At 64.1% G+C, this 55812-nt stretch carries 56 protein-coding genes and 1 pseudogene (1 of these 57 cut by a window edge); 33 read left to right on the forward strand and 24 right to left on the reverse strand.

All coding sequences use genetic code 11. From position 1 onward, the window contains the following. Both BWQ93_RS01950 and BWQ93_RS01955 read left to right on the forward strand, forming a co-directional pair. Positions 1-1166, forward strand: the final stretch of a protein-coding gene (locus BWQ93_RS01950) for a glycosyltransferase family 4 protein (RefSeq protein WP_083720500.1). 1183 nt of this gene lie to the left of the window's left edge; 1166 of the gene's 2349 nt are visible here — the last part of the coding sequence; its start codon lies beyond the left edge, outside the window; it ends in the stop codon at positions 1164-1166. Then, positions 1120-2427 (forward strand): glycoside hydrolase family 130 protein, encoded by a 1308-nt coding sequence (locus tag BWQ93_RS01955; RefSeq protein WP_077029053.1) that lies wholly within the window; start codon positions 1120-1122, stop codon positions 2425-2427. Before BWQ93_RS01950 ends, BWQ93_RS01955 begins: the two co-directional genes overlap by 47 nt. A gap of 12 nt (positions 2428-2439) precedes the next feature. On the opposite strand, the gene BWQ93_RS01960 is transcribed toward BWQ93_RS01955, so the two are convergent. From BWQ93_RS01960 to BWQ93_RS01995, 8 genes and pseudogenes are all read right to left on the reverse strand, one after another. Next, a complete protein-coding gene (locus BWQ93_RS01960) occupies positions 2440-2700 on the reverse strand; it encodes a DUF6894 family protein (protein ID WP_054728047.1) in 261 nt (86 codons plus the stop codon). Positions 2701-2821: 121 nt separating this feature from the next. Continuing rightward, positions 2822-3397, reverse strand: a complete 576-nt coding sequence (locus tag BWQ93_RS01965; RefSeq protein ID WP_077029054.1) for a hemerythrin domain-containing protein — start codon at positions 3395-3397, stop codon at positions 2822-2824. Between the two features lie 20 nt (positions 3398-3417). Further along, on the reverse strand, positions 3418-4173 hold the full coding sequence (locus BWQ93_RS01970; protein WP_077029055.1) for an SDR family oxidoreductase: 756 nt from the start codon (positions 4171-4173) through the stop codon (positions 3418-3420). Then, on the reverse strand, positions 4170-4493 hold the full coding sequence (locus BWQ93_RS01975) for a hypothetical protein (protein ID WP_156878093.1): 324 nt from the start codon (positions 4491-4493) through the stop codon (positions 4170-4172). The genes BWQ93_RS01970 and BWQ93_RS01975 overlap by 4 nt, the downstream gene beginning before the upstream one ends. Positions 4494-4503: 10 nt before the next feature. Then, complete coding sequence (locus tag BWQ93_RS01980; RefSeq protein ID WP_198040449.1) at positions 4504-4791, reverse strand: hypothetical protein; 288 nt, start codon at positions 4789-4791, stop codon at positions 4504-4506. A gap of 130 nt (positions 4792-4921) precedes the next feature. Then, the gene (locus BWQ93_RS01985) at positions 4922-7144 is read right to left on the reverse strand and encodes a hypothetical protein (RefSeq protein WP_077029058.1); all 2223 of its coding nucleotides are present in this window, start codon (positions 7142-7144) and stop codon (positions 4922-4924) included. Beyond that, the gene (locus tag BWQ93_RS01990; protein ID WP_077029059.1) at positions 7137-8255 is read right to left on the reverse strand and encodes a glycosidase; all 1119 of its coding nucleotides are present in this window, start codon (positions 8253-8255) and stop codon (positions 7137-7139) included. The genes BWQ93_RS01985 and BWQ93_RS01990 overlap by 8 nt, the downstream gene beginning before the upstream one ends. Positions 8256-8374: 119 nt before the next feature. After that, a pseudogene (locus BWQ93_RS01995) lies at positions 8375-10450 on the reverse strand (catalase); the annotation flags it as partial. 396 nt (positions 10451-10846) lie between these two features. Between BWQ93_RS01995 and BWQ93_RS02000 the strand changes: the two are divergent. The 8 genes from BWQ93_RS02000 (at position 10847) to BWQ93_RS02035 (ending at position 16612) form a co-directional block, all read left to right on the forward strand. Further along, entirely contained in the window at positions 10847-11596 is a 750-nt protein-coding gene (locus tag BWQ93_RS02000; protein WP_077029060.1) for a Crp/Fnr family transcriptional regulator, read from the forward strand. Continuing rightward, positions 11593-11790 carry a hypothetical protein gene (locus tag BWQ93_RS02005; protein ID WP_077029061.1) on the forward strand — a complete coding sequence of 66 codons (198 nt, stop codon included), beginning with the start codon at positions 11593-11595 and terminating at the stop codon, positions 11788-11790. Before BWQ93_RS02000 ends, BWQ93_RS02005 begins: the two co-directional genes overlap by 4 nt. A gap of 200 nt (positions 11791-11990) precedes the next feature. Continuing rightward, positions 11991-12665 carry a PRC-barrel domain-containing protein gene (locus BWQ93_RS02010; RefSeq protein WP_077029062.1) on the forward strand — a complete coding sequence of 225 codons (675 nt, stop codon included), beginning with the start codon at positions 11991-11993 and terminating at the stop codon, positions 12663-12665. Then, on the forward strand, positions 12646-13302 hold the full coding sequence (locus BWQ93_RS02015) for a DUF6766 family protein (RefSeq protein WP_077029063.1): 657 nt from the start codon (positions 12646-12648) through the stop codon (positions 13300-13302). The genes BWQ93_RS02010 and BWQ93_RS02015 overlap by 20 nt, the downstream gene beginning before the upstream one ends. 228 nt (positions 13303-13530) lie before the next feature. Then, positions 13531-14205, forward strand: coding sequence for an SRPBCC family protein (locus tag BWQ93_RS02020; RefSeq protein ID WP_077029064.1), 675 nt, complete (start codon positions 13531-13533; stop codon positions 14203-14205). A 38-nt stretch (positions 14206-14243) separates the two neighbouring features. Continuing rightward, positions 14244-15461, forward strand: coding sequence for a zinc-dependent alcohol dehydrogenase (locus BWQ93_RS02025; RefSeq protein WP_077029065.1), 1218 nt, complete (start codon positions 14244-14246; stop codon positions 15459-15461). Continuing rightward, a complete protein-coding gene (locus BWQ93_RS02030) occupies positions 15454-16236 on the forward strand; it encodes an SDR family NAD(P)-dependent oxidoreductase (protein WP_077029066.1) in 783 nt (260 codons plus the stop codon). The genes BWQ93_RS02025 and BWQ93_RS02030 overlap by 8 nt, the downstream gene beginning before the upstream one ends. Before the next feature lie 40 nt (positions 16237-16276). After that, the gene (locus tag BWQ93_RS02035) at positions 16277-16612 is read left to right on the forward strand and encodes a hypothetical protein (protein WP_137892530.1); all 336 of its coding nucleotides are present in this window, start codon (positions 16277-16279) and stop codon (positions 16610-16612) included. 59 nt (positions 16613-16671) lie between these two features. Here the strand turns inward: BWQ93_RS02035 and BWQ93_RS02040 are convergent, their stop codons facing one another. The 4 genes from BWQ93_RS02040 to BWQ93_RS02050 all read right to left on the reverse strand — a co-directional run bounded on the left by BWQ93_RS02040 (position 16672) and on the right by BWQ93_RS02050 (position 19276). Further along, entirely contained in the window at positions 16672-17250 is a 579-nt protein-coding gene (locus tag BWQ93_RS02040; RefSeq protein ID WP_056350133.1) for a DUF1989 domain-containing protein, read from the reverse strand. Between the two features lie 140 nt (positions 17251-17390). Continuing rightward, complete coding sequence (locus BWQ93_RS02045) at positions 17391-17966, reverse strand: DUF4142 domain-containing protein (protein WP_083720504.1); 576 nt, start codon at positions 17964-17966, stop codon at positions 17391-17393. 112 nt (positions 17967-18078) lie between these two features. Then, entirely contained in the window at positions 18079-18222 is a 144-nt protein-coding gene (locus BWQ93_RS20610) for a hypothetical protein (RefSeq protein ID WP_156344034.1), read from the reverse strand. 307 nt (positions 18223-18529) lie between these two features. After that, positions 18530-19276 carry an HAD-IIB family hydrolase gene (locus tag BWQ93_RS02050; protein WP_077029068.1) on the reverse strand — a complete coding sequence of 249 codons (747 nt, stop codon included), beginning with the start codon at positions 19274-19276 and terminating at the stop codon, positions 18530-18532. 294 nt (positions 19277-19570) lie between these two features. Between BWQ93_RS02050 and BWQ93_RS02055 the strand changes: the two genes are divergently transcribed. The 5 genes from BWQ93_RS02055 (at position 19571) to BWQ93_RS02075 (ending at position 23481) form a co-directional block, all read left to right on the forward strand. Further along, entirely contained in the window at positions 19571-20332 is a 762-nt protein-coding gene (locus BWQ93_RS02055; RefSeq protein ID WP_077029069.1) for a histidine phosphatase family protein, read from the forward strand. Next, on the forward strand, positions 20325-21206 hold the full coding sequence (locus BWQ93_RS02060; protein WP_232314704.1) for an NAD(P)H-hydrate dehydratase: 882 nt from the start codon (positions 20325-20327) through the stop codon (positions 21204-21206). The genes BWQ93_RS02055 and BWQ93_RS02060 overlap by 8 nt, the downstream gene beginning before the upstream one ends. After that, on the forward strand, positions 21199-21894 hold the full coding sequence (locus BWQ93_RS02065) for an MgtC/SapB family protein (RefSeq protein ID WP_077029071.1): 696 nt from the start codon (positions 21199-21201) through the stop codon (positions 21892-21894). The genes BWQ93_RS02060 and BWQ93_RS02065 overlap by 8 nt, the downstream gene beginning before the upstream one ends. Before the next feature lie 26 nt (positions 21895-21920). Next, positions 21921-22883, forward strand: coding sequence for an NAD(P)/FAD-dependent oxidoreductase (locus tag BWQ93_RS02070; protein ID WP_077032147.1), 963 nt, complete (start codon positions 21921-21923; stop codon positions 22881-22883). Positions 22884-23223: 340 nt separating this feature from the next. Beyond that, positions 23224-23481 (forward strand): hypothetical protein, encoded by a 258-nt coding sequence (locus BWQ93_RS02075; RefSeq protein WP_156878094.1) that lies wholly within the window; start codon positions 23224-23226, stop codon positions 23479-23481. A 67-nt stretch (positions 23482-23548) separates the two neighbouring features. Here BWQ93_RS02075 and BWQ93_RS02080 read toward each other — a convergent pair whose 3' ends face one another. Beyond that, positions 23549-23941, reverse strand: coding sequence for a response regulator (locus BWQ93_RS02080; protein ID WP_077029073.1), 393 nt, complete (start codon positions 23939-23941; stop codon positions 23549-23551). 218 nt (positions 23942-24159) lie between these two features. Between BWQ93_RS02080 and BWQ93_RS21015 the strand changes: the two genes are divergently transcribed. From BWQ93_RS21015 to BWQ93_RS02105, 5 genes are all read left to right on the forward strand, one after another. Then, the gene (locus BWQ93_RS21015) at positions 24160-25680 is read left to right on the forward strand and encodes a PAS domain S-box protein (protein WP_232314705.1); all 1521 of its coding nucleotides are present in this window, start codon (positions 24160-24162) and stop codon (positions 25678-25680) included. Positions 25681-25846: 166 nt separating this feature from the next. Next, positions 25847-26104, forward strand: a complete 258-nt coding sequence (locus BWQ93_RS02090; RefSeq protein ID WP_077029075.1) for a DUF5818 domain-containing protein — start codon at positions 25847-25849, stop codon at positions 26102-26104. Between the two features lie 131 nt (positions 26105-26235). Beyond that, a complete protein-coding gene (locus tag BWQ93_RS02095; protein WP_077029076.1) occupies positions 26236-27039 on the forward strand; it encodes a hypothetical protein in 804 nt (267 codons plus the stop codon). Positions 27040-27339: 300 nt separating this feature from the next. Beyond that, positions 27340-27663 carry a DUF736 domain-containing protein gene (locus tag BWQ93_RS02100; RefSeq protein WP_077029077.1) on the forward strand — a complete coding sequence of 108 codons (324 nt, stop codon included), beginning with the start codon at positions 27340-27342 and terminating at the stop codon, positions 27661-27663. 85 nt (positions 27664-27748) lie between these two features. Next, positions 27749-28678 (forward strand): HEPN domain-containing protein, encoded by a 930-nt coding sequence (locus tag BWQ93_RS02105; protein ID WP_077029078.1) that lies wholly within the window; start codon positions 27749-27751, stop codon positions 28676-28678. A gap of 18 nt (positions 28679-28696) precedes the next feature. Here BWQ93_RS02105 and BWQ93_RS02110 read toward each other — a convergent pair whose 3' ends face one another. Beyond that, positions 28697-28918 (reverse strand): EexN family lipoprotein, encoded by a 222-nt coding sequence (locus BWQ93_RS02110; RefSeq protein ID WP_232314706.1) that lies wholly within the window; start codon positions 28916-28918, stop codon positions 28697-28699. A 384-nt stretch (positions 28919-29302) separates the two neighbouring features. Here BWQ93_RS02110 and BWQ93_RS02115 point away from each other — a divergent pair, with 384 nt between their 5' ends. Then, complete coding sequence (locus BWQ93_RS02115; protein ID WP_077029080.1) at positions 29303-31285, forward strand: P-loop NTPase fold protein; 1983 nt, start codon at positions 29303-29305, stop codon at positions 31283-31285. A 63-nt stretch (positions 31286-31348) separates the two neighbouring features. Here the strand turns inward: BWQ93_RS02115 and BWQ93_RS02120 are convergent, their stop codons facing one another. Then, positions 31349-33172 (reverse strand): hypothetical protein, encoded by a 1824-nt coding sequence (locus tag BWQ93_RS02120; protein ID WP_077029081.1) that lies wholly within the window; start codon positions 33170-33172, stop codon positions 31349-31351. 103 nt (positions 33173-33275) lie between these two features. Continuing rightward, a complete protein-coding gene (locus tag BWQ93_RS02125) occupies positions 33276-33986 on the reverse strand; it encodes an HNH endonuclease (protein WP_077029082.1) in 711 nt (236 codons plus the stop codon). A gap of 507 nt (positions 33987-34493) precedes the next feature. On the opposite strand from BWQ93_RS02125, the gene BWQ93_RS02130 reads away from it, so the two are divergent. Further along, positions 34494-36215: an ATP-binding protein gene (locus BWQ93_RS02130; RefSeq protein ID WP_077032148.1), complete on the forward strand. Its 1722-nt coding sequence runs from the start codon at positions 34494-34496 to the stop codon at positions 36213-36215. Further along, positions 36209-37048: a hypothetical protein gene (locus BWQ93_RS20485; protein WP_083720512.1), complete on the forward strand. Its 840-nt coding sequence runs from the start codon at positions 36209-36211 to the stop codon at positions 37046-37048. Before BWQ93_RS02130 ends, BWQ93_RS20485 begins: the two co-directional genes overlap by 7 nt. Here the strand turns inward: BWQ93_RS20485 and BWQ93_RS21020 are convergent. Continuing rightward, positions 37045-37371 carry a helix-turn-helix domain-containing protein gene (locus tag BWQ93_RS21020; RefSeq protein ID WP_198040450.1) on the reverse strand — a complete coding sequence of 109 codons (327 nt, stop codon included), beginning with the start codon at positions 37369-37371 and terminating at the stop codon, positions 37045-37047. The two genes, BWQ93_RS20485 and BWQ93_RS21020, sit on opposite strands and share 4 nt — an antisense overlap. A gap of 283 nt (positions 37372-37654) precedes the next feature. Between BWQ93_RS21020 and BWQ93_RS02145 the strand changes: the two genes are divergently transcribed. Genes BWQ93_RS02145 through BWQ93_RS02170 form a run of 6 tightly spaced genes read left to right on the forward strand, consistent with a single transcriptional unit; the run spans position 37655 to position 44298 of the window. Continuing rightward, complete coding sequence (locus tag BWQ93_RS02145) at positions 37655-38197, forward strand: PIN domain-containing protein (protein ID WP_077029083.1); 543 nt, start codon at positions 37655-37657, stop codon at positions 38195-38197. After that, positions 38194-39525, forward strand: coding sequence for a hypothetical protein (locus tag BWQ93_RS02150; RefSeq protein WP_156878096.1), 1332 nt, complete (start codon positions 38194-38196; stop codon positions 39523-39525). Before BWQ93_RS02145 ends, BWQ93_RS02150 begins: the two co-directional genes overlap by 4 nt. 55 nt (positions 39526-39580) lie before the next feature. Next, entirely contained in the window at positions 39581-40423 is an 843-nt protein-coding gene (locus BWQ93_RS02155) for a hypothetical protein (RefSeq protein ID WP_156878097.1), read from the forward strand. Next, on the forward strand, positions 40420-41526 hold the full coding sequence (locus BWQ93_RS02160; protein ID WP_077029086.1) for a hypothetical protein: 1107 nt from the start codon (positions 40420-40422) through the stop codon (positions 41524-41526). The genes BWQ93_RS02155 and BWQ93_RS02160 overlap by 4 nt, the downstream gene beginning before the upstream one ends. Next, positions 41519-42955, forward strand: a complete 1437-nt coding sequence (locus BWQ93_RS02165) for a hypothetical protein (protein ID WP_077029087.1) — start codon at positions 41519-41521, stop codon at positions 42953-42955. The genes BWQ93_RS02160 and BWQ93_RS02165 overlap by 8 nt, the downstream gene beginning before the upstream one ends. Then, positions 42952-44298: an ATP-binding protein gene (locus BWQ93_RS02170; RefSeq protein ID WP_077029088.1), complete on the forward strand. Its 1347-nt coding sequence runs from the start codon at positions 42952-42954 to the stop codon at positions 44296-44298. Before BWQ93_RS02165 ends, BWQ93_RS02170 begins: the two co-directional genes overlap by 4 nt. A gap of 105 nt (positions 44299-44403) precedes the next feature. On the opposite strand, the gene BWQ93_RS02175 is transcribed toward BWQ93_RS02170, so the two are convergent. Beyond that, complete coding sequence (locus BWQ93_RS02175) at positions 44404-45006, reverse strand: hypothetical protein (protein ID WP_198040451.1); 603 nt, start codon at positions 45004-45006, stop codon at positions 44404-44406. 218 nt (positions 45007-45224) lie between these two features. Beyond that, positions 45225-47636, reverse strand: coding sequence for a CHAT domain-containing protein (locus BWQ93_RS02180; RefSeq protein ID WP_198040452.1), 2412 nt, complete (start codon positions 47634-47636; stop codon positions 45225-45227). Between the two features lie 648 nt (positions 47637-48284). Between BWQ93_RS02180 and BWQ93_RS02185 the strand changes: the two genes are divergently transcribed. The 4 genes from BWQ93_RS02185 (at position 48285) to BWQ93_RS02200 (ending at position 50114) form a co-directional block, all read left to right on the forward strand. Then, entirely contained in the window at positions 48285-48872 is a 588-nt protein-coding gene (locus BWQ93_RS02185) for a hypothetical protein (protein WP_077029091.1), read from the forward strand. Positions 48873-48918: 46 nt separating this feature from the next. Then, complete coding sequence (locus BWQ93_RS02190; RefSeq protein WP_077029092.1) at positions 48919-49326, forward strand: thermonuclease family protein; 408 nt, start codon at positions 48919-48921, stop codon at positions 49324-49326. A 104-nt stretch (positions 49327-49430) separates the two neighbouring features. Beyond that, the gene (locus tag BWQ93_RS02195) at positions 49431-49679 is read left to right on the forward strand and encodes an excalibur calcium-binding domain-containing protein (RefSeq protein ID WP_083721106.1); all 249 of its coding nucleotides are present in this window, start codon (positions 49431-49433) and stop codon (positions 49677-49679) included. Positions 49680-49922: 243 nt separating this feature from the next. Then, positions 49923-50114 carry a hypothetical protein gene (locus BWQ93_RS02200; RefSeq protein ID WP_077029094.1) on the forward strand — a complete coding sequence of 64 codons (192 nt, stop codon included), beginning with the start codon at positions 49923-49925 and terminating at the stop codon, positions 50112-50114. On the opposite strand, the gene BWQ93_RS02205 is transcribed toward BWQ93_RS02200, so the two are convergent. The 5 genes from BWQ93_RS02205 to BWQ93_RS02225 all read right to left on the reverse strand — a co-directional run bounded on the left by BWQ93_RS02205 (position 50111) and on the right by BWQ93_RS02225 (position 55731). Further along, positions 50111-50638, reverse strand: coding sequence for a MarR family transcriptional regulator (locus BWQ93_RS02205; protein WP_077029095.1), 528 nt, complete (start codon positions 50636-50638; stop codon positions 50111-50113). The two genes, BWQ93_RS02200 and BWQ93_RS02205, sit on opposite strands and share 4 nt — an antisense overlap. A gap of 462 nt (positions 50639-51100) precedes the next feature. Continuing rightward, entirely contained in the window at positions 51101-53329 is a 2229-nt protein-coding gene (locus tag BWQ93_RS02210) for an esterase/lipase family protein (protein ID WP_077029096.1), read from the reverse strand. A gap of 148 nt (positions 53330-53477) precedes the next feature. After that, the gene (locus tag BWQ93_RS02215) at positions 53478-53687 is read right to left on the reverse strand and encodes a hypothetical protein (protein WP_198040453.1); all 210 of its coding nucleotides are present in this window, start codon (positions 53685-53687) and stop codon (positions 53478-53480) included. A gap of 212 nt (positions 53688-53899) precedes the next feature. Beyond that, positions 53900-54643, reverse strand: coding sequence for a LytR/AlgR family response regulator transcription factor (locus BWQ93_RS02220; protein WP_077029098.1), 744 nt, complete (start codon positions 54641-54643; stop codon positions 53900-53902). Continuing rightward, positions 54640-55731, reverse strand: a complete 1092-nt coding sequence (locus BWQ93_RS02225) for a sensor histidine kinase (protein ID WP_077029099.1) — start codon at positions 55729-55731, stop codon at positions 54640-54642. The genes BWQ93_RS02220 and BWQ93_RS02225 overlap by 4 nt, the downstream gene beginning before the upstream one ends. Positions 55732-55812: the final 81 nt, after the last annotated feature.

The following is a 55812-nucleotide window of genomic DNA, read 5'->3' on the forward strand; positions in this document are numbered from 1 at the left end:
CGGCGCGCTTTGCATCGCTGATCGAAAACGTCGCGGCCGTGCCGGCGCGGCGCGAGCCGCGGCGGATGTTCCCCTCCTTCGCCGCGATCCGCGCGCTCTCGGACGATGTCGGCATATTGCAGCACGGGACGGGGCTCATTCCCGACCGGAATCACGGCTATTGCATCGACGACAATGCCCGCGCTTTAATGCTCGTCAATGCGAGCCCGTCGCTCCGCGAGGAGGAATATGGCCTGCTCTTCGCGCGCTACGCCGCCTTCCTTCACCATGGTTGGAACCCCGATCGCGGGCGCTTCCGCAACTTCATGGCCTATGACCGGCGCTGGCTCGAGGATGAAGGGTCTGAAGACAGCAACGGGCGCACACTCTGGGCGCTCGGCCATGGCGCAGCGCACGCGCGCACGCCGGAACTCCGCGCCTGGTGCGCGGGACTATTTGCGCGCACCGCCCCTTTGGCGGCCGACCTCAAGAGCCCGCGCGCGATCGCGTTCGCACTTCTCGGAGCCGACGAACTCCTGGCGCGCGAGCCGGGGCATGCGGCGGCAGGCGCGATCGTCGAGCGCGGCGGCGCCTTCCTGAACGCGCTCTGGCGCAGCGCGCGGCGGAGCGGCTGGGAGTGGTTCGAACCCGCTCTCGCCTATGACAATGCGCGTCTCGCCGAGGCGCTCCTGCGCGCCGGGCGGCGGACGGATTCCGTTCCGATGGAAGAGGCCGGCATCGGGGCGCTCGACTGGCTCTGCGACATCCAGACGAGCAGCGAGGGGCATTTCCGTCCGATGGGCTGCGAAGGCTTCGGCGCCGAGGGCGAGCTTTTTCCGTTCGATCAACAGCCGCTCGAAGCCTGGGCGACGGTAGATGCCGCCGCCGCCGCCTACCGCTTGACGGGCAAGCTGCGCTGGCATGACCGGGCGGAGCGGGCCTATGGCTGGTTTCTCGGCGCGAACGACCGCGGCGTGGTGATCGCGAGCTCGGCAACGGGGCGCTGCTGCGACGGGCTGACCCGTCACGGGGTCAATTCGAATGTCGGGGCCGAGTCCGCGCTGGCTTTTCACCTTGCGCACCGCGCGATGGCCGATACATTCTGGACGCGGGGGATAGCGAAGGACACCAGCGCCAGCGATGTTGATCTGCAATCCGAACCACACTCCGCTGCACATTCTTCATGACAAGCTTGCGGCCGACCCTGCGCGGGTCGTGCTCAGGCCCTTCCACCTCGCCTGGCAGTCCAATGTGTCCGAACCATCGCGGGCGGCGCAGCTCGCCGCCGACATTTTGGCGATGGACGAGGAGGAGGCCGAGGTACAGCTCGGCCTCGTGTGGAAGGATTTTTCCGAGCGCCACTGGCAGATCGGGCGGATCTTCGACGAACGCTTCGCCGAGGTCGCGGAAGATCTGGCGCTCGATCCCGCCATCGTCTCGCCCGTCAAGCGGCGGCTGATCGGCGCCTATTTCTGCCACGAATATAGCTATGCCGCCGCCGCGCTCATGAACCCGAGCGTCGTCCCGCATCCCGACCAGAGCGGGCTTGCCGCAGACCAGCAGCGCTTTCTCATGTCGATGCGCGCGGTGGGCGAGGGCCATATCAGCTCGGTCGCCTTCCGCGAGGGGATCATCGGCGAGGGCGGCGACTTCACGCTTTGGCCCCAGTCGGGACCCGCGATGGCGGCGGTTGCGGACGACCGCCATCGGCTTGGCGATGACGGCAAGGTGAATGTCCACCGTCAGCCCGACAGTGCGATCTCGAACAGCGTTCTTTTTCCTATGACCGAGGCGCAGCGCGGCGGCATCGAGGATCTGCGCCTCGTGCCCTTCGTCCACGACGATGGCCGCACGGAATATATCGGCACTTATACGGCCTATTCGGGGCAGGCGATCCGCTCGGAGCTCCTGCGCACGACCGATTTCTCGGGCTTCTCGCTCGAGCCTCTGTCGGGCCGCGCCGCGCGCCACAAGGGCATGGCGCTGTTTCCGCGCAAGGTCGGCGGCCGCTATCTCATGATCGCGCGGCAGGACGGCAAGAACATCACCATCATCGCTTCGGACAGTCTCACCGACTGGGACGACGAGGGACAGATCCTCATGCGTCCCGCCTATGCGTGGGAGCTCATCCAGATGGGCAATTGCGGCAGCCCGATCGAATGCGACGAGGGCTGGATCCTTCTCACGCACGGCGTCGGTGCGATGCGCAAATACAGCCTTGGCGCGGCCTTGCTCGACCGCGACGATCCGACCAAACTCATCGCGCGCACCGAGTGCCCGATCCTATCGGCCGCCGAGAGCGACCGCGAAGGTTATGTTCCGAATGTGGTCTATACCTGCGGCGCGATGCGCGTCGGCGGGGACCTGTTCATACCTTACGGGATTTCGGACAGCGCGATCGGTTTTGCGACGACGCCGATCGAGCGGCTGCTCGCGAGCATGCGTTAGAGGCCGGGCGCCTTATTTAAAGGGCGCGGGACGCTCGATCTTCCGCCTGGCATCGACCGATGCGACGAGCACGGCGCAACATAGGCAGCCATCCTCGTCGGTCACCTCGATCCGCAGCGTATCGACATCGTTGATGAGTTCGGGATTGTCGCCGAGGAGGTGCCCCGCATAGCGGGCCGCCTCGACCCGGGCTGCGGCCGTGTCGGGCAGATCGACGCCTTCATCGTCGAGCTCGCGCTGGCCGCTGCTGCTGTGGAAATAATAACGGGGCATCCAACTTCTCCCACCTTCGGCAACTCACAAGTCTGCCTAGGGTTTCGATCCGGCCACCGCCCCTTCGTCACTGCACCACGACACATGCCGATCGGGCGGGCCTCATGCCCGCCTATGGCGCTCAGGCGGCGGCAAATCCAGCCTTGTTCATCACTGCGGTCACATGTTTGTTGCCGTCGTCGCCGAGCGCAGCCCTGAGACGGGGGAAAAGGCGCTGTTCCTCTTCCTCGACATGCGCCTCGATCTGGCTGCGAAATTCGCGGACCTTGGCGATCCAGGCGGGGTCGGCGGCGTCCATTTCCGAGAGGTCGAAAAGATATTGCTTCACATAGCCATGGTCGTGAACGAGCTTGTCGGCGTCCTCGATCTGGCCATGGTCGCGCATCGCCGGATAGACGACATTCTCCTCTTCGAACGCATGTTTGGCGAGCGCGTGCTGGAGCTGGACGAGCAGCGCCTTTCGCTTTTTGACGTCGCTTTCGTCGGTCGCCTCGAGTGCGTCGAACAGCGTCATCGTCAACCGGTGTTCGGCCTTGAGGCCCTCGTCCCACTGTCCCTTGAGCGCGGTGAGGCTCTGCACTGCGGCCTTGCGGCCGAGATTGGCGACGAGACCGACGGCAAATCCCGCCGCGGCCGCACCAAAGAGGAGGGCCGGGTTGCCCTGCGGCCGGCGTGCATTGAAAATGTTGAGGGACATGGGAAGGCTCCTTCGAAAGGTCAGGGATGGTCGAGGCGGGTCTCGACGCGGATGAGCGATACCGCCGTGCGTCGCGGCTGAACGAGCATGAAGTGGGCCGCGACCGCGATGTCCTCGGCGCGAAGCATCTGATGCTTGCCGATCAGTTCCTTCTGCTTCTCGGGCGGGAATTCGGGATATTGGAAGTCGGCACCGGTAAACCCGGGCTCGATCAGTCCGACCTTGATATCCTGCTCCGCCAGCTCCTTGCGGAACGACTGGACGAAGCCCTGTATGCCGCTTTTCGCCGCGACGTAGATCGAGCTGCCCGGACCGCGCGACACCGCGGTCATCGATCCGATCACGATGATGTCGCTGCCCGCCGACATGCAGCGCGCCGCTTCTTGGGCGCAGACGAGATAGGCGGTGAAGTCGGTCTCGAGCTGGTAGCGCGCCTCACTCTCGCCTGCGTCGGCAAGCGCCGCCGCCGGGACGGCGGCGTTGATCACCGCGATGTCGATTTCGCCGAGAAAGTCTCGCGCTGCCTCGAAAAACCGGTCGACATCTTCCGCCACCGAAAGATCGACGTTGATCCCGTCGCCTTCGCCCACTTCGCGGATGCGCTGCAGCGCATCCTCCAGATGTTCGGGGGTACGGCCGCAGACGAACACCTTCACGCCGTAGCTTGCGAGGAGGACCGCGATCGCGCGGCCGATCCCGGTCGTACCCCCGGTTATGATCGCCCGCCGGCCCTTGATGTCGGGAGCCTCGGTATGCGCGTCTGCTTCGTCGATCATGGCTTTTCCTCGAAGGTCGCGGAGACGGGATCGGCTCTCGTTCGCGCTGTCGGCGCGGCGACGACCCAGTAGGGATTGTCATCGTCGGCCTTGAGCAGGCTGCAGAGCGGCGCGCCGTCGACAAACAGCCGTGCGGAGCGGCCTGCCGCTTCGCCGGCAGCGATATCGAGCGCGCTTGCGGGGCTCGCCGCCTCGAAGAGGAGGCGCTTCTCGAGGCCGATATGATCCTCGTCATAGTGCAGCATGAGCGTCGGCTTGCGTGCGGGCGCCGGGCCGTCCGATGTTACTGCCGCGACTTGGCCGGTGACGGGAGCGTTCATCGTCAGTCCCTCAGTAAGCTGGCGGATCGCTGCTCGGGAAGGATTCGTCGGCGGCCTGGTCGACGCGGTCCCACTTACGCCTTACCTCGTCGCGCATGCCGTCCGGTCCCGCCGAGCGGGTCTGATCGAAATTTTCGGGATGCGTCTCGCCGTCGGCGAAGGCGGCCGAATGGCCGTCGTCCTTCGCATCGGCCGGCGCCTGCTTGCGCGTGAACCATAACAGCGCCCCGAGGACGCCGATACCGAGAATTTTTCCGAACCCCGACGAACGGCGGGGCGCCGTCATTGCGTGTGCCATGTCTGTCTCCAGCTTGAGAGAAAATCCGGGAGGCTGAAAGGGCAACGGGGGGGCGGCCTCAAAGTTGCCGCGGCGCCGCACCGATTAACAAATGTTGCGCTGTTTGAACCGGGCGTGCGTGGCGGACGCCTCAGTTCCAGCTGAGAAGGAGGCTGCCATTCGCCGGAACGAGGAAATCGAGGCGGTCGCCGCTTTTCCCATCGGGCCGGATCGCATCGCCGTCCGCCGCGGCGACGCGTATCGCGGGAAGCTCGCCCCGGCTCTTCCGGACGAAGCTGAGCCGGGCCGTGCAGCCTTCGCCGCCGTCGAGGCGAAGCGAGAGCCGCGCTGGCGCCATGCGCTCGAGGGCACGGACGAAATGATCGCAATAAAGGTCGAACGGCGCGCCGTCGACGCGGTGAAAGGCGCGGGTCGCGAAGATGAATGCGGCCCCGGCGCCATAGACTTCCTGCCCCACCTGGCCCGCGGGCTGACCGTCGGCATAAAGATCCTCGACGGGGAAGGAGAGGGCGCGGTCGATGCGTCCGTTACCGGGGCGCTGTTCATCCGAGACGGCCTCGGCGGGCAGCGCGTCGGGATAATAATACCAGGCCCGATCGAGCGCATAGCGGCAATATTCCGAAATCAGCATGCGGGCCGCAGGCTCGAGGTCGGGTCCGCTGTCGGCAAGATAATGTTCGAAAGCGGCGAAGCTGTCGAAACATTCGTAGATCGCCATATAGGGTGCGTCCTGCAGACAGGTTGCGCCCAGAAAGTTGCGGTGGTGGACGGCGAGGCCGATCTCGCTTTCCCAGATCTCGGTGTGATGAAAGAAGCTCGCGAGATAGACATAGCTCTGCTCGCGGTAGACGTCGCGGCCGGTGACCCGCCACAAGCGCATGCAGGCGGCAGCCCCCCAGGCGGTGAGGTTGGCTTGATAATTGATGTCGAAACCCAGACCGACCGCGGTGTCGATCGCGGCGCATGCCTCGTCGAGATACAGCTTCTCGTCGGTGAGCTCGAAAGCCTCGAGCATCACCCAGGCATAGATGCCGCCGACATCGGTCTGGCCGCGCCCGTCGGCTCCGGCGGTCTCGGTGATGACCGAGAAATCGGTGATCTTGTACTGGATCGGCCATTTGTAAGCGAAATGCCGCGCTGCGCGGATCGCATAAGGAAGCGATTTCAGAAACAGCCGCCGCGCCTTCGCGTCGCCATCGAGTGCGAGTTTTCCGAGGTTCAGCAGCGGGTGGTAGAGATACCAGCTGTCGACGGCGTCGGCATCCTTGTCGTCACCGACATTGGGCAGATAGCGGCGCAGCGTCTCGAGCTTCCGGTCGTAGAATTTGCCGAGGCCGGCCTTGAACTCTTCCTCGAGGGGATGAACCTCTCCGCGCCATTTCCCCCAGTCGTGCAGCGCCTGCACGATCGACATCTGGACCATGGCGTCCGGATATTCGGCATCCGTATAGGGGTGCACGTACCGATGACCATAATGGCGCACGGTCGCCTCCGGCGCGGCGCCGAGATGCCGCGCCGTCCGCGCGGCCCTCTGCCGCCAGTCGCGATATTCGGTCGGCGGCAGGGACAGCGAGCGATAGACGGCGCCCAGCATCTGGAGAAATCGCCGTGCGCTGTCGCGCTCGTCTGCCGGAGAGCCGTCGCGGACGACGAGCCTCGCATCGCTCAGCGTATAAGTGATCCCGGGCGCCAGCGGCGCGGCTTCGTCGGCAGTGTGGAGTGTCTGGCCGGGAAGGCGGAAGCCCAGCCCCGGCCAGATGCCTCCCACCGCGGCATCCGGATTGGTGCCAGTCGCCTGGAAGTAGGGATTGAGCGCGGTGAAATCCTGAAAATAGAAAAAGGTACCGAAGGCGGGGTCGGTAAGTTCGCCATAGAGGAGCCCGGCGTTGAGACCGCGTTGCACCGCCTCGACGGTGCCGCGGGCCCCCATCGGATCGTCCTGGGCGTCGAACGGAAAGAGATCGCGCGCTCCGGGCGGAAGTAGCAGCGGCGCCGAGGGGCGGAGTGTCGAGACAAGACGGAGGCAGGGGAGCGGCCCGGGTCGCGCCTCGAGCGCGACCTCATGCGCGCCGATCGCACTTTCGACATGCACGCGGGCGAGCTCGCCGCTCGCGCGCTTGACGCGGCGGACCTTCGCTGCGCCGGGCCACGAGGCCGCGCGCAGGGCGACGCCGCCGCTGTCGGCGCGCCGGACGAACAGCCAGAGCGCTTCGCCGCCCGCAGCAAGTTCGACGGAGAGGTCGTCGATCCTCTGCGAGACGATCGGAGTAGCGACCGCGAGCTCGCCGCGAACGCGAACGAGATCGGGCGTCAGCGGCGTGTCGCGGCGCGTCTCCACGCGCTGGTCAGTCATCGAAACAGGCCTTGGGGACATGGGTGATCCGACAGGCAAGATCGGCTTCCCCCGACGCGACGATATAATGATCGCCGCCATCGGCGATGCCCGTCGTGAAGACGACATCGCGTATATAGAGCTTGTCTTCGAGCGGACGCGTAAGCTCGGGGTTCGCCTCGAGGAGCGGCCGGTGATCGGTGCGGAGGACGACCGAGGGATCGTCGAGATCGAGGAGCGACCAGTAGGTGCGGTAAATGCCGACGATCTCTTTCGGCTCGACCCCATGCCAGAGCGTGAGCCATCCCGCGTCGGTACGGATCGGCGGGGTGCCGCCGCCGATGCGCGCGGTCGCCACCGTGTCGGCATGCGGACGGATGCCGGGGGCCTCATGAGGCTTCCAGTGCAGCGCATCGGGCGAGGTCGCGAGGTTGATCGAGGGGCCCGCCCGCCACTTCGACCCCGGCGGATAGGCGAAATAGAGATCGCCCAGCGGCCGCGTCTGCGCCCAGTAGCGGCCGTCGATCAGGCCCTCGAAGATCAGCATGTCCTTGTTCTGATGATCGAGAACAATCCCCTCGAAGACCCAGTCGAGGCCGTTCGCCGAACTGTAGAGCGTCGTCGAATGGCGCTCCGGGCTCACCGAACAGGTGGTCATCAACCAGCGCCTTCCGACCCGGCTGATGCGCGCGTCCTCGACGCCATAGCATTGAAAATCCGCGCCCGGATCGACAGCCTTGTCGTAATGGACGGCAACGATCTCGAGCCCGTCGGGCGAGAGCTCGACGGGAAGCAGCCACGAAAGCGAGGTTAGTGCCATGACCCGCCAGCTACCGCCGTGCACCATGAACTTTCTGGGATCCGACGTATCGCAAAGCTCGAGCGGCCAGCTATCGACCTTGTAGCGCCCAGCCTCCCACCGGATCGAATGAACATGACCATCCTCGATCGGGACCCGGAGCGCCTCGGCGACGCGCACCATCATCAGGAGATTGCCCGAGGCGAGGCGCAGCAGGCCCGGGTTGAAGGCCCCGAGCACATAGGTCTCGCGGCCGAGCTGACCCGCGAGCGGCGAGCGCGACAGATCGACATCGTCGGGGCCGAAGACCAGCCGATCGGTCGCGAATTGCATGAGTACCGCTCCTTCGCCCAAGCCGGTCAGCGAGCCGGCTTGGTAGCCGGTTTCGCTGCCGGAGCGGATACCGCCTTGCGCGATGCCGATGTCTCGGCCGCCTCCTTCGTTCCGCCTTTTGCGTCGAGGTCGACGCCGGCTTCACGCGGCCAGTGCCGAAGCGTTACGCAGGCATCGAGGAAGGCGGTGACATCGCCAAGTTTGGCCAGCGCGATGCAGGCGTCGTCGAGCTTGTCGGCGAGGCCGGCGGCCGCGAAGAGCGGCGCCGCTTCGGCGCTATGGCCGATAAATTTGCAATGCGCGAAGGCGTCGCTGACGAAGTCCTTGGCCGCCGCATCGCCTGCGAGCAGCGCCGCCCCGTCGTCGCTCGGGAGAAGCGCGACCGCGTCGAACAGCACCGACGGCCCGCCGTCGATCTTGTGCCGGCCCGCGACGCTCGTGCCGTCCGAGAGCGTGATCCCGCCGATCTTCGGTGCAACCAGTTCCCAGACAGCGCCGGCGGCGTCGACCGCTTTGGTCAGCGCCTTGAAGAGCCGCGCATCCGCGCCGTCGGTCGCAAGGATTCCGAGCTTGCGTCCGGCGAAGCTCGCCGGGCCGTTGAGCAGGATACTGAGCGGCCGGGAAGGGGGAAGGTCGGCGAGCGGCTTTGTTGCAGCCTTGGCGGGCGCCGGAAGCGGCAGCCCCAGGCCATCGGCCACCGTGGCTGCGAGGCCGCGGTCGATATGGAGGAGATGCGATACGGTGCGGGCGCGAATGTCGGGGCGTTCGACCTTCGACAGCTCGAAAACAAGCGCGTCGCCGATATGCTTCTGCTCGATCGGGGTCTGGCTCACGAAGAATTGCCGCGCCTGGCTGTAGTGGTCGGCGAAGCTCTCGGGGCGGATGCGGCGCTTGGCGACTTCGGCCTCTTCGGGGAAGCTCGCAAAGCCGCGCGCGGGATCCTCGCGCGGGCCGCCGTCCGTCGGTCCCCAGCTGTTCGGCTCGTAATTGGCGCGGCCGACGGGGTTTCGCATCGCCATATGACCGTCCTGCTGGAAATGCGCCATCGGGCATTTGGGCGCATTGATCGGGATATGGGTGAAGTTCGGGCCGCCGAGCCTTTTGATCTGCGTGTCGAGATAGGAGAAATTGCGGCCCTGGAGCAGCGGATCGTTCGAGAAATCGATGCCCGGGACGATGTTCTGGGTGCAGAAGGCGACCTGCTCGGTCTCGGCGAAGAAATTGTCGACGACGCGGTCGAGAACGAGGCGGCCGACGGTGCGGATCGGCACCTGCTCCTCGGGGATGAGCTTGGTCGCATCGAGCACGTCGAACTCGAACTTGTCCGCAAAGGCGTCGTCGAAAAGCTGAACGCCGAGTTCCCATTCGGGAAAGTCGCCGCTGTTGATTGCATCCCAGAGGTCGCGGCGATGGAAATCGGGATCGGCGCCATTGATCTTGACCGCCTCGTTCCACACCACCGACTGGAGGCCCTGCTTGGGCTTCCAGTGAAATTTGACGAAGGTCGATTTGCCCTTGGCGTCGACGAGGCGGAAGGTGTGGACGCCGAAGCCTTCCATTGTGCGAAACGAGCGGGGGATCGCGCGGTCCGACATCACCCACATGATCATGTGGAAGCTCTCGGGCATCAGGCTCACGAAATCCCAGAAATTGTCGTGGGCCGATTGCGCCTGCGGGAAGGCTCGGTCGGGCTCGGGCTTCACCGAATGGACGAGGTCGGGGAATTTCATCGCATCCTGGATGAAGAAGACCGGGATATTGTTGCCGACAAGATCCCAATTGCCTTCCTTGGTGTAGAGCTTGACCGCAAAGCCGCGCACGTCTCGCGCGAGGTCGAACGAGCCTTTGGAACCCGCGACGGTCGAGAAGCGCACGAAGGCGGGCGTGCGCTCGCCGACGCGCTGGAAGATGTCGGCGCGGCTGACGTCGGCGAGGCTGTCGGTGAGCTCGAAATAGCCGTGCGCGCCATAGCCGCGTGCATGAACGACGCGCTCGGGGATGCGCTCATGGTCGAAGTGAAAGATTTTCTCGCGGAAATGGAAATCCTCGAGCAGCGTCGGGCCGCGCGCGCCCTGCTTGAGGCTGTTCTGGTCGTCGGCGACCGGCACGCCATGCTGGGTGGTGAGCGGCGCATGGCCGGCGCCCGCCTGATGCGTCTCGCCGCCGGTGCCACGATCCTCGCCGTAGCTCTGCATGATCGGCGCATCGGCCGGAAAGACCGGCGCTTTGCGAACCGATTCCCCGCCCATGTCCTTTCCTGCAATCGCAGCGGCGCTCTGCCCACGGCGCGGCTTCGGCTTCGCGGCGTCCGCGCGGGTGGAAGAGGGGGCGGTGGGGGATTTGGCCATGTCGGATCTCGCTTTGTCTGAAGGGGCGCAGCAGTTGGGCGGAACGCGGTCCGCGGGCGTGCAAGCACGCCCTCCAGACCCGGTGATGGAACGAGTTTGCGCTTTGAAAGTTGCTGCACCGGGCATGCGATTAACCTCGATCATGACGATTCCGCTTCCCTTGTTGGCGGTTGCCGGGCTTTCGGATGATCGCAGTTGAGCAGGCCCGCTCACGCATTTCGGACGAACCAGGGAACGTCAGTGATGTTAACCGATCGCTTCTTGAGAGACCGTCGCGGGGTAAGCCTCGAGGCCGGCGAGCGCGCGCGCCTCGAAGCCGCCATCAGCACGACAATGACGGTCGATGCCCGCAAGATCATCGCGCGCGCCGGCGAGCGGCTCGACCAGAGCACGCTCCTCGTCGAGGGCATCATGTCGCGTTACCTCGACGACCGGAACGGTCTCCGCCAGCTTGTCGCGATTCACCTGCCCGGCGACTTCGTCGATCTCCACGCCTACCCGCTGAAACATCTCGACCATGATGTCGGTACGATGACCCCGGCGACGATCGCGATCGTCCCGCATGTCGAGCTCGACGCGATCACCGAGGAAATGCCCGAGCTGACGCGCAAGCTCTGGTTTGCGACCTTGCTCGACGCCGCGATCCACCGCGCCTGGCTCTTCCGGCTTGGCCGCCTCGACGCCATCGGGCGCGTCGCGCATTTCTTCTGCGAAACAAATGTGCGCCTCCAGTCGGCGGGGCTGAGCGACGGGCGCCAGTTCACGCTCGGGCTGACGCAGGCCGATGTCGCCGAGATCTGCGGCCTCACGACAGTGCATGTGAACCGGGTGGTGCGTCATCTTCGCGAGGAAGGGCTTTGCACTTTCCGCAACGGCAAGGTCGAGATCCTCGACGCCGCGAAGCTCGCGCGTCGCGGCCAGTTCGACCCCGCCTATCTTTATATCGACGATCCGGCATCTTCGCCGCAGCCAGACCAGAGGGCCCGCCGATGACCGATGATTTGTCTTCGCCCCAGCCGCCCGAGACGGAAGCGGGGGTCGCCACCGCGGAAGATGGCCTGGTTCTCCTCGATGGCCCCGACGGTGTCGCGGTGACGATGACCGCGGCGGCGGCGCGCAGTACCGGCGAAAGCCTCATCGAGGCGGCGAAGCGAGCGGAAGAACAGCTCGCGGCCAAGCGGTCCTGAAGGATCGCCTGATCGCTCCCGTACGGGGGCGACGGGGCCGTCGCCGATTTGGCGCCAGGGAGCCGACGCACAGCGCGCAGCGCCGATAAACGCATTGATCGATGTTGCATCGCCGCCGTCCGGGGGAACGCGGTGATACGGCGGCGGGTTCTGCCCGGGAGCGACGCCAGCGGGCGCTGCCGACCGAGGAGAAGCCGCACGTGGAAGAGGCCGCCGGACTGATTGCGCCTGCCGCGACGATGATCGCGGCGATGATGACGGCAGCCAATCTCGGCGCGCGCGTGACCGGCTCGGGCTTCGTCGTGTTCACTTTGGGCTCGCTCGCCTGGTCGGTCGTCGGGTTCACATCGGGCCAGACCAATCTTCTTGCGACGAACCTGTTCCTGACGCTCGTCAATCTCGTCGGAATATGGCGCTGGCTCGGCCGCCAGCGCGGCTATGAGGATGGCGCGCGGCGTGCCGCGAAGCGAAGCCGGATCGCGGCCTCGCCCTCGCTCTTCGCCGCGAGTGCGCTAGGCGGTCTTCCGGTGAGCGATATCCGCGGCGAAGTTGTCGGCCAGGCGGTCGATGCGATGATCGAATGCGAAAGCGGATGCCTCTCTTATGTCGTCGTCGCGAGCGGCGGGCTCGGCGGCATCGACGAGACGCTGCGCGCGGTACCGGCGGCGATGCTCGACTGTCATGCCGACGGGCTCGTGCTGCTGATGAGCGCGGCGGAATATGAGAAGCGCGATACGCTCGACGGCGCCGCTTGGCCTGCGCGGCCCCCACGCGGACAGATAGCCACGGAGGCGTTGCTCGCCCCCGCGGCGGCGGCGGGCGAGGGGCCGCGGGGCGCCGGAAAGGAAGTGGCCCATGACGCGGCTCAAGGATAATGGTCTCACCATCGTGCTGCTGCTGCTGTTCGCAGCGTCGATCGTCGGCCACTGGCTAACGGGGTGGCACGTCGCGCTCGCGGACGCTGCGCGGCACCATCAGCCCGGTCTCTCGCTCTGGGCCTATGGCGGCAGTCCGCAATTCCTGTCCTCGGTGTTCGAAAACTGGGAGAGCGAGTTTCTCCAGATGTCGGCCTATGTCGTGCTGACGGCGATGCTCGTTCAGCGCGGCTCGTCGGAATCGCGGGGTCCCGACGCGCCGCTGCGCGACGCCGATCTTGCCGCGCAGGCGCGCAAGCCCGGTGCCCCTGCGGTGCTGCGCAAGGGGCGTCTCGCGCGCGCTCTTTATGCCCGCTCGCTGGGGCTGGTGCTCGCGATGCTGTTTCTTGCCTCCTTCATCCTCCACTGGACGCAGAGCGCGCGCGCGGCCGCCGAGGACGCGCGCGAGCATGGCGAAATCGCCCTTTCCACCTTCGCCTATCTCGGCGACCCCGGCCTCTGGTTCGAATCCTTCCAGAACTGGCAGAGCGAATTTCTGTCGACCGCCGTTCTCGTGCTCTTGTCGATCTTCCTTCGACAGAAAGAGTCGCCCGAATCGAAGCCCGTCGCCGCCCCGCATGCGGAGACGGGATCGTGACGGCGAATGGCCGAGCGAACCGGCGTGCTTGTTACTGCTCCGCTGCCCCGGTGCCTGTCTCGCTGGGCGCTCGGAGCGCCGATTTAATCCTCGAACCGCGGAACGATCACAGCGGACGGGCGTCAGTCGTTCATCGCCCCGAGGCCGGGGGCGCTTCCCCCGACCGGCGCCGGCCCCGCCGACGCTCCCCAGATGACGCCCGGCCTCTGCCCGGGCGGGAGATGATCCATGTCCAGATCCAAGAATGACCTTCCCGATCCGCTGATTCTCGCCGCCGCGGGCGCGGGCATCGCCGTGCTCGCAACCGGCGCGGCGCTCTGGCAGCGCCGTCGGCACCGCGAGAACCGAGGGCAGGAAGAAACAATCGCGACCGACGCGCCGCATTGGACGCTCGACAAAACCTCCTCCCGCGCAATGTTCGGCAAGTCGGTGCTGATCAATCGCCCCCGCGCCGAGCTCTACGCGGCATGGATGCCCGAACGCTTTCCCGAGTTCATGGAGAATGTGGTCGCGGTCGACGACCTCGGCGACGATGTCTCGCAGTGGACGATCAAGGCGCCCGCCGGGCGCGAGGTGACACTGGTCAACCGCATCACCGAGCGCGTCGAGGATGAATCCATCTATTGGCAGAGCACGCCAGCCTCCGACATCGCGAACAGCGGCGAGGTGCGCTTCACCGACGCGCCGGCGGGGCGAGGCACCTATGTCAGCCTGATCATCGCCTATGACCCGCCCGCCGGGAAGGTCGGGCGCCTCGCCGCCAAGCTCCTTCAGCGCGAGCCCGAAGTGCAGGCGCGGCGCGACCTTCACCGTTTCAAGCAGCTCATGGAAACCGGCGAAGTGACGACCAATGCCTCGCCCTCCGCGCGAGGCGCCGAGAGCCCTGCCGAGCCGCACATCTGAACGCCGAACCGCAGCACAATCACATCAAGGAGAAGGCCATGCGCGCCGTGACCTGGCAGGGACGCCACAAGATCAGTGTCGAAACCGTTCCCGATCCCGAAATCGTCAACCCGCGCGATGCGATCATCCGCGTGACCTCTACCGCGATCTGCGGCTCGGACCTTCATCTTTACGACGGCTATATTCCGGGCATGCGCGCGGGCGATATCGTCGGCCACGAATTCATGGGTGAAGTGGTCGAGACCGGCGCATCCTCGACGCTGCATCGGGGCCAGCGCGTCGTCGTGCCTTTCACGATCAGCTGCGGGCAATGCTTCTTCTGCGAGAAGCAGCAATATAGCGCCTGCGACAACAGCAACCCGTCCGAGACGCGCGATGTATCCGAGCTGATGATGGGTCATGCGATGGGCGGGGCGTTCGGATATGCGCATCTCACCGGCGGCTACGCCGGCGGGCAGGCCGAATATGTCCGCATTCCCTATTCGGATGTCGGGCCGGTGGTCATTCCCGACGGCCTTGCCGACGACGACGTGCTCTTCCTCTCGGACATATTGCCGACGGGTTGGCAGGCGGCGGTCAACGCCGACATCGAGCCCGGCGACACCGTCGCGGTGTGGGGCTGCGGCCCCGTCGGCCTGTTCACGATCCAGTCGGCGCTGCTGCTCGGCGCCGGGCGCGTGATCGCGATCGATCACTTTCCGACGCGCCTCGCGCTCGCGAAGAAATATGGTGCAGAGATCCTCGACTATACGAAGGTCGATGTCCGCGAGGCGCTCGCCGAAATGACCGGCGGCATCGGGCCTGACGCCTGCATCGACTGCGTCGGCATGGAGAGCCACGGGTTCACGGTCGACAACATCCTCGACCAGGTGAAGGTCAAGCTGCTCTCGTCCACCGAGCGCATCCACGCCTTGCGCCAAGCGATCCTTGCGTGCCGCAAGGGCGGCCGCCTTTCGATTCCCGGGGTTTACGGCGGTTTCGCCGACAAATTCCCGCTGGGCGAGCTCATGGAGAAGGGCCTCACCGTCAAGAGCGGACAGACGCATGTCCAGCGCTATTCGGGCGAGCTTCTCGATATGATCCAGGCCGGCAAGTTCGATACCGTCTCGCTCATCTCGCATCACGCATCGCTCGAGGACGCCGCCGACATGTACCGGCATTGGCACGACGAGCAGGACCTCTACACGAAGATCGTCCTGAAACCCGGCCTCAAGAAAGGGGACATCTCGGCCCGGCAGGAGCTGCAACATGCCTGATCGCAAACTCGCTGTCGTCACCGGTGCCTCGAGCGGCATCGGCCGCGAGATCGCCATACTCGCTGCGAAGGATGGTTACGACCTCATCGTCGCGGCCGACGAGCCGCTCGTCGATGCTGCCGCAGGTCTTCTCGCAAAGGGCGTCGAGGTTGAGACGGTCGAAGCCGATCTGGCGACCGCTGCCGGGGTCGAACGCCTTCTCGCCGCTGCGGGCGGCAGGCCGATCGACATTCTCGTCGCGAACGCAGGTCACGGCCTCGGTCGCGGTTTTCTAGACCAGCCCGTCGACGCGTGGCGTCACGTCATCGACACCAATATCACCGGCACGCTGCTGCTGCTCCAGCCGGTCCTGAAGGCGATGGTCGCGCGCGGCGAAGGCAAGATACTGATCACCGGCTCGATCGCCGGTCATCTCGCCGGCTCTTTTCAGGCGGTGTATAACGGCACCAAGGCCTTCGTCGACAGTTTCGCCGCGGCGATCGGCAACGAATTGAAGGACAGCGGCGTCACCATCACCTGTCTCAAACCCGGCGCGACCGAGACGCGCTTTTTCGAGCGGGCCGGCATGCTCGACACGAAGGTCGGGCAATCGGAAAAGGACGATCCCGCCGATGTGGCGAAAACCGGATGGGATGCGCTCCTCGCAGGAGAGCATGCGGTCGTTCACGGGCTCAAGAACAAGGCGCAGGTCCTGGCCTCGGGCGCTCTCAGCGAAGCGGCGACAGCCGAGATGCACCGGAAACTGGCCGAGCCGGGGTCGGGGAAGCAAGACTGATCTGGCCGATCCGGCCCCATTTGTTGAAGAGGAGACGATCATGAACAATCGCAATGACAGCAGGGGTGGAGCCTCCGCCAGCGATGGCTCGCTGCCGCAAGAACCTGTGGAACGCCGCGAGAATGTCGGGACGACGACGCCCGAGCGCTATCCCGCCGGCGAGCGCGAGGCCGGCGACGTGTCGGGGGCCGCCAACCGCGGCCATCGGCGCAGCACCGGCAGCGGCCCGGTCAGCGGAAGCGGCGCGGGTGCCGGCGGCAAAGGCAATGCCGAGGATTATGACAGCGATCCGCAAGGCGGCGGCGGGCGCGCTGCCGAACCCGATACGCCCCCGCCCGGCAAGGGAGCGGACGCGCCGGTTGGCGGGAGCCGTTAGGCCCTCGCGGCGGTCGGGCGGCGCGGCGCAATCGCTCTGGCAGCGCCGTACCCGGCCGTTCACTCGATCCGGTAGTCGATCGGCTTGAAGCTGCCGCCGCAGCTGTCGTAGGCCGAGCAGGCGGTGAGCCCGACGATCAGGTCGTCGAGCGCGCGAAGCCGTATGAAGTCACCGGCCTTCGTCGTCGGCGGAAGGACGCGGATCTTGCCGTCGCTGCCGACCGGCACATTCATGAACAGGTTGAACGCGACGGGAATGGCGTCGGCAGCAATCCCATATGGCTCGAGCGCTTCGGCCAGATTGCCGAAGCAGCCGCGGTGAACGGGCTTGTCGGCGTAGAAATGGCGAAAGGTCGCCTCGCTGCACGGCGTCAGCAGAAAATCATGCACCCCGCAGCTATCCTCGACGATCTCGAGCAGCGCGTTTGACCGGTTCGACCACAAGCGGTTGCCGGTCGTCAGCCGGATCGTCTCTTCATAGTCGAACGTCCGCCCGTTCGAGATCGCTTCGCGGGGATCCGCCGCACGAAACGCAAGAAGGTCGCCGACCTGGCCGCCCTCGGGGTCGGTCACGCAGAGAATCTTGTCCTTGGGAAGCGTGAAGGCGACGCCGCTGCGGGGCGCGATCCGGTCGGTCATGAATGCTCCTGAACTGAGAAGGTGCGGCGGGAATGAACTAAGATGTCATGAAGCGGTTGCCGGGAGGAGGACGAAATGCGGCGAGCGAAAGCCGCCGCGCTAATCGCGCGGCGGCTTTGAACGCCGGTTCCGAGCCTCTGTCAGGGGGCCAGCTTGCCGAGTTCGGCTCGGTGCGCTTCCACCACCGGCACAATCTCTGCTGCCGCCTGCTTGAGTGCGACCGCCTCGCCCGAGGCAGCATAGCCTTGGTGCAGCGCCAGTGCCGCACCATGCGCGGTCTTCTGGTGGTCGAGATAGATTTTGTCGATGCCCGCGGCATCGGCGGCCTTGATGTCCGCCAGCATCTTCTCCTGGTCGGGAGCAAGTGTCGGTGCCGGCGCCTGGACCCCGGCGCTCGCGGCGGCCGCCTTCACTTTCGCGGTCGATTTTCCGTGATTGTCGATCATCATCTCGGCAAAGGCCCTGACCTTTGCATCTTTCGATTTGGCGAGCAGGGCTTTCGACGATTCGATCTCCCAGAGGTCGCCGGCACCCGCCTGCGCGATATAATCGGCCGTGCTGACTGCTTGCGCCGGCGTTGCGGCGGCCGGACCGGGCTCGGGTGCCACAACGGCCGTGTCAGCAGACGCGGCGGCTTGCTCCTCGTCGCGCGTATCGGGTCCGCCGCATCCCGCGACGATCGCGGTGATCGCCGCGGCTCCAATCCATGTCTTCATCTCGTCTCTCCTCAAATGATCTTCTGCGCTTCGGCCTCCCGGCTTTTCCGCATGCAAGACCGGGCCGCGGCGCGCGCGGCCCGGTCTTTCACCCGGAAAGCGGGGGCGAAGGTCAGCTGCGCTGTTTGCCCTGATCCTTGCTTCCCGACTGCTTGTCGGCTCCCGACTGGCTCTTGCCGCCGTCCTGCTGCTGCTGGCTGCCCTTGCCGGACGAGCTGCCCTGCTGCTTGCCGTCTTTCTTGTCATTCTGTGCCATGACGCATCCTTTCCATGCGGCCCGAGGCGGGCCAATATGGAAACCCCGCGCTTGTCCGGCTTGTTGCGTGAAAGAGGAGCCGGGTTGATCGAAGTTATACGCTTTTGGCGTGCCGCAACGGTCCGGGGCGCCGTGCGCGTTCCGGCCGCCTTTCGCGACGGCGCGGGCGCCTGGCGTTGGGTGAGGCGGGCAGGCGCGTTCGGCGCTTCGCCGGACTTATCATGCGTGCGGGAGGGCGGCGGCGCGTCGCCGGTGCGGCCAAAAAGGGCCCGGCGCGCGGCGCGGCTCGCGGTCGCCTGACGCACCTTCAACCGAGGCAGGCGACGATCGCCTCGATCACCGCGATCGTCTCCCTGGGGTCGCGCACGCGCACCGTGTCGAGCCCGAGCAGCTTCGCCGGATAGTCGTTGCCGCCCGGAAAGATCGCGTCGCCGATGAAGATCATGTCGCCGAGCGCGATTCCGCTCTCGGCGCTCAGCTTCTTTAGTCCATAGCCCTTGTCGACGCCCTCGCGCGTGACGTCGATCGAAGTCGCGCCGCCCATGTTGATCGACAGGCCCGGGAGCCGCTCGCCGAGATCCGCCTGGATGATCCGCCGCTTCGCGAAGTCGGGATCCCAGACTTCCTTGGCGGCGATCGGCGCCTGCTGGCCGAGCGCCGAGAAAGTGATCTGGCTGCCGCGGTCCTCGATGCGATCGCCCCAGACTTCCTCGGGAACGAACCTCGTCGCCTCGAGCGACGCGTCGAAGGCGGCGAGGATGCGCGCCTTTTCCTCGTCGCTGAACAGCTCGGCATAAAGCGGCGTCCAGCCGCCGCCGCGGTGGACGAAAAGCTTCGTGCCCGTCGTCGGCATCAGCCAGAGCCGGCCCCGATCGGCGTCTGCCGGAAGTCGGCTCGCGACCTGCTTGTCGAATTGCGGCCAGTCGCCGCCCGAAATCACCGCGACCTCGGCGACGCCCAGGAGCGTCGCGATCGCCGTGCCCATCTCGGGGGCGAGCGGCTGCTTGCTTTCCGCCAGGGTTCCATCGAGATCGAAGGCGACGAGTTTCTTCATGATTGTCTCCTCTGTTCGCTGTCGCCGACGCTGAGCCGACAAAGCATCCCAATCGCCTGAAGCCTCTCGAAGTTCCTGCGGGCACCTCGCCCCGACCTACCTCCCAGGCAAAATGTCAAAGGCGGGGCGAGAGCACGGCGGGAGCGGGCGTGGCGGGGACGGGTGGCGGGCCGTCGTTGTCGGCATGCCGCGGCCGCGGCAAGGTCGGGGCCGGTCGCTGGGCGACCCGCGAGCCTAACGCAACGAGTTCGGCTTTGGAGGCGTTAGCGTCTCGATGACGAGGAAGACCATTCGATGACCCCGCGCTGGCCTTCGGTGCTCTGGGTGGTTCGCCACGGCCAAAGCGCGGGCAATGTCGCGCGCGATGCCGCCGACGCGGCGGGTGACCTGCGCATTGCGCTCGACCACCGCGATGTCGATGTGCCCCTCTCCGCGCTGGGCGAGCAACAGGCACAGGCGCTCGGCGCCTGGTTCGCAGCGGGCGAAGAAGACGGCCGCCCCGAGATCATGCTCGCCTCGCCCTATGTCCGGGCCGTGCAGACCGCCGAAATCTTTCGCGGCGCAGGAGGCTGCGCGGCCGACGAGAAAATCTGCATCGACGAGCGGCTGCGCGAGAAGGAGTTCGGCATCCTCGACGGCCTCACGCGCCGAGGCATCGAGGCGGCGCATCCCGATCAGGCCGAATTCCGGCTGGCGCTTGGCAAATTCTATCACCGCCCGCCGGGCGGTGAGAGCTGGTGCGATGTGATCCTGCGCCTCCGCTCGCTCCTCGACACGGTCTCGCTCCACTATGGCGGGCTGCGCGTGATGATCGTCGCGCACCAGGTGGTCGTCCTTTGCCTGCGCACCATCATCGAAAATCTGGGAGAGGCCGAGATATTGGCAATCGACAGCGAGGGCGACGTCGCCAATTGCGCGATCACCGAATATCGTTTCGACGCGGACGTGGGCCGCGACGGCAACCTCGTCCTGTCGCGCTACAATGTGACTGCGCCAATGGAGGGCGAAGTCCCGGTCACCCGCGAACCCGATGCGATGGTGGCCGCGCGTGGCTGAGGCAACCCCGCTCGACACCACCTGGCTCAAGGCGCATCCGCTTCCCGATCATCATGACAATGTCGACAAGAACGGCCGCGGCCGGGTGCTCGTGATCGGCGGTTGCCGCCGGGTGCCAGGCGGCATGCTGCTCACCGCCGAGGCGGCGTTCCGCGCCGGGGCGGGCAAGGTGACGATCGCGACGATCGCCTCGGCGGCGATCCCGATCGGCATCGCCTTTCCGGCCTGCGCCGTCGTCGCGCTCCCCGAAACCGAAGCGGGCGAGATTGCGCCCGAGGCGGCCGAACTGCTGCTCGCCGAGGTGGCGCTGCACGACGCCGTCGTCTTCGGGCCCGCGATGATCGACGCCGACATCGTCCGGACCTTGCTCGAAGCCCTGCTGCCGGCGCTGCCCGAGGACATCTTCCTCCTCCTCGACGCCGTCGCGCTGCGCGCAGCGGCCGCACATTCGGATGCGATCCGGCCGCGCGCCGCGCACACAATCCTCACCCCGCACGAAGGCGAACTTGCCGCGATGCTCGATGTAGCGAAAGAGGAGGTCGCAAGCGACCCGCTCGCGTCGCTCGGCAAGGCGGCCGACCGCTTCGGCGCGGCGGTGATGGTCAAGGGCGCGACGAGCCATCTCATCGCCGAGGGGAGCTGCCTGGCTTATGCGGGCGGCGGGCTCGGCCTTGCCGTCAGCGGCTCGGGCGACGTGCTGGCGGGCCTCATCGCCGGGCTCGGCGCGCAAGGCCTCTCGCCCCTGCAGGCGTCCGCCTGGGGCATCTGGCTGCACGGCGAAGCGGGGCGGCGGCTCGGCGAAACCATGGGGCCGCTCGGCTATCTTGCGCGCGAGCTGCTGCCGCTCGTCCCGGGGCTGATGCGCGGTGTCTGAGCTCGATCGCCTCGACCCCGATCTCCTGCTGCCGATCGCGGGGGCGGTCATCGCCGGCGCGATTATCGGCGGCGAGCGCGAATATCGCGCGAGCCCGGCGGGTCTGCGCACCCATATCCTCGTCGCGCTGTCCTGCTGTCTCCTCATGCTGTCGGCCGTTCACCAGATGGAATGGCTCACCGACACGCCGACCGAGGTCGTGCGCATCGATCCCGTGCGCATGGCGCATGGCGTGCTCACCGGGATCGGCTTCCTGTGCGGGGGCGTGATCTTTCGCGAGGGGCTCAATGTCCGCGGGCTCACCACCGCTGCATCGCTCTGGATGACCGCGACACTCGGCATCCTGTTCGGGGTCGGCTTCTACGAACTCGCCATCTTCGGCGGCGTCGCGACCTTCCTCGTGCTCGCTGCCGTCACCTGGACCGAGCGCCACGCGCCGCAGCGGCGCATCGCGCATATCACGCTCGACTATCGGGCGGGAACGAGCATCGCCTCGGCCGAGGTCATCGCCCTGCTCGGCGAACATGGCCTCAAGGCGATCACCGTCGAACAGCGCCGCGCCGGCGGCGCGCCCGGTTTTACCGCCATCGCCGCAGGCTATGGCGAGGAATGTGCCGATGCGCTGGCGGCGGCGCTCAGCGAGGACGATCGCATCGCCGCCTTTGACATCAGGCCGCAGCAGGGATGAAGGGTGGGGCCGGAACGGGCGCGGGCATGCCCGCTGGCCGCGACCCTTCGGGCGAGCCCGCTTATGATGCGCTCGTCATCGGCGCGGGACCCGGAGGGCTCACCGCCGCTCTCTACCTTGCGCGCTATCGCCGCCGCACCCTCGTGCTCCACGACGGACGCTCGCGCGCGCTTGGCGCGCCGATGGCCTGGAACGTGCCCGGATTTCCCGACGGAATATCGGGAGCCGATCTCGTCGCGCGGCTCACCGATCAGGCAGAGAGATACGGTGCCGAAATCGAATTGGCGCGCGTCGACTGTCTGTCCGCAGGCGCCGGCGGTGCCCCCTTCGCGGCGCGGCTCGAGGACGGCCGCCGCCTGTCGGCGCGCGGGCTCATTCTCGCGACCGGCGTCATCACCAACGAGGCGGTGCTCGATAGCGGCGACCATGACGCCGCCGTCCGGAGCGGCGCGCTGCGCTACTGCCCGATCTGCGACGGATTTGAGCATCGCGGGCGCAAGATCGCCGTACTCGGGTCGGACCTTCATGGCGCCGCCGAGGCGATGTTCCTGAGGCAATATACCGACGATGTGACCCTCATCCCCAAGTGGCAGGTCGAGCTCACGCCCGCGCAGCGTGCCGAACTCGCGGCCAGCGACGTGCGGATCGAGGAGCGGCAGCTGCTTCGCCTCGCGCACCGGGACAGACGCATAGCGGTGCAGCTGGAGGGTGCAGAGGACGCGCTTTTCTTCGACACCCTCTATCCGGCGCTCGGGTCCGAACCGCGCAGCGAATTGCTGGCGGGGCTCGGTCTCCAAGGCGACGCCAATCGCTGCCTGCCGGCCGATGCCTTTGCCGAGCCCTTGATGCCCGGCGTCTACGGCGCCGGCGATGTTCTCGCCGGGCTCGACCAGATCAGCACCGCGACGGGCCATGGCGCGGCGGCTGCGACGCGGCTTCACAACTGGCTGCGCCGTGTCGAAGGGCATGTAATGGCGGACCAGCACTGAAAGGCAAGGGGCAGGCTATCGTTTCGACGGATGCACGAAAGCTGCTCGGCCGGGCGCGTTCGGCCCACATAGTCGTTCGGCAAAACCGGCCTCGATGACCTGGTGACGCGACGGGCAGATGGGGCCCAGCCCGCCGCAGCGCGTGCAGGATTGATCTCGATCATCACGATTTTCGCGCCTTGGGGTCCCAAATCTGCTATGCAGAAGTGGCTGAGTCCCACCCTCGTCGGCGTCTCTTGCGGCTGCCTCATTTTGCAGCCCGCCCTTTACATGAGGCCTGCCGATCATTGGGTGCTGAGAGCAGGGTCGCGCTTGCTCCGGAACAGGAATGGAGCATGTCATGCGCCTTTTTCATCTTCTTTTTCATGGCGAGGATGCGCGCGAGCCGCGCCGCGTCGAATTTCGCGCCCCCGACGCCTATCAGGCCTTCCAGTTCGCGCTCAACGATCGCGGCAGTGCCGAGGTCGAACTATGGGACGGCGAGCAGCTTCTCGTTCGCATGAGCAAGACCGAAGCCAATCTCTGGAAACTGCACGGCCTCCCCCCATCCCAAGGCACCGCGGGGTCCTCTGCTCAGTCAGGGGCGGCCGCCGCCTGACCCGCGCTGCGGAGGTGACGGGCGCGCGATGGACGCGTGACAGGTGGATGACGCCCGCTTGCCCGCCTCAGGCGGGCCGGCCGTCTTGCCCGGCGCAGAGGCCGAGGCATGCATCGACGAGCGCGCTCATCAGCACGGGTTTCGAGAAGAAGAAGCTGCCCTCGACCTGTCGATCGGCAAGCGGCACATTGGCCGAGGCATAGACGACGCCGCCGCCCGGATGAAGCGCGCGATAGGCTTCCGCGAGGCTCCATCCGTCGAGAGCGCCGGCAAGCCGGATATCGGTCACGAGAATATGCGGTCGCTCCTCGCCGATCAGGAGCAGTGCGTCCTCGGCGGTTTCGACCTCGCGAACCGCGAACCCGGCTGCCTCGAGCGCCTCGACGATGTCGATGCGGACGAGCCATTCGTCTTCGGCGACGATGGCCGTGCAGAGAGGGGCGGGGGACGGGTTTGGCACGCTGATGACTTTCGCCCTGAAACATGGATCGAAGTTGAGAGGTCGCTCGGCGTCACGGCTGGGCGCATGGCAGTCTCGGCGGAACGCATCAACCACTCAAGGGTTTCTTTGCGATAGCGAATCCCCTTTCGGGAACGCAGGGGCCATCGGAGGGGCAGAGACCATGCCATATGCGTGAGATGCTGATCGAGGACGAAGCGGCTCAAGGGGGCTTAGCCGTGCGCGAAAGTGCTGCGCACCTCGCGGCGCTTGTCGACGGGTCGGACGATGCGATCGTCAGCAAGACGCTCGATGGTATCATCACCAGCTGGAATCCCGCGGCCGAACGCATGTTCGGCTATTGTGCCGACGAGATCGTCGGCCGCTCGATCATCACCCTCATCCCCGAGGAACGCCGCAGCGAAGAAACCGCGATCATCGAGCGCATTCGCGCCGGCGAGCGCGTTCCGCCTTTCGAGACGGCGCGGCGGCGCAAGGACGGCAGTCTCGTCGATCTCTCGATCACCGTGTCGCCGGTGCGCCGCGCCGACGGCACGATCATCGGCGCCTCGAAGATCGCGCGCCACATTTCGGAACGAAAGGCGGTCGAGGCGCAGCTCGCCAGCCAGGCCGAGCGGCTGACCCACCTCAATCGCGCCGCCCTCCTCGTCTCGCAGGATCTCGACCTCGAACGGATCGTCCAGGCGGTGACCGATATCGCGACCGAGCTCAGCGGTGCGCGCTTCGGCGCCTTCTTTTACAATGTGCTGGGCGACGAGGGCGAAAGCTATCTGCTCTTCTCGCTCTCCGGCGCGCCGCGCGAGGCGTTCGAGCGCTTCGGCATGCCGCGCAATACCGCCGTCTTCGACCCGACGTTCCGCGGAGCGGGGACGATCCGGTCCGACGATATCCGCAAGGATCCGCGCTACGGCCTGAGCGCGCCGCACCACGGCATGCCAGAAGGGCATCTGCCCGTCGTGAGCTATCTCGCGGTTCCCGTGATGTCGCGCTCGGGCGCGGTGCTCGGCGGTCTTTTCTTTGGCCATGACGAGCCCGCCATGTTCAATGCCGAGGTCGAGGAGCTTGTCGAGGCCGTGGCTGCGCAGGCTGCGGTGGCGATGGACAACGCCCATCTTCACGAGGCGGCGCGCGTCGAGATCGCGGCGCGCGTGAGGGCCGAAGAGGAGCTCCAGCTCACCCTCGCCGAAATGCGCCACCGGGTGAAGAACACGCTCGCGATGGTCCAGGCGATTGCCGCACAGACGTTTCGCGAGACGCCGGCTACTGAGCGCGAGTCGTTCGAGGCGCGCGTCCGCGCCCTCTCCGACGCGCACGACCTCCTCACCGAACGCCACTGGGGCACCGTGTCGGCCGGCGAAATGATCGAGCGCGCGCTCCACGCCTTCGACAAGATGAAGCCGGGCCGCATCAGCCTCGCGGGGCCGGACGCCGAGGTGCCGGCGTCGAGGGCGCTGCTCGCGGCGATGGCGCTGCACGAACTCGGGACCAATGCGGTCAAATATGGGGCGCTGTCGGGCGATGCCGGCACGGTCGCGGTCGAGTGGGACATGGTGAACGAGAACGGTCGGGATCGGCTCCGCCTGCGCTGGAGCGAGCAGGCCGGTCCCCCCGTCGCGCCTCCCGCGCGCACGGGCTTCGGCACGCGAATGCTCGAACGGGCGCTCCGCGGGCAGGGCGGCAGCGCCGCGATCGAGTTCCGGCCCGAGGGTGTTTGCTGCACCCTTGAGCTTCCTGCATGACCAGCATCGCGGGCGCGGCGGGATCGCGCGAGGTTCGCGCGGTTCGTGGGTCGAGGATCGAAGGTGCGGGCCGAGGGTCGATGGTCGAAGGGAGCGGTTCGCAGGTGGGCGTCTCAAGCCTTGCTCGTGGCTGGCGAGTCGGGCGCGGCTCGGTTAAGGCGTAGCCATGGCGGGAATCGGATCACGCATCGACGAGTCGGGGACGCTGCTGCGGGTGGCAGGCGGCTTTGCGCTTCGCCGCGATCTCGGCGGCCGCTGGCGGCTCGACCTTCGCCGCACCCCCGTCGATCATGTCGAGAAGCGCGTGCGCATCACGGGCACGCTCGTCGGCGAGGATCTTGTCGAGGTCGACGGCGTCGCCCCGGAAGGCGCCGTAGCGCCCGGTGGTGCTCTTCCGGACAGCGGCTTGCCGCTCGAAGCATAGTCGCGCCGCTTCCGGCCCAAGCTGCGTGGGGACAGGCTTGCAAAGCCGGATGTCCGCCTACGTCCGCATGCCTCTCAATTTTGTTCGGCTGAAGCCGCGGAACAAAGTGGCGTAATGCCGGTTCGAGCTGCATGACCCAGACCATCGCCACCCCCGCACCCGCTGCCGATCCGGCGCGTATCGTCGTCCTTCTCTGTGCGCTGGCGCAGATCGGAGCTGCCCTTTTGCCGGTGATGGGGATCGGCACGCCGGTCGGCGAGCGTTCGGACGCCGTGCAGACGCTGATAACACCCGCGGGCTGGGCCTTCTCGATCTGGGGCGCGCTTTATCTCGGATCGCTGGTTTTTGCGCTTCTCCAGTTCACCGCTGCGGGGCGCGATAGCGCGTTGTTCGCTGCGCTGCGCTGGTCGGCGGCCGGGGCCTTCCTCGGCAACGCGCTCTGGGCCACCTGGGTGCAGCTCGGCGACATCGACGCGGTATCGACCCTCATCATTTTCGGCTCGCTCGTCTCGATCCTTATCGCCTATCGCCGTATCGCCACCTGGACCGCGTCCTTCTCGGTGGCCGAGCGCTGGGGCGCCATCCTGCCGCTGTCGGCGCTCGCTTCCTGGTTGACCGCAGCCTCGATCGTCAATGTCGCCGCCACGTTGCGCTATTATGGCGTCGACGCTCTGCCCGATGTCGCGCCGCTCATCTCCGCCGCGATTATCGTCGTCGGCGGTCTGATCGCGGCCGCGGCCCTTGCGCGGGGCAAGGGCAATCCGCCTTTCGCGCTCGTCTTCCTTTGGGCGCTGGCAGCGATCATCGCAGCCGGCGGGCAGGAGGCGGCTGCCGTCGCGGTGGCGGCAGCGATCGCGGCGATCCTCGTGCTGATCGGAATTTCGCTGGGCTGGCGCGACGGCGGCGCGCACCATTGGTCCGGCTCGAGATCGTAAATCTGTCCCGGGGGCGCTTGAGCATCTTCGCCGCAGTCGGTTTGATTTCGACCTTTTCCGAGGTTCAGCGCCCGATCGGCGCCTTCTTACGGCGAGGGGCACCGGGCGTCGCCGCGTCCCTGCGGCCAGCCGCGATCCCGACCCGCGCTTGAGGCGTCTGCCGGGGCGCGGCCCCGGCGCAACGGGCTTCGCCCGTCCTCCACTGCCGTTGCGGCCCTCCGGGTGCGCCGGTGCCTGGCGGCGCCCGGCTGCCTTTCTGCGCCGCGGGACGGGCTCGCGGGCAACGGCAGGAGACACATCATGGGCGCCATCGGCTTCGTCAGCGGCACGATCGAGAAGGGCTTTGTCGGCGAACTTCGCACCCTCTCGATCCGGGTGCCGATCGAAATTCGCATCAACCGCGGCAAGGGGAGCGAGGTGCAGCCCGACTACCGCGTCTATGCCGACGACGTCGAGATCGGCGCGGGATGGGTGCGCCTCGCAGCTGTGTCCGAGCGGCGCTACGTGTCGCTCGCGCTCGAAGCCCCCGAGTTCGGTCAGCGGCGCCTTTATGCGAACCTTGCTCGCGCGGCAGGGCAGGACAATCCCGATGCTTATGCGCTGCTCTGGAACCCCGCCGACTGACTGCGTTCGACAAACATGCGGCTTATCCTCGCACTGGCTGCAATAGCTGGTGCGCGGGAGCCGCCGCCTTGATAGGGTGACGACGATGAAGAGCGATATCGACCATCTTCCCCCGCACAAGCAGCGCGAACTCGAGCGCGTCGTCGAGATCGTTTTCGAGGAATTCGAGGATGCGCTGGCGCTCGCGACGCAGGGCTGGAAGAAGAAGGGCCGCATCTCGAAGATCATTCTCTACGGCAGCTATGCTCGCGGCGGCTGGGTCGACGAGCCGCACACCGCCAAGGGCTATCAGTCGGACTATGACCTGCTGATCATCGTCAACGACAAGCGGCTGACCGATCGCGCCGACTATTGGTCTAAGCTCGACGACCGCCTCATTCGCGAGCTGTCGGTAACGAAGACGCTGCGGACGCCGGTGAATTTCATCGTGCACAGTCTCGATGAAGTGAACTCCGGGCTGTCGCAGGGCCGCTATTTCTTCATGGACGTCGCGCGCGACGGGATCGCGCTGTACGAAGCCGAGGACAGTGAGCTTGCCGAGCCACAGCCGAAGACGCCGCATGCGGCGCTGGAGATGGCGCGGGAATATTTTGACGAGTGGTTTCATAGTGCCGGGCGCTTCAAACGCGCGTCGGAATTTTTGATCTCGGAGCGCGGTCTAAAGGAGGCGGCTTTCAACCTGCATCAGGCCACCGAACGTTATTACAACTGCGCGCTTCTGGTCTGTTCGTTCTATTCACCGCACGTCCACAACCTTGCGTTTCTAAGAACGCAGGCCGAGCGGATCGATCCCCGGCTAGCAGAAGCGTGGCCGCGAGAGGCGAAGATCGATCGTTCACGTTTTGAGAAGCTCAAGGAAGCTTACATCAAGGCGCGCTACTCGAAGCATTATCGCATTTCCGAGGATGAGCTTTCCTGGCTCGGCGAACGCGTCAGAGAACTGGCAAAGGTGGTGGAATCGGTTTGCGCCGAGCGGATCGCTCTGCTGGAATCCACTGCAAAACAGGCAGGCTGATAGGGCTCGACCGTTCGCTTATTTGCCGCGGAACCGTTTGAATTTTTCTCGGGCTTCGGCGGTTTCGACTGCGATACTTGCGTTCTGGCACTCATCGCCGCGGTGAGTATCGTCCTCACAAGCAGCGACGATATCCCGCGCTTCCTCCAGATGGCTCTCGAAATACTGCAGACTGCGCGGCTCGCTTCGTCCGCACGCCGCCAAGGTGACGGCAATCGCCAAGGTCATGATCGCACGCAAATCGCCACTCCTGCTGAACCTCCGTGGCCCAACTTAGCGTCGCAGCTTATAAGTGCGAGGTCGTCGACCAGAGATGCATCCAAACTGAGAGCATCTCTCAGGCGGCTTTGCGCCTCTGATCGGTCGTTCAGACAGTTCGAAGGTGCTCTCAAAAGCTGCCGTCCGATAACGCAGCGGCTACCGGGTAGTTAGTGAGCGTTTGGTCAGCCTCAACCACAATTCATTTGGGGCGGCAGCGTGTCTGAAGCGCTGGGTCGATCTTGGTTGGTGGCTCGGAAACTGGATTGGACGAAATTGCTGCTCTCGAAACGTCGTTGGAGGAACCACCGCTTGCTATATGCTCGCCCAGATAGTCGACGCGGGCAGACCGCGTAGGAATGGAAGATGGAAGGATTTATCGTGGCGAGCAGTGCGAACGCGCGGGAATTTCTTGATTATTACCTCGGCCTTGATGGTGACCCTGAGTTCGCGGTGCTCCTCGAAGGCCCGTGGGGGTCCGGCAAGAGCCACTTCGTCGAAACCTATTTTCGCGACCGCTTGGCGGAAGTGAGGAAAAAGGACGCGGAAGCCAAGGATCCGCTGATCCATGTGTCGCTGTTCGGCGTCCGCGAACTGTCTGACATCACGACCCAGATGTTCGAGAAAGCTCATCCGATCCTTGGTGGCAAGGCAGTAAAGCTGATCAACAGCGTCGGGTCCAAGCTCGGCGGGCTGGTCGGCCTGAGCCTCGACCCGAAGGAAAATGCTGCGCTGCTCGAAAGCATGTCACTCAACCTCAAAGACCGGATCCTGGTGTTTGACGATCTCGAACGCTCGCCGCTGCCGCTTGTAGAGGTGATGGGTTTCATCAATCGTTTCGTCGAGCACGACAAGCTCAGGGTGATCGTCGTCGCGAGCGAGGACGACATCCCTGAAGGACAGAAAGAAGAATATAAGGGGCGGAAGGAAAAGCTGGTCGGTAAGACCATCAAGGTCGGCTCCGATCCCGGCGAGGTGCTTGATGTTTTCACAAAACGGCTGAAGACGCCCGCGGTGCTGAAGGCGATCGCCGACAACCGCGAGCGACTTCTCACCACATTCGCCGCCTCTGGCCGCCCGAATTTCCGCAGCCTGCGTGCTGTGCTCCTGGATTATGAGCGCATTATAACCTTGGTAGACCCTCGGCTGCGCGCCAGCGAAGATGCCATGGGCCAACTTCTGCTGAACATGGTAGCTCTTGGGGTCGAATTCCGCAGCAATACGCTCGACGATAAGGCGCTGCGCAATCTTCAGACTGACATCCGGCTGCGACTGAAACTTGGGGCCAGTTCCAAACTCGATAGCGATACACAGAAGCGGGCGTCGGACCTACGCACACGCTATGACCATGTCGCGTTCAACGATCCGATCATCCGCCCTGATCATCTTGCCGACCTCTTTACCAGCGGCACCGTCGATCTCGGTGCGGTCAACGAGCATATTGCGCAGCATCCCACTGTCGTAGGCAATGCCGAAGTGCCGGCGTGGCGGTTCATGTGGAGCTGGTACGATCATCCCGCGAGCGATTATCAGACTGCTCGGGCACGCTTCGCCGACGACCTTGCCAAGCGGAAGATCACGCACCCCGGGCAAATCCTGCACGCCGCCGGTAGCACAATGCGGCTTAAGAAATATGGCGACGACCTGCTCGGCGGCCGCACCGTGAAGAACTATTTCACCGAATATCTGGCCGACCTCGAAGCGGCTGGTACACTCGAGGTAGCTCCCGATCTGTTCGGGCACGCTGCAGGCTCCTACGCGGGCTTGGTCTATAATGAGGCGGACACGCCAGAATTCGGCCCGATACGCGCACTCGTGAAGGTTGCAGCGCAGCGCGCGCTCGAACGGACGATGACGACCAGCGCGCCGACTCTGCTAAAGCGACTGCAGGACGACCCCGAAGGCGCGCAGATGCTGCACGAATGGGGTCTGGAGAACGGCAATTACGGCGGCGTCGCGATCCTTCACAATATCGCGGTCGCTGACTTTGCCGATCTCGCGTTGATCGACGGAAAGCCTAACGACCGGCTGATGGCGGCACTTAACGAACGACACCAGCAAGGCTATGATGCTGCGCTGGACCCGGAGCTTCCTTGGCTCGAGCAGTTGCGCGCCGAGTTGATGAGGCGCGCGGCGACGCTGTCTCCGCCCTATCGCGAATTTTCCCAAATGCGTCTCGGCTATTGGTTCCGGGACCATGACAAACAGATCGCCGCCTATCGGGCGAAACTTAGGCCGGTACGCAAGCCGCGCGCGACGAAGGCTGGTTCGGGCGCACCGGCTGCTAAGACTAATGGTAAACCACTCCTCAAGCCGAAACCCAAACCCAAACCATCCGGAAAGATCTAGCCGTCGCCTAGGACGACGAAGCGGGCTGAGGATGACTAAGGATCAATAGCTAGCGGCGGAAGGCTAGTTTCCGGGCTTTGCCGGACGAGTGAACCAGCGGTCCCGGAACGAGGGAAATTCGCGTGCATAATACTTTGCGATCTCGTCGAGATCCTTTTTGTGGTCCGGTTTGTCCTGTCCGACTTCCGCCGCGCGCTTTCTCCAATAGCGAAGCCCGTTCCAGAGTTTTGAGATGATTCGACGCGGCACATCCTCTCGTGTCGAGCGCAGTCGCTGCACATAGACGCCGGAGACGACATAAGGCCGCCGATCGCTCCCCTTGCCATAAACGCCGTTCTGTGCCGACCATAGCGCATGTGGCAACGCCTTTCCGAAATGCTTGCCCAGCATCGCGACCGCGACTGCTTCGGCCTCGATGTCGCTCACCGAATAGAGCGTGCCGATATAGGCGCGGGCACCGGTGAACATGAACCGGCCGGCCAGCTCATGCCATGAGACGCAGGCATTGTTAAAGATTATCGGTGACCCTTCGCAGGCGAGCGCTCTCGGCATTGGCAGATAGTTGTTGTCCGCCATCGCCAGCACCGCCGATCCTAACACCCGGTCCAGTGGCTCTGTGTGAACGGGATTGAAATCCTCGTCCCGGACCCGCTCGGACCAGTCGCGGATCGCGCTTCCGACATAGAGGTCGGCCTTCGCGACCGGGTCATTCCAGTCAATCCCGTCGAGCGAGTGGAAGCGATTATACTGCATGACTCGTAGCAAATCCTCGTCGTCGGTGTGTCCGACGCCGATCGCGACGTCGACAACCAGCGTGCGATCGATGCCCTCGCTGTCCCGATATTCGTAGGTCCATCGATAGCCGGACGCATCGCCGCAATGGGTCGCGAAAAGGAGCAGGTCGTATGGAAACAGATCGACCATCTCGCTGACGGCGCGGACATTGGCGCCGCCGCCCTCATATCCGCGGACAAAAATCTTGCGCTCGGGAAGGAGCTTTGCCGCGGCCTCGATCTCCGGCGCCGCGACTTTTTGCGGATTGACCAGGACCGCGATGTTGGTGCCGCGCGTCCCTGGCTGCTCTGCCGCAAACCCATTGACGATCGCGAGGCCGAGATCGGGATAGGTGAACAGATGGGTTCCCGGCAGTTCGGGAAAGGCGATGCTTATCGGTAGCCGTCGCACAATGAAGGTAAGCGAGCCGTTCGCCGGCAAGTCCACCGGCCCGACTAACTCACGCATCCTCGTTGAAATGCGCGCGCGCTCCGCCGCCGCGTTCACACCCGGGGCATCGATGCTGTAGAATGCTTCCAGCAGTGCCTTGCTTTCAACCTCGTCGGTCTCGTCAAAAATGTGCAGTCCGGCATTCAGGGCATAGGCGTAGTTTGCCGCGACGACCTCGGAGAGCGGTTCATGCGCCTCGCAGATCACCAGATGGCCCGACTTTGAAGACACGGCGTCACGGGGAGATACTTTGTCTGTGAATTCGATCAGCTGACCAGTGTAGAGCGCCGTGAGCAGGCCGAGGCCGATGCGATCCCGGCCCCACACGAGCCGGTCACGTTCCACGCGCTTCGGATCGACCGACAGCGCCGCCACATCGTCCAACCCGATCACCTTGACGTGATTGTCCGGCAGCTTTGCGATCAGCGATTCACGTGCCGCCACCGAAAGACCGGCCAGAAGTGTCGATTTCGCGCCGGCATTGCTGATCGTCGCGATGCGCCGGATGACCTCCGATGCGTGATCGGGGCGGGTGAGGCGCGGCCCGTCAATGACTGGCAAATAAGTGTCACGGCGTGCCAGCGCGCTGCTGATCGCGGCCGCCAGTTCAGGATCGTCAGAGACGATCGCTTCATTCGAAAAGTTGGGGCACTTCATGCGCATTTGGCCACTATCAACGCCGCCGCAATCGCGTCCAACGACAGCATCTGCAGCGAGGATGTTTGGCGCGATGACGGCAGGTGAACGACTCTGGGCACAGCCACGCTTAGAGGCTGAAGACGGACTGAGGCCGCAATCGGGACGAACTGGCCCAAATCGTGTCCGGCAGTTCGGCAGGGCTGTCTGCATCTGATAGCCGCACGCCGCCATAAATGCGGTATCGCCAGACGGTCAGATGAGGATCGTCGATGGCTTGGGCGCCATTGTAGCTGATCAGTCCGTCGCCAAGTGATCGTGTCACTTTGGCCCGAGCATTCATCATCAGAAGCGACGTCATGAACGGCTCGGCAACACCGGCCAAGGTGCCCGCTCCGATGAAATAGTCTTTCGGGATTACCACTCCGAAATGATGGGCGGCAAGACCGCGGGTCACTAGCGCGAACAACGCGTCCAGCTTCTTGCCGTCGAACGGGAGCGTGATCGTGCGTTGCGTGATACCATTCTCGGTCAGCCATGCATCTTGGCGACCGGCTGCGAGATCGCGATGAAGCCGACGATTTTTGGCCAGCCGGCGCGGCGCCTCGGTATCGAGCATCACGGACGCGGTCGGGTGACGGCTCCCGAATGGCAGCACCGCAACCAGATAATGCTCGAGTTGCGACTTGGCGTTGTTGCACGGTCCGCAGGCCGCGACCTTGGGAATGCCGTCGCGATGTGGGACCGGCAGAAACTCGCGCGCGATCACATGGTCGACGGTTTCGGATATTCCTTCTACGCCGCAATAGACGCAGGTCTTTCCCTTGAACTTCTTGCTCATCCCTGTCGCTCAAACATATTCTCAACCGATGGTGCCGTAAGCTCGCCAATCTGCCTCGTGACTGCGCAAACGTGAACCTTTTTTGATAGGTCGGATGGAAAAGGTCGGGAACGGCGCGTCTACCCTATGTACCTTACCCTCTTGAGAGTCTTGCTGAACAAAGGTGAGCCTTCCTATCGCGCACGATCAGAAGCGGTCTGTCAGTGGCCGGCCAGAGAAAGCTGAATGGCAGCCGATCCGAAACGCGCCTCATGTCGGCCATTTGCGACCTACGCTGATCAGACCCCAAAGCAGACGCCGGATTTCCTTGGGGTCGGAGGCAGCTCCGCGCCCTAACTTTGCCTCTCAGATCAGCTCGCCCGCATTCCACACGCTGCAGTTTGATTAGATAGGCGAGGATGCGAGGAGTGCTTTGCTACGCTGAACGAACTTCTATCGTCCCGCCAACGGTGAAATGCTAAGGCAGGTTGGGCTTGCCGCGCAATGAGCGGGGAGAGGGGAGTTCGCATGAAGGTAGTGTATCTTGGGCGCTCGACGCGGCGCGGAGCTTTGCCTGAGCCAGGAGTGGAGGGTGACGCTATCGAGTTGTTCGAGAATAATTGGGACGACTTTGGCAACAAGACCACCTTCGGCACTGCCTGCCGCATCGCTGGAGAGGAAATCGAGCTCGGCTATGTCAAGCTTATGGTCGAGGGCCACGACACGACCGCGATCTATCTCGATCGGCTCAGAAAGACAGGTTGGAACGGAGAGTTTCCGCTGCCGGAAGGCGACTATCTCTCGGTTCCGGCCGAGATAACCTTCTATGAACAACTGGCCGGCCGGATTGAGCTTGCGGGCGCCGAGCAAGTGGCCAAACTGCTACGCGACTCAAGCTACCTAGTGAACATCGCCCAAGACGAACGAGCGACCGAGCTTCTCGATACCAGCGCCTTTCGCAAGTCGCTTCAGCGCGAGCGCGGCGAGGTCAAGTCGTTCCTCGACGGATGGAAGCTCTTCGCCAGCCAGGCCGTCGATGTCATGGACCTAGGGTTTCGCTTCACGGATGTATTCGATGAAGTCTCCAATCTGGAGCTGCGGTTCAGCGCGCAGGGTCTGCTCCCGCGCGACATTAACGTCCTGATCGGCCCGAACGGCGTCGGGAAATCCCAGCTCCTTCACCAGATTGTGCGCGACTGGTTAGATGACGCTGAACCGGAGCGCGAGACGGGATTTGCCCAAAAGCCGAATCTCAGTCAGCTCGTCGTGGTATCCTATAGTCCCTTCGAGCAATTTCCCGTCGATCTGCGCGGGCGAAACAAGCAGGATCAGGAAGTATATCGCTACTTCGGCTTCCGCGGACGATCGGTTCCTCTTCCGGGGACGAAGCGGCCTGGTGGCATAAGGTTGACCCACGAGGCGCCGAAACGGAACGCGGCCGCTTCGCTGATTGATTGTCTCGCCGACGACAAAAGATATCGTTCCCTGCCGGGATGGCCTCAAAAGCTGAAGACAATGGAGCGTATCCTGCGGACGGCATTCGACTTCGACGTGGCCGCGGTGACGATCGAACGGACGGACTTCGACGCTGGCCGCTACTTCGCGGGCTCGGAAATTGACGAGCCAAAGATCTTCGACGTGCCGGGGGCGGAAGAGGGCCGATTTTTTGTAGGCATTGACGCATCAGGCGTCCAAGAATTGAACGTCGATGGCATCCGTGAGGATCTCGTTGCCGCCGAGGGCGTCGTCTTCATCAAGGACGGCAAGCCGATCGAGCTTAGCTCGGGACAGAAGCTGTTTTCCTTCATCGTGATCAACATTCTCGGAGCTATTCGCCGGGACAGCCTCATTCTCATCGATGAGCCGGAGCTGTTTCTGCATCCCACTCTGGAGATCCGGTTTGTGGGCATGCTCAAACGCATCCTCCAGCATTTCAATTCGAAGGCGTTGATGGCGACGCATTCGGTCGTGACAGTTCGCGAGGTGCCGAGCGACTGCGTCCATGTTTTCGTGCGCACCGACGAGGGGCTGGTCGTCAAGCGGCCGCCATTCCAGACATTCGGCGGAGACGTGCAGCGCATCTCTTCCTATGTGTTCGGCGACAGCGCAACCACCAAGCCATTTGAAGGCTGGATCAAGGAGCAGCTTGACGAGCTTGGCAGCGCCGACGCGCTGATCGAGGCTCTCGGCGAAGAAATCAATGAAGAACTGATCATCCAGATACGCGCCATGGACGGCAATCCATGGTGATGCAGCTCCCGCTTCCGGCGGCATGTAGCGTTGCTCTGGTCGACCAGGTCGTCGCGCAGCGCCAGAACGGCATACATGCGGCCTTCTTCACTGGTATTGCCGAGCAGTGGCGCGAGCGAGTCCAGCACTATTTGGATCACGGTGGATCGCCCGAGTATGTTCCCTTCTGGCCCGAAATTGCTGTGCGCAGGGGAACGTTCCACAACCTGTACAAGAGCGCGGCGGTTGGTTCAGCGCATGGCGACGCGCTGGACCCAATCCGTAACCATGATCTCGATCTCTGTCCCGCCTGCGGCGAACCGGGCGCGCCCAACACTCTGGATCACTACCTTCCGAAGGGTAGGTTCCCGCACCTCTCGATCATTCCGGCAAATCTGTTTCCGATGTGCGACGCGTGCCAGGCGGAGAAGCTGGAAAAGACAGGAGATGGGAACCACCCGCGCTTCTTCATCCATCCCTACTTCGACGTCTTCTCCATCCCACGTATCGTCGACCTCGCCATCGATGCGCCCTATGATGCGCCAACCTTCGAGCTTCGGCCGCACCCCGACCTGCTACCCGAAGAGGCCACGCTCGTCGGCGTGCATCTGCGCGAGCTCGACGTGCCGGCTCGCTATGTCCGCTTCTTTCGTAACGAGTATCGCCGCCTAATCCGCAACGTCGTCAAATTGCGAGTTGCGGGGCTACCGATCGAGGCGACCATCGACGGATTTCGTGAAGGTTTCGCCGACCCGACCCCCAATTCGTGGCAGCATGTTTTTTATTCTGCGGTGCTGGGCAACGCCGCTCTCATCGAGTTCCTGACGAATGCTGAGCTGCCGGCCTATCCTTAGGGTGCGCGGCCAGGCCCGAGCGTCATCGCGGCGCCATAGGCCCCGGCCTCTTGCGCGCCTTGCGCCAGCTTCGCGAGACCTTCACGGCGGATCGCATCGCGTTTTTCCTGAAACGCCAACAAATCGGCGCTGCGGATCCGGCGATGATTGCCGGTTTTCGTGAAAGGGATCTCGCCGCGATCGAGAATACGCACTAGATATTGCCGTGACACGCCGAGGAGAGCAGCCGCTTCTTGGCTGGTCAGTTCCTTGTCGCGGGCCAGGACGTCAACTGCAGCGCCATCTGCGACGATCCTCGCCGCCCGCTCGATCATGCTCAGCATGGGTGCGGATAGTGTGGCTGCGCGACCGTCTTTGCCACGCAGCTCGAACTGGTCCCGTGAACGACGGTCACCTAATAACGAAACTAGCTCGCGCGCGACCCGACGATCCGCACTCGACACGGCGGTATTAGCATTTTCGGGTTTGCGTCGGGCGACCATATCAAGAACATAGTCGATAAACGCTATAAGTGCAACCTGACTGCGGAAGAGGATTGTGCCAGATTGGCGTGTAAGCGCAGAGGGGAGCTTTCGCCGGGCGCACCATTTGCGCGAACGGGCAAGCATGATCAAAGCGGTTCTTGATGCAGACGTCCTTTACGCGCTACCATTGCGAGATACGTTGTTGTCGGTCGCCGCCGAGGGATGCTTCATCCCCTTGTGGAGCGACAAGATACTCGACGAAGCGATCACCAACTTGCTCGCGGACGGCCGATTGTCGCCCGCTAGCGCTACCTCACTACGCAAGGCGCTCGATATGCATTTTTCCGACGCGCTGGTCGACGATTATCGGCCGCTGATCCCGAAGATGCGCAATCATCCCAAGGATCGCCATGTTGCTGCTTGCGCCGCCGCTGCCGAAGCGGATTTCATCGTCATCGGCAACCTCAAGGATTTCCAGCATCTTCCCGACGGCATCGAGGCAATCCATCCTGATGCCTTCCTGTGCCGGCTGTTTGAGGAGAGGCCCGACGAGGTCCGCGCAGCGCTTGACGCGCAGTCCGCCAGGCTGCGCAATCCGCCAATCGATGTCGCCGCGATCGTGGCGTTGCTCGCGCCAGTGACGCCAGGTTTTGTTGCGCGCTGGCAAGCGGTAGCGCGCGCGTGAGCGACGGAGCAACGCCAACACCAATCGATATCGGGGCGCTCGACGTGCGCACTCCTAAGCGAAATGCCCGAGAAGAGTCCGGCTGGCATGGTTTCTTTCCGTACTATGCTGGTTATCCGCACAGCTTTGCGGACGCACTGATCGAAAGCGCCGCTCTTCCCGAAGGCGCTACGATCCTCGATCCCTGGAACGGCAGCGGCACCACTACTTATAGCACGGCCGAGCATGGCTTTCGCGCAGAAGGCTGGGACGTAAACCCGGTCATGGTGATCATCGCGCGAGCACGTCTCCTTCCTCTGAGCGAAGCCGACATGCTTGGCCCGTTGGCTCGCGACACGGTCGGTAGGGTGCGCGCCGATCAACGCCGACTGCTCGATGGCGATCCGCTATTGTCTTGGTTCGAGCGGCCGGTGGCCGCGCTGATCCGGGGCGTCGAAATCCGCATTCGCGAACAGCTCGTCGGCGCGACCACCTTCAGCGACGATGGCGCACATGTCGAACGGATGTCCGCGATCGCCGCCACGTTCTATGTCGCCCTGTTCTCGGTATGCCGGGACCTCGTCACTAGGTTCCAGGCCACCAACCCGACTTGGCTGCGCAAGCCCAAAGCCGGCGAGACGTTAGTTAGCTGCGACCGCGAGACATTGCTCGGCGCATTCATCGCTGCGATTGATCTGATGGCATCGTCGCTAGAAGCTCGCACTCAGGCCATCGGACCGATGCGCCCGATCCGCACCAGTCTCGCCGTCGTCGATACGGCGCTTGCCAAGCCAGCTGCGAACTCGATTGATCTGATCCTGTCTTCGCCGCCTTATTGCACCCGCATCGACTATTCAGCGGCTACGCGAATCGAGCTCGCCATTCTCTACCCGCGGCTCCGGCTGTCGATGGAAGCGCTGGGCCGAACCATGATCGGCTCGACCCGCGTGCCGAAAACCGAACTCGGTCCTCGTGAAACCTGGGGCGATACCTGCCTCGACTTCCTGGTCCAGCTCAAACAGCATCCGTCCAAGGCGTCGGACGGCTACTATTACAAGACCCATCTCGACTATTTCGACAAGATGGCGCGCTCGCTGGAAGCGCTGGCGCCAGCACTTAGACCAGGCGCCGCTGCAGTTCTCGTCGTGCAGGATTCCTTCTACAAGGAAATCCATAATGATCTGCCCACGATTATTGGTGAAATGGGCGTGGCAGCGGGACTGACGCTTGCTCGTCGGGTGGATTTCGCGAGCGCGCGCTCGATGTCCGGCATTAATCCCTATACCCGCATCTACAAGCGCAAGGGCGGTGCGCTTGAAGCGGTGCTGTGTTTTCAGAAACCCGGGTGAGGCATGGTCAAGCGTGGGATTGCATGGAAAAGCATGGAAGTATATATGGCCATGTATGACGCGCTCCAAGGATCAGATTGCTACACGGTTGGCCAAAGTGGTGGCCGAGCAGCGTATGTTGCTCGAATCCTTCGATTTGGCATTGGCGGACGGGTCGCTCGGCGACCATCGCGACCTGGACGCAAAGATAGAGCGACTCGGTGCTGAACGGCGCCGCTTGACCGCGGAATTGCGGTTTGTGGAGACCCACGGCGATGTGGTTCACAGTCCGCGTACACGCGGCGGGGGCCGAGTTGTTCGGGAACAGGTGCTCGACACGCTCGATGAGATCGGCGTGCCGGCACCGCCTGCGCTGATTAGCGAACTCGCCTTTGCTACGACCGGCGCCGACATTGGTGCATCGCGGTTCTCGAGCCTGCGGCGCGACGAAGAGCGCGCCGCGCGCCGGGACCCGGCCGCACGCCCGGCATGGATCGCGCCGGCGCTCAACGTCACCACGCTGACCGCGATGCCCCGCTTGTTGACCAGTTCGGCCTGGCCGATCGAGCGTCGACTAATAGGCGCGCGCAGCCTGAGAACAGGCCATCTGCGCACCACGCTTGCGCTACTCGATCGCACCGGCCATCTCGCTACCACCAATCCCGTCCGCGCAGCGGCGGTCGAAGCGATCATGCTGCGGCTTGCTCGCGGCGTGCCCGGCGCCGTGGAATCCAGCAAGCCGGCCGATCCGGCGCGCATCCGCGCGGCCGTCGAGAGCGAATTGCAACTCATCGAACAAGAAGATCTGAGCGAACGCCTTGCCGCGGCGGCGAGGTTGCGCGGCTATCGCGAACAACAGCAGCTCTGGGGCTTACCTGCAGTCATCGAGGGTGAAGCGCGGCAGGGAGCGGCGGGATGAACCAGGTTGCGCGCGTCGCCAAGCTGCGCGGAACGCAGCCGGTTCAGGAGCTGGGCTCGCGAGGCATCGAGCGCGTCGCGCGCAACCCCGATTGTCTTCGCCTCAAAGCACTGACGATCGCGGGCGTCAGCCCTGCCAAGGCGGCGCAGGACATTCTCCATCGCGATGATGCCGATGCGCAATCGCCGTTCGCTCTGGTGCTCGACCAGAAGTTCGATCGACATGTCCTGCAAAACGGCGCTGCCAACCTGTTCTCTCTCTATGTCGACAAGGGCCATCTTGAAGCGGCTGAGTCCAAGATCGTCTCAATCGCGGATTTTGCGCCCGGCACCAGCTTCGCCCAGTGCCGTCGCCGCGAAACCGAGACGCGCCGCCTCCTCGCGCTCAAGCTCGCGCGCGACCCCGCAGCGCCCAATCTGATCATTCAGCCGCGGTTGCAGCTCGACTATGGCGGCGTTCCCCACCCCATCGAGCTCGACTATCTGGTCGCCCGCGACGACGAGCCCTTCTACCGCGTCGGCGTTCTCAAATCCTACGCCGATCGCGGCGGCAAGACCGACTCGGCTGACTTGCGCGCGGCCTGCCGGCAGGCCGCTGTCGGCGTTGCTGCGCTTCGCCAGTTCTTGGCGGCCGGGGGTGCAGATCGCATGATCGCCGCGGCACGCTGCGACTTGATCCTCAAGGTCACAGGCTTCTTCCTGCCAACTCTGCAGCGCATGGCAATCTTAGGCGAAGTCGACTCGATCGAACGCGCGTTGGCCGACGCGCCAGCCAGTCTTGTAGAGATTGAGGCGCTGGTCCCAAGCTGGGGAACACTCAGCGATCCGGCGATCCTGGTCTCCATCCCGAGCCGCTACCACAGCAACTGCCGCGAACATTGTGCCTTGTGGACGCATTGCCGTGAACAGGCGCTCGCCGCCAGCAGTCCGGCGCTGCTGGGCGAGCACGCCAGTGAATATCTGGCACCGGCAGGATCGATCGTCCGCGCGATCGAGCTGATGAAGAACGCACCTGGAATCAGGCCGCGGACCGAAGCGGAGGCGATCGTCCAGGCCGAACTCGCCCGCGCCTACCAGACGTTGAGCGAGGTCGCCAATGGCTGAGGTGCTGGATCTAGTCGCGCGGCTGGCTGCCTTCGATCAGCAGCGGGCAATCCGGCACGCGTCGCACCGGCAGGTCGTGATGCAGTCGCATGCCCTGATCATCTGCCCCCTAACGATGGCGGGCGAAGATACCGCGGTGCACGCGCTCGCGATTGGCGGGATTAACCAGCCACCCGAGATTTGCGTGGTCGGCGATCCGCGTCAGCGCGACGAGCAATATGTGCTGATCGCTTGGCTTGGCGAACGGATCGAGCGCTATTTCAGCGACTGCCGTGCGCGCGGCGATTTCCCACAATTTTGGGTATCGTCGAGCGCCGCGGCGGGTCATCTCGACATTCTCGCCGATCGCCTGCGCTTCACACGCGACAATCCGCCCATCAAGCGGGTCGGCGAGCTGCTGACCTATGCGACCGAGCGCATGCCCTATGCCGGGCAGCAGGCATTGATGACGGCGACCGGCGCGCTCGCAACGCTGTTCGCGACCGGACAGCATCAGGGGGACGATGAGCATCTTGGCGTTTTCCTGACCTGGCTCGCACCGCCACCGGGCCTCAGCCTTCAAAATGCCATCGTACAGGCCGAGCGCGAGGTGATGGGCGTCAAGACCGATCCCGAATTCGACCGGCTCAGTCTCCAGCCGCTCGTCAGCGCTTATGATGCCGCCAAGAAGTCGGGCGGGTCGCCGCAGGAGTTGCAGTTCCGGTATCAGCAGATCGTTGGCGCCCTGAGCCCGGTAGTCACGCGGATTTATAATGCGGTCCAGCACGCGCTGCGCTGGCTCGACCAGCCGATTCCGGAGGCCCCGGTTCTTGGAGAATTGCGGCGCCAGGAGGCCAACGCTTTCGCCAGCTTCATGCTTGGTCGGGATGCCGGCGTTGCCCTGCCTTATCGCGACGGCCCCAAGGCTGCTGCATTCAAGATGGTCGAGCGCGAACATGCGCTGCAATCGCTCGCGGCCGATCAACCCTATGGCGACCGCATGGCTGCGGCCCGGGCGCGCTGGACCGGTCGCCTGATCGCCGGAAGTGTCATCGGCGGCGCCTCTGTCCGCGAGGGCAAGAAAACGGTCCACCGCCTCATCATCGCGTCGGACCAAGTTAACCTTCATCTTCGGCCTCGAGACCAGCTCGTCCTTACACGGGATCCACGCCTACTTATGGTGGTGGAAGATGTCCGGATCGCATCCGATGGCACTCACCTGCATGTGCGGATCAAGAAGGGACACCAGGCGGTCGGTGTCCCCCCCACCGGGGCGCCGGTCGAACTGGGCGTGGATCGCGCCAGCTGGGACATGCTGATCCGCAAGCGCGGACGCATGGCCGAGCGCCTGACGACGCTGCCCTGGACCCATACGGAGGGACCGGTCCCGACGGTGCAGCCGCTCGCGATACCATCGGACCTTCAGGCCGCGATCGAGGCGCTGCGGTGACGGCTCTACCGATCACTGCGGGAGACCGCGCGTCATCGGCGATCGAGGCGGTGCTCGCCACGCAATGGCGTCGTGTTCCGGCGTTCGTGCTCGATTCGCCGCCCGGCGCGGGCAAAACTGGAATCGTCGAACGGCTCGCGGTGCAGGGTTTTGCCAGGCTGAATGAGCGGGTAATGATCGTGACGCTTACCAACGAGCAAGCATTCGACATCGCGCGCCGTCTTGCCGTCGGTTTTCCGCGAATCCCAATCCATATGGTGGTAAGCAAGCAGCTTGAACTGCCCGGCGATGTCGCCGATCTGCCCTCGCTGACGTTGGTCGATAGCGCGAGCGCCCTCCCGACCGGCCCGATTATTGTGATCGGGAACGCCGCGAAATGGTCATGGTTCGACCAGCATGAGGTGTTGGCCGATGTTCAGATCATCGACGAGGCATATCAGCTTCCCGACTATCAGTTCCTCCAAATCGCCGGCCTTGCCCATCGCCACGCGCTGATCGGGGATCCGGGGCAGATCGCACCGGTCATCCAGACCGAGCTCGAACGCTGGCGCTGCGATCCAGCTGGCCCGCATGTGCCGGCGCCGGATGCGCTGATCGCCCGGCATCCGGCGACCCTGCGATTGGCGTTGCCGGTCAGCCGCAGGCTGGTCCAGGACACCGTTTCGTTCATCCAGCCGGCATTCTATCCCGAGCTTGCGTTCGAGGCGCTCACGCCGGTTCGTCCGATGGGCTATGCGGTGCCCGGCATCATGCCGACCGACATTCCGCTGGATGCTCCTACATACGGGCAAAGCCTGACGATGATCGAATTGCCCGCCATGATGGCCGGCGATGTGGATCGTGCGATGGCCGGAACCATGGTCGCGACGGTCCGCCGCGTGCTCCAGCGGCAGGCCTTTCTGATCGAGCCGGACGGCAAGCGCCGGCCAGTCACGCCGCAGATGATCGGTGTGGCCTGCGCGCAGGTCGCGCAGGTCGCGGCTGTGCGCGAGCGGCTATGGCCCGATCTGTCGGACGTGCTCGTCGAAACCGCCAATCGGTTCCAGGGGCTCGAACGCCCGCTTATGTTTGTCCAGCATCCGCTGTCGGGCAGAGCCGATGCCACCGCCTTCCATCTCGACACCGGACGCCTCTGCGTGATGTTGTCTCGCCATTCGGTCGCATGCTGGATCTTCGGGCGCGAAGGAATCGCCAGTCAGCTGCGGCGCTACGCGCCCGTTGGCGATCGCGCGCTTGGCATTGACACTGATCCCGAATTCACTGGCTGGCGCGCCAATGAGAATCTCCTCGACCAACTCGCCGGGCGAAACAGAATTCATGCGGTGCCAGCCGAACTTAGATAGCCGCTAGTCTCCGTTGATTTCCGGCTACCGACCGGCCTCGCCTGGACTGCTAGCTGATCTCATCGTCCGCATCATGCGGTCAGACTATGGATGCATCTGAGCGGCCTAGATACGTCGCCGACCTCCAGTTCGATCGCGGTTCCCATCAGGCGGCTGGCTCCTGCGAGGCGGGACGGCCCACTTCATCTCGCCAGTGTCAGGATCGCGCCAAGCATTGAACCCGGAGAGGTAATCATTCCCGACTATTTCAAAAATGCGGGCGATCTCGCTTGTCGTGATGAAGCTGAGACGGGTTTTCTTGTCACGGTCGCTGGTGAAGAAAACGCCGTGCCCATCATCATCATGTCCAGATAATACGAAGATGAAGCTGTGAACCATCTGATGGGCAACGTAGAGAACATCACGCTGCTCGGAGCGACCACCGTCCAGATCATACAGCTCCCAGAATTCGCCGCGATTATACCAGTCAACCAGTGGCTGCCCCGTCCGCTTGGGGTAACACTTTAGGGAGACCTGCAAATCGCGGGTCTCCGGGCTGACCTTCCCCGTCGCTTCGAGCAATTTGCGAACGGTATAGAAGCCAATGAAAATCTCCCGCTCAATCCGGGCGAACTGCGCGTCCGTGATGTTCTCTTCATCCATGTATTTTCGGATGAAATTGGCACCAGTCAGGAGTGGCCGTTTCCAGTAATAGCTTTCTGTTATCATGCCCGAGCAATAGCAAGGGACTGTGCAGGTGTCAGCGGCTGCCCGCGGAACGCGATGCAGCGCCAAAGAGGTCTATCGGGAGTGGCAGAGATCGAGGCGCGTGTTGCCAGTCATCCGTACTCGGCGAACGTCAGCTGTTCCGGTACCTGGTATTCAAAGCGGTCGGTCTGCAAACGGCCACACGTTGTTATTGCAAGGGGTGATTGGTCGAATGAATGTCAGCGGCCAAAATCTCCGATCAGCGAAAACGGCGCCCAGGCGCTCGGGTGCGACCAGCTCTTCAGATAGGGGTCGTCGCGCGCGTCGTTCCGAATCTCGCGTTCGACCCGCTGCAGCGCTTCGGCACGCGACAATCCTGGGTCATCGCGCAAGATTTCGAAAAGGCGCACGGTGAGCACGGCCGCGACATCGTCGCGAACCGGCCAGTGCGAAGCGAGCAGGCTCTCGGATCCTGCAAAGAAGAAGGCCCGAGCAAGGCCGGACAGGCCGGGTGCTCCCGCGCGGCCATCCCCGGCGGCGGTGTTGCAGGCGGACAGGATGACCCACCCGGCGCCGACGCGCAGTGCGGCCACTTCGCTTGCGGTCAGTAGCCCGTCGTCGGTGGGGCTCGCAGCGGCGGGCGGCGTAAAGACGAGCCCCGGTTCGCCGATATCGCCGACCTCTCCTGCGACGAGACCGTGGGTCGCCAGGAACAACACCGAGGCGGATGCAAGGTCAGCGGTCTTCAGGTTGGACTCGGTCGCCGCGCGCGCCAGGAACAGCCTCGTCCTGGCAGGACCGACGAGCGCCTCCATCGCCTTCAGTTCCTTCTCGGTCCCGGGGAGCCGCGCCAACCGTCGCAGCGCCGCGGGATCGGCGAGTTGAATCTCGCCGCTCGACGCACGCCAGATGTTGCTTGCGAGCGGCATATCCCCTCCGCGTGCCGCGCGGGTCCGGCCTTCGACACCGCGCTTCGCGGCATTTCCTTCGAGCAGGGGGTCGCCGAAGCCGATCATGCTGAATCCGGCGCCAGGATGATTTGGGCCCGAAACTGCCCTGAGAAGCTGAAGCGACTGCGGCGACGGGAGCTGGACGATCGCCGCCTTGTCAGCAAACCAGGATGTCGCGCGCAATACGGCCGGGTCTCCGTCGGCGCCCACCGGCTTTTCGGTAACGAGGATGCCCAAAGGCAGCGAGGAAATCGAGCCCGTCGCCGAGGTGAAAAGATGTCTCTTGCCGACGAGCGCCGGGCTCACCGGCGCGATCAATTCTTCGTAGAGGCGGAAGGCCGTGCCGCGATCGAAAGGGAAGTCGCCTTCGCCCTCGGCGGACCAGCGCTCATCTTCATCGGGCGTCACATCGATATTCGCGCCAACGTCCCAGAGCAGGCGGCGGACATGACCAGCAAGCTCCGCTTCGGTCATGGCGGACCGGTGCCAGCTGATGCCCTCGCGCGTCACGACCAGGCTATGCGTGCCGCGCGAGGTAGGCACGATCATCACAAAGGCTTCGTCGGCGGCCAGCAGCGCCTTGGCCGATGGCTCGTCCAGAAGCTGGGGCTTCACCAGCTCGAAATAACCCGGTGTCGCGGCCGCCAGCCGGGTGTCGATCGCCTCAAGCGCCTCGTTGGCTTTAGTTATCTCCTGCCAGAGCGCCCGGTCGGCTTCGCTGCCGGCTTTCGTGCTTTCGCTCCTCGCAAAGAGTAGCCCGAGTTCAGCGGCCTTGGCATCGCGCTCGGCGGCAAGCTCGCCGGCTCCCGACGCGGCGGCAGCGCGCGTCGCCGCCGAGCGCGCCAGCGCGCGCGACGTTCTGCCTGCCATGATGTCCTGGAAAATGAGGAGGGCGTCGGCCTTGGCGGATGGGCTGTTCCGGTCTGCTTCCCAAAGCACGTCGGCGTAGAGGCGCGACCATTCGGCAAAGGTCTCTTCGCCGGTATGGGTCGACGGATCCCTCTCGGCGAGCTCCACCATCTGCTCGTCGAGCACGCCGACCCCGAAGCCTCGCCGATATGCGAGGGAAGAGGCTGCGGCGATACGCGCCGACCCCAGGGCCGATGCCGCGTCGCCGCTCTCGAGCGCGAGTTTTGCATGCGCGGCAGCCGCCATGCCGAGCGCCTTGCCCTCGACCGTGCGGCCCCGCGGCACCGTGCGTTCGGCTGCGTCGGTCAGGGTGGCGCCCCCTTGCCACGCGCCAAGGACGTCGGCCAATATCTTCGCGGCCTCCGGACGTCGACCGTCTTCCGCGAGCGAGTGAGCGAGCGCGCGCACGGCATACAGCGTGTCGCTTGAGCGATCGCCCTGCAGCTTCCGGCGAATATTGAGGGCCCGCGCGCGAAGCGCCGCATCTTCCGCCCAGCGCTTTTCCGAATAAAATTCGAATGCGAGGAGTTGGAGGGCATCGGCATAGGCGACACTGTCTTTGCCATGATATCCGGCGATTATCTCGGCACGTTCAGTGAGCAGGGCGATGCGCCCGGCCATGTCGCTATAGGAGAGGGCCTTCTGGCGTCGCTTGACGTCCGCCATGCGCTTGTCGAAGTCGGCTTTGCGGGTTTCATCCTGTGCTTGAGGCAATTGCCCTTTGGCAGGTGGTACAGAGGCGAGGCTCATCACGCAGGCGATAGCCGCGAGCCGTCCGAACAATTTTCCCATCACCATCCCCCCCCCGCTGGCCTGCTTTCAGCTAGCGGCTGATAGCCGGGGCGGCAATGCCGCGACCGCACATTGGGGGGCATCAATCTTATCCAGGAGTTTCACACGATAGATGCAATTGTTCCTCGCAGATTTCGCAGAAGCTCGCTCTATTCAAACACTTGCGCGGGGGTTATCCTAGCCACTCGGCCTATACCGAGGTAGCGGGGGCTTGGCCGACGTACCCGGAGGTGGTTGGTCGTCCGATGCTGCGGGTGCATCAACGTGATCGCAATGGTGTCAGCTTAGATCAGTGCATTGGGAACAAGCTGTAGCTACTCACCGGTCAACGACTTGGTCTGCTCGACGTCAATGCGAACCAAGACGAACAGCGGACACAGGGCGACGTCCATAGATACATTGTTGGAGCGGGGCAGGGGGAATCTTGCGCCGCTGCTTTTTGGTGTCGGCTAATATCCGTAATAGGCTGATCGGTTGCTGGAGGGCGGGCTAGTGGCGCTGAACGGTTTGCCTGCCAAAATGACGGTTTCCATCAGACTTCTTAAGCTACCAGATTGGCAGTATCTGATTCCGAAACGGACCTAGACTGCCGTGAATATTGTTTCACTTTGGGTCACATTGGCATCTGCCTAGCAATGGGGGGGAACAATGGGACACGAAACAGTAGGACGCGGTTTCCAAACCGGTGCCGAGCCGGACCATACCGAACGGCTCGATCGTATGCAGGACGAGATTGCGCGGATTGGTCGGATGCTGGCGGACTTGACACGTGAGAGGCCGTCACGAAGCGCCGCATTCCCGGATCTCGACCCACGGCCCGCGGAGTACCTGCCGCCGCCTCCGGCTCCAGCGCGCGACCTTCAACTCGCCCCGCGCAGCTTCGAACCGGACCCGCGCACAGTCCAGCGTCAGCGCGCGAAGGCAGTACGCCGAATGATCCGCGAACGGCGCCTGCGTGAGCAGTTTTTTCCGGCAGACCTCTTCGCCGATCCCGCTTGGGACATGTTGCTCGACCTGTATGCCTCGCAATTGGAGCGCAGGCCGGTCTCGGTTTCAAGCCTTTGCATTGCCGCCGCGGTTCCTGCCACGACGGCGCTGCGCTGGATCAAGACAATGACGGATGCCGGGCTGTTCTCGCGCGAGCCCGATCTGAACGACGGTCGCCGTATCTTCATTGACCTTGCGCAAAGCGCTTACGAAGGGATGGAGGAGTATTTCGAGGCACTGGAGGAATAATCTCGCCGCGTCTTTCATTTCGCGCGCGCCGGGGTAATGCGGCCATGTGGCCATTATCCCTGCGCTGACCTTGTTCGTTTGCACCCCTGTTGCTGTCTATGACGGCGACGGCCCGATTTGGTGCGCGGAGGGGCCGAAGATACGGCTCGCCGGGATTGCAGCTCGCGAGATGGACGGCACCTGCCGCGACAACCAGCCATGTCCTGCGGTCAGTGCCGAGCGATCGAGGGACCATCTCGTATCGCTGGTAGGCAAGCGCACGGGCGCGCTGCCGACTGGGCACGTCAAGGTCACCGGCCCCGCTTTGAAATGCGCATCCACCGGCAGCGCTGGCGGTGACCGCACGGGCGCGTGGTGCGTGTCGCCAAAGTTCGGCGATCTCAGTTGCGCGATGGTTCGCGCCGGTATGGCGCTGCGGTGGGACAAGTTCTGGAAGCATCATAAGTGTCGCTGAATCGACTCGGTTAGGTTTTCATGTCATTTTGCCTTCGGGGGGATGACATGAGGATATTGTTTCTATCGTTCGCGGTGTGCGTCGCTTCGGTGCCAATCGCTGTAATGGCCCATCCTGGTGGGCTCGCTGCCGATGGATGTCACAACGATCGCAAGAATGGTGGGCGCCATTGCCACCGCGCGCCGGCGCAATCCTCAAGCTCGAGCAGCAAACCTCAGCGGCTGGTCGGTGAGGGACGGTCGTTTGCGAACTGCGCCGCGGCACGCGCTGCTGGAGCGGCGCCCGTGCGTCGCGGTGATCCTGGATATGGTGGTCATCTAGATCGCGACGGCGACGGCATTGGCTGTGAATAGGCGCAGAGACACTCCTGGGTCCAAATGGAAAGAACGCGCCTTGATCGCCGAGATGTGGGTGGTTGGCGTAGTGGTTGCTGGTTCGACAATTGCCAGCTTGGTGTCCGCTATCCGATGGCTAGCTGGCTGGTGGTCGCATTTCTCTGACTAGGCTTTATTGTTCCCATCCGCGACATAGTTTGATATGTCCCCGCGTCCTCAAAGAGCCCAGCGGGCCGGAGGCTTCATCGGGGAAGGGGTCGCATGGACAACGCTTCGAAGAATGCGGACGATATACGCGCGGTGCGAGATCGCCTACGCGCCGAACTGGATGTGCTGGACCGCCTAGGTCAAAACCTCGCCGCAAATGCCCTGAGCCACGCGATCGACCTGCTCAATGACGGGCGTGGCGCGATTGGTTCCGACGCTTCTCTGACGGACGAGCCTAGCCCTTAAGCGCTCTGGCTCCTGATTGCCGCCAGCCGGTCGAAATACCTGTCCATCGCAAGCCGGGCACCTTCGGTCAGTTCTACGAAAATGCGTCGGCGGTCTGTCTGATCGCATGTCCGCTTGAACAGCTCCGCATCTTCCATCGTGTCGATCCATCGATGCGCTGTCGTTGTCGGCACACAGGAGGCAAGGCACAGGCTGCATATGCTTACGTCGGATTTTCGATAGTGCGCCCTGTAGAGGTCGAGCAACATGTCCCAAGCGGGCTCCGCAAAGAGATTCGACGGCAGGAACCGGTCTCGTAGACGACGCTCCTTGTACATTCGGGCTGCCTCGGCGGCTCGCCCCTCGTCAAATGAGATAGGAACTGAAGGGTCGGTCTCATCCGGCTTGCTCGGATCATCGCTAGCCATGGCGTTCAACATCTCAGCAAGCCTTCGCACCTCAAGGCGGATGGCTTCCATTTGAGTGTCTTTTCTCGGTTCCTGGCCGTCGTCGCTGGCTTCCTCGCGGTCCTTTTCTATCGGCATTGCATCCCCCTGCGGCTATTGTTTTAAGGGTTCATGTCGGATTCCGATGCAAGTTTCCTCCACATTAAGCATCAAATTGGCAGCGATTGCAATTGGCGGTCTTACGTTTCAGCCTCGTTTGCTGTAATCCGGCGCCATACCACTATTAAATCATTGTTTTTCAATAGCGCAGATGCCTGCGACCTATGCCTTAGCAACCTAACAATTTTTTAGGTGCTGAATCGCAACTTTTACACCTCGAGAATGTAGCGAGGGCCTCAAATCGACGTGGGGCCTTCGATGCACTCCGATTTTCCCCTTCCGACTAGGTCGCCAAATCCCGTGACATGCTGTTAAGCTGTCGCTCCCAGAATGCACAACCAGACCCGAATGGGCGGTTCAGAAGATGGCATGCTTGATCGTCCGCTTCTCCCGATGGGAACGCCATAAGCTGACCGTCCGCGAGTGGCCACTGGCGCCGTTTCATTGGATGGCGTTCGACCAGGTGGAGAGGATGATCTCGCGATCGGCGCGGTCCTTGCTTTCGAGTGTCAGTTTCCAGCTTCCCTTAGTGGTTGCGCGGTCGATGAAGATTGAACGGAAGATCTGGTTCGCCTCCGGAGTGCCGCTCCTGTTGCTGGCGACGACTTGGCCTTTGTCATCGATCAGCGTTGCGGACACGCTGCTCGCGGCGAGGAAAGTCAGGCCGAAATTGCTCGCTTCTTCGACAGGGATCGTGATGGTCAGCGACTGACCGGGCGCGATGAGGAGAATCTTCGAAAAGTCGGGCGTGGTTGATCCGCTCTCATCTTCCGGCCCCTCGACGCCGAGCAGCATGAGGCGCGCCGGTGCCCGAGCGCTTCCAGCGGTCGCTGCGGATTTCGACGCGCTCGCCGACTGTTCGCCGGGGCCGAGCGCAATGCGCGGCATCACGAACGAAGAGAAGGGGCCGGTCTCGGTCATGCTCGTGTGAAGGATGGCTTGCGTTTCATTGTCCGCGATCATCCACTTCGCCGATGGTTCGGCGACCACGCCATCGCTCCGTGTGAGCATCCGGCACACGGGGGGCAAGGGGTTTCCGGCAAGAACCGAGAAAGGGACGCCCTTGCGATCGACGGTCTCCGCGTTGAACTTCATCACATTGATCGGCCGCAGTTCGCGCAGGGCCTCCATCGGTCTCCCGGCGAGCTCCAGCGGGATGCTCATCAGGTCGGCGCAGCTGCTCCCCCTGTTGGGTGTTCCGAGCATCACCAGGTGCGATATCTGCGGCTTGCCGTCGGGATAGGTTGGCATCGTCGCGTGGATATAGCGCCGGCTGATCAGGCCGCCCATCGAATGGGCGACAAGGTCGACATGCCACGCATTGCGGTCCTTTTGCGCGTAGCGGACATAATTGCCGAGCTCGACGGCATTTTGGGCGATCGTGTTGGTGGGACCGAAGTTGCCCATCTCATCGCCGGTGTTCATCCGCCCATGTTCCGGCTTCTCGCCGACGGGAAAGGCCTTCCAGTCATAGCTGTGGCTGGTGGTCAGGATATTCTGCCAAGGCCCCCACGCGCGCCAGTTGGACCAGAGGCCGTGAACGAGCACGAGCGGTTTCGGCGCAACTTTCAGATTGCGCGTCATGTCGTCGACCTTCTTCCCCTTGTCCTCGACCTCGGCCTTGATACGCTGCATGAGCCGCGGCCGGCCGTCGTCGAACCAGGCATAGCCCGAGCTGTCCCACTTGAACTGCACTTCGCGCTGCTGGCCTGCCGGCACGGTGACCGAGACTTCGCCGAGCAGGCCGTCGGGCTTGGCGCCGTCCCATTTGTCGCCCTTGTAGGTGTCACGGAACTTCACCGTCGCCGATTTCTCGTCGGGGCTGTCGTTTGCGACGACTGCTGTCAGGCGCACGATATTGCCATCGATCGTGCCAACCTGCTCGACGATCTCTTTCCAGGCGTCCCAGGTGGGAAAGCGCATGTCCTCGAACTTCACATCGACGAGGCGCAGATCGCCACCGCAGCGACGCAGGTTCCAGCGCAGCGACTCGGTCACACCATAGGAGGTAACCGAGTGCGCGCCCGTCAGGCGGTTGAGATCGGATGGCTGCATCCGGTCTTCGCCGCTGCTCGAAAAGCGCATCGCGTCGATCGTGGTGGGCATGTCAGCAATTTTCTGGTTCGTGGCCTCCTTGGATTTGCACTGGCCACTGAAGCTTGCCGAATTCGATCCCGAGGCGGTGCCCTGGAACTCGGGCAGCCGGACGCTGACGCTATAGGTGCCGTCGTTATCGGTCGTGATGTCCACGCCCGCCTCGAGGCCGCTCGCGTTACCGCGTCGCTCGCTCTTGCTCACAAACTGGCCCGACATCTGGCGCATCGTACGCTCGTGCGGACAGATCATCTGGTCGTTGGAGTTTATGGTTTCGGTCGCCGTCGCGTTGAGATTTATATTCGCCGTTCCGATGCTGTATTCGCCATCGGGCGCCGGCCGGACCGCGACATGCGCGACATAGTCGTCGTTGATCGAGCTGTTGGTCGTCTCGGTGCCCTTGCCCGAAACCCGCTTGACCGTCTTGGAGTCGCTGCTCGCCTGGTGCCGCGAATATTCCACCGTTCCCTCCCAGCCGGCCGTGCATTGCGCCGCGGCAGCGGCTGCCACCGGGGCGCCCGCGCCAGACAGCGTCAATCCGACCGCAAGGGCCGGCAAGGTGCGCATGATCGTCATGGGAATATCCTCTGGATGCTACTGCGCGTTTCGCGGCCGCAGGGAGCGTCGAAGCTTGCGCTCATCAAATTCCTTTGGGGGTGCGTGGCGGCAGGCGTGGCGGAGTGCCGGGGGGGGGGGGCTCGTCGGCACTCCGTTGCCGACGCGATCAGCCTTCCGGTTTTGCCTCGGCCTTTGCGCGGGCTTCAGGCTTGGCTTCGGCCTTCGCGCGCGCCTCGGGCTTCGCTTCGGCTTTCGCGCGGGCCTCTGGCTTGGCTTCGGCCTTGGCATGGGCTTCGGGCTTGGCTTCAGCCTTCGCCAATACGGGCATCGGCAGGCCGAGCGCGATCGCAGCGGCGAGGAAGGGGAGTTTGCTCATCTTGGACTCCATCGTCGTGAGGTGGAACAGAGAGGCCGGCCCTTGCCGGGGTGGCGTGGGACGAACCGGCCCTCTCTGCTCGCGGCTCGATGCCGCGACCGTCACGCTATGGGACCGTCGATGTCGATGCCCTGGGCTTGCTTCGAAACCGGATGGTCGTGCGACGGACCGCCGAGGCGTCGACCAAAGCGGACGCTGGCGCGACGAAAATGTCAGGCGAGGCCGAGCCGCTCCAGCACGGCGCGGACATAGCTCGGCCCGACCTGCACGACCGCGCCATCTTCCATTTCGAGTGCGATGAGTCCCTTGCCAAGCCGCTGCACCGCTTTCACGAGCGCGGGCCGGATGAAGGCGGAGCGATGGACACGCATGATCTGCGCGGGGTCGAGCAGCTGCTCCAGCGCCGTCATCGAAATACGGTGGATATAGCTTCGCGTCGCGGTGTGGAGGAGCACATAGTCGCGGGCGGCCTCGACCCATTCGATCTGCGCAACGGGGAGGCGGAGGTTGCCGCTCGCGACCTGGACCCAAATTGCCTCTTCGCGCGCGGCCGCCGGAGCGTTTGCCATCCGGTCGGCCGCATCTCGCATCGCCTGCCGCCGCCGCGCCCGTTCGACTGCCTGGCGGAGCCGGTCGAAGCGCACGGGTTTAAGCAGATAGTCGGCGGCATCGACCTCGAACGCGTCGGGCGCATATTGTTCGAAGGCGGTGACGAAGATGATTTCGGGCCGCGGATCGGCGACGAGATCGGCGGCAACGCGAATGCCGCTTTTCTGGGGCATCGAGATGTCGAGCATCACGAGGTCGGGCCTGAGCTTGGCAATCCGGTCTTCTGCCTCTTCGCCGGTCGAAGCCGTGCCGACGACCTCGACATCGTCGATGTCTCCGAACAGCGTTTCGAGACGCCGCAGCGCCAGCGGCTCGTCGTCGACGAGCAGGACGTGCAGCGTGCTCATGCCGCGAACTCGTTGCGCCGTTCGAGCGGCAGTCGCGCGATCGCGAGGAAGCCGCGTTCGCGTTTGAGCGTCTCGAGGCTGCCCTTGTTGCCATAGAGCGTCTCGAGCCGCTGGCGGACGTTGGCGATGCCGACGCCTGTGCCCGGCCTTGCGTCCTTTTCCTGTCCTGCGCCGTCGTCCTCGACCGAGACGAGCAACATGTTGTCGTCGCTCGACGCTTCAACCTTGATTGTCACCGGCACCGCGGATGGTGCGAGCGCATATTTGATCGCATTCTCGATCAGCGGCTGGAGGAGGAAACCTGGCACCAGCGCGCTGTTAAGCGCGGGCGGGCAGACAAATTCGACCGCGAGCCGCTCGCCGAAGCGTACGCTCTCGATCTCGAGATAGTGTTGCAGCGTCGCGAGCTCGTCCTCGAGCGGTAGCAAGGCATCGGGCTGCGACGACAAGGTCGCGCGCAGGAACTCGGATAGTTTGGCGAGCATCGCGTCGGCGGTGCGATATTCCTTCGTGACGATCAGCGACGAGATCGCGTTGAGCGTGTTGAACAGGAAGTGGGGATTGAGCTGATAGCGAAGCGCCGCAAGGCTTGCGGCGCTTGCGGCGGCTTCGGCGCGGCTTGCGGCTTCGCGCACGACAGCAAGTTCCAGTTCGCGCTCGCGTGTCAGCTTGTTCGCCTCGATCACGGTGAAGGCGGCGCCGAGCAAGGCGAACTGCCAGACGAGCGCAATGAAATTGTTCGTCGCGCGGAGCGCAAAGGGCGCGGATTGTTGTGGCGATACGACGAGCCGCCCGATCCATTCGCCGGTCGAGGCGTCGATCAGCGCGAGCAAGCCCGATGCAAAAACCACCGCCACGCCCATCGCGGCAAGGCGGACCACGGCATTGCGGCGCCGCGTGGTCCGGACCGCCCAATAGACACCGCCCGACAGGAGCGCGCCCATCACGCAGATGTTGATGACAGAAACGGTGACGTACAGGCCCGCGCCGCTGAACAGGTGATAGGGGATGATGTAGAGCACCCCGGACAGGATCCAGGTCGCGGCAACCAGAGAGATGGTCTGACGATGTTCGGGCTTCAGCGGCATGGCAATTCCAATGTCTAGTTCGCGCCGAGCATAAAGGAAGGGTGCGCGGTTGGCGTCCTGCCTCGTCGCACTGGCGTCGGC

This window comes from Sphingopyxis sp. QXT-31, assembly GCF_001984035.1.
In the GTDB taxonomy this organism is placed as follows: Bacteria; Pseudomonadota; Alphaproteobacteria; order Sphingomonadales; family Sphingomonadaceae; genus Sphingopyxis.

Coding starts and splice junctions, on each gene's coding strand:
- BWQ93_RS01955 (WP_077029053.1), top strand. CDS start 1,120: ATGTTGATCTGCAATCCGAACCACACTCCGCTGCACATTCTTCATGAC.
- BWQ93_RS01960 (WP_054728047.1), bottom strand. CDS start 2,700: ATGCCCCGTTATTATTTCCACAGCAGCAGCGGCCAGCGCGAGCTCGAC.
- BWQ93_RS01965 (WP_077029054.1), bottom strand. CDS start 3,397: ATGTCCCTCAACATTTTCAATGCACGCCGGCCGCAGGGCAACCCGGCC.
- BWQ93_RS01970 (WP_077029055.1), bottom strand. CDS start 4,173: ATGATCGACGAAGCAGACGCGCATACCGAGGCTCCCGACATCAAGGGC.
- BWQ93_RS01975 (WP_156878093.1), bottom strand. CDS start 4,493: ATGAACGCTCCCGTCACCGGCCAAGTCGCGGCAGTAACATCGGACGGC.
- BWQ93_RS01980 (WP_198040449.1), bottom strand. CDS start 4,791: ATGGCACACGCAATGACGGCGCCCCGCCGTTCGTCGGGGTTCGGAAAA.
- BWQ93_RS01985 (WP_077029058.1), bottom strand. CDS start 7,144: ATGACTGACCAGCGCGTGGAGACGCGCCGCGACACGCCGCTGACGCCC.
- BWQ93_RS01990 (WP_077029059.1), bottom strand. CDS start 8,255: ATGCAATTCGCGACCGATCGGCTGGTCTTCGGCCCCGACGATGTCGAT.
- BWQ93_RS02000 (WP_077029060.1), top strand. CDS start 10,847: ATGTTAACCGATCGCTTCTTGAGAGACCGTCGCGGGGTAAGCCTCGAG.
- BWQ93_RS02005 (WP_077029061.1), top strand. CDS start 11,593: ATGACCGATGATTTGTCTTCGCCCCAGCCGCCCGAGACGGAAGCGGGG.
- BWQ93_RS02015 (WP_077029063.1), top strand. CDS start 12,646: ATGACGCGGCTCAAGGATAATGGTCTCACCATCGTGCTGCTGCTGCTG.
- BWQ93_RS02020 (WP_077029064.1), top strand. CDS start 13,531: ATGTCCAGATCCAAGAATGACCTTCCCGATCCGCTGATTCTCGCCGCC.
- BWQ93_RS02025 (WP_077029065.1), top strand. CDS start 14,244: ATGCGCGCCGTGACCTGGCAGGGACGCCACAAGATCAGTGTCGAAACC.
- BWQ93_RS02030 (WP_077029066.1), top strand. CDS start 15,454: ATGCCTGATCGCAAACTCGCTGTCGTCACCGGTGCCTCGAGCGGCATC.
- BWQ93_RS02035 (WP_137892530.1), top strand. CDS start 16,277: ATGAACAATCGCAATGACAGCAGGGGTGGAGCCTCCGCCAGCGATGGC.
- BWQ93_RS02040 (WP_056350133.1), bottom strand. CDS start 17,250: ATGACCGACCGGATCGCGCCCCGCAGCGGCGTCGCCTTCACGCTTCCC.
- BWQ93_RS02045 (WP_083720504.1), bottom strand. CDS start 17,966: ATGAAGACATGGATTGGAGCCGCGGCGATCACCGCGATCGTCGCGGGA.
- BWQ93_RS20610 (WP_156344034.1), bottom strand. CDS start 18,222: ATGGCACAGAATGACAAGAAAGACGGCAAGCAGCAGGGCAGCTCGTCC.
- BWQ93_RS02050 (WP_077029068.1), bottom strand. CDS start 19,276: ATGAAGAAACTCGTCGCCTTCGATCTCGATGGAACCCTGGCGGAAAGC.
- BWQ93_RS02055 (WP_077029069.1), top strand. CDS start 19,571: ATGACCCCGCGCTGGCCTTCGGTGCTCTGGGTGGTTCGCCACGGCCAA.
- BWQ93_RS02070 (WP_077032147.1), top strand. CDS start 21,921: ATGCCCGCTGGCCGCGACCCTTCGGGCGAGCCCGCTTATGATGCGCTC.
- BWQ93_RS02075 (WP_156878094.1), top strand. CDS start 23,224: ATGCGCCTTTTTCATCTTCTTTTTCATGGCGAGGATGCGCGCGAGCCG.
- BWQ93_RS02090 (WP_077029075.1), top strand. CDS start 25,847: ATGGCGGGAATCGGATCACGCATCGACGAGTCGGGGACGCTGCTGCGG.
- BWQ93_RS02095 (WP_077029076.1), top strand. CDS start 26,236: ATGACCCAGACCATCGCCACCCCCGCACCCGCTGCCGATCCGGCGCGT.
- BWQ93_RS02100 (WP_077029077.1), top strand. CDS start 27,340: ATGGGCGCCATCGGCTTCGTCAGCGGCACGATCGAGAAGGGCTTTGTC.
- BWQ93_RS02105 (WP_077029078.1), top strand. CDS start 27,749: ATGAAGAGCGATATCGACCATCTTCCCCCGCACAAGCAGCGCGAACTC.
- BWQ93_RS02115 (WP_077029080.1), top strand. CDS start 29,303: ATGGAAGGATTTATCGTGGCGAGCAGTGCGAACGCGCGGGAATTTCTT.
- BWQ93_RS02120 (WP_077029081.1), bottom strand. CDS start 33,172: ATGCGCATGAAGTGCCCCAACTTTTCGAATGAAGCGATCGTCTCTGAC.
- BWQ93_RS02125 (WP_077029082.1), bottom strand. CDS start 33,986: ATGAGCAAGAAGTTCAAGGGAAAGACCTGCGTCTATTGCGGCGTAGAA.
- BWQ93_RS02130 (WP_077032148.1), top strand. CDS start 34,494: ATGAAGGTAGTGTATCTTGGGCGCTCGACGCGGCGCGGAGCTTTGCCT.
- BWQ93_RS20485 (WP_083720512.1), top strand. CDS start 36,209: ATGGTGATGCAGCTCCCGCTTCCGGCGGCATGTAGCGTTGCTCTGGTC.
- BWQ93_RS21020 (WP_198040450.1), bottom strand. CDS start 37,371: ATGCTGAGCATGATCGAGCGGGCGGCGAGGATCGTCGCAGATGGCGCT.
- BWQ93_RS02145 (WP_077029083.1), top strand. CDS start 37,655: ATGATCAAAGCGGTTCTTGATGCAGACGTCCTTTACGCGCTACCATTG.
- BWQ93_RS02155 (WP_156878097.1), top strand. CDS start 39,581: ATGACGCGCTCCAAGGATCAGATTGCTACACGGTTGGCCAAAGTGGTG.
- BWQ93_RS02160 (WP_077029086.1), top strand. CDS start 40,420: ATGAACCAGGTTGCGCGCGTCGCCAAGCTGCGCGGAACGCAGCCGGTT.
- BWQ93_RS02165 (WP_077029087.1), top strand. CDS start 41,519: ATGGCTGAGGTGCTGGATCTAGTCGCGCGGCTGGCTGCCTTCGATCAG.
- BWQ93_RS02175 (WP_198040451.1), bottom strand. CDS start 45,006: ATGATAACAGAAAGCTATTACTGGAAACGGCCACTCCTGACTGGTGCC.
- BWQ93_RS02180 (WP_198040452.1), bottom strand. CDS start 47,636: ATGGGAAAATTGTTCGGACGGCTCGCGGCTATCGCCTGCGTGATGAGC.
- BWQ93_RS02185 (WP_077029091.1), top strand. CDS start 48,285: ATGGGACACGAAACAGTAGGACGCGGTTTCCAAACCGGTGCCGAGCCG.
- BWQ93_RS02195 (WP_083721106.1), top strand. CDS start 49,431: ATGGCCCATCCTGGTGGGCTCGCTGCCGATGGATGTCACAACGATCGC.
- BWQ93_RS02200 (WP_077029094.1), top strand. CDS start 49,923: ATGGACAACGCTTCGAAGAATGCGGACGATATACGCGCGGTGCGAGAT.
- BWQ93_RS02205 (WP_077029095.1), bottom strand. CDS start 50,638: ATGCCGATAGAAAAGGACCGCGAGGAAGCCAGCGACGACGGCCAGGAA.
- BWQ93_RS02210 (WP_077029096.1), bottom strand. CDS start 53,329: ATGACGATCATGCGCACCTTGCCGGCCCTTGCGGTCGGATTGACGCTG.
- BWQ93_RS02215 (WP_198040453.1), bottom strand. CDS start 53,687: ATGAGCAAACTCCCCTTCCTCGCCGCTGCGATCGCGCTCGGCCTGCCG.
- BWQ93_RS02220 (WP_077029098.1), bottom strand. CDS start 54,643: ATGAGCACGCTGCACGTCCTGCTCGTCGACGACGAGCCGCTGGCGCTG.
- BWQ93_RS02225 (WP_077029099.1), bottom strand. CDS start 55,731: ATGCCGCTGAAGCCCGAACATCGTCAGACCATCTCTCTGGTTGCCGCG.